Origin of the sequence: Aeromonas lacus, from assembly GCF_000764665.1 — a bacterium.
Lineage (GTDB): Bacteria > Pseudomonadota > Gammaproteobacteria > Enterobacterales > Aeromonadaceae > Aeromonas > Aeromonas lacus.
Map to the genome: position 1 here is coordinate 1 of NZ_JRGM01000016.1, position 47,939 is coordinate 47,939.

Annotated in this window: 49 protein-coding genes; 17 read left to right on the forward strand and 32 right to left on the reverse strand. The window is 60.4% G+C overall.

The genetic code is table 11. The annotated features are described in order from the left end of the window. Positions 1–196: 196 nt before the first annotated feature. From pgsA to LG31_RS0102320, 8 genes are all read right to left on the reverse strand, one after another. The gene (pgsA, locus tag LG31_RS0102285; RefSeq protein WP_033112894.1) at positions 197–751 is read right to left on the reverse strand and encodes a CDP-diacylglycerol--glycerol-3-phosphate 3-phosphatidyltransferase; all 555 of its coding nucleotides are present in this window, start codon (positions 749–751) and stop codon (positions 197–199) included. A 223-nt stretch (positions 752–974) separates the two neighbouring features. Beyond that, the gene (gene uvrC / locus LG31_RS0102290; protein WP_033112895.1) at positions 975–2,828 is read right to left on the reverse strand and encodes an excinuclease ABC subunit UvrC; all 1,854 of its coding nucleotides are present in this window, start codon (positions 2,826–2,828) and stop codon (positions 975–977) included. A 128-nt stretch (positions 2,829–2,956) separates the two neighbouring features. Continuing rightward, positions 2,957–3,601: a UvrY/SirA/GacA family response regulator transcription factor gene (gene uvrY, locus LG31_RS0102295; protein ID WP_033112896.1), complete on the reverse strand. Its 645-nt coding sequence runs from the start codon at positions 3,599–3,601 to the stop codon at positions 2,957–2,959. Between the two features lie 212 nt (positions 3,602–3,813). Next, entirely contained in the window at positions 3,814–4,563 is a 750-nt protein-coding gene (kdsB, locus tag LG31_RS0102300; protein WP_033112897.1) for a 3-deoxy-manno-octulosonate cytidylyltransferase, read from the reverse strand. Next, positions 4,560–4,748: a Trm112 family protein gene (locus LG31_RS0102305; protein WP_005347033.1), complete on the reverse strand. Its 189-nt coding sequence runs from the start codon at positions 4,746–4,748 to the stop codon at positions 4,560–4,562. Before LG31_RS0102305 ends, kdsB begins: the two co-directional genes overlap by 4 nt. 121 nt (positions 4,749–4,869) lie before the next feature. Next, complete coding sequence (gene lpxK / locus LG31_RS0102310; protein WP_033112898.1) at positions 4,870–5,865, reverse strand: tetraacyldisaccharide 4'-kinase; 996 nt, start codon at positions 5,863–5,865, stop codon at positions 4,870–4,872. Further along, positions 5,865–7,634: a lipid A ABC transporter ATP-binding protein/permease MsbA gene (msbA, locus tag LG31_RS0102315; RefSeq protein WP_033112899.1), complete on the reverse strand. Its 1,770-nt coding sequence runs from the start codon at positions 7,632–7,634 to the stop codon at positions 5,865–5,867. Before msbA ends, lpxK begins: the two co-directional genes overlap by 1 nt. Positions 7,635–8,018: 384 nt before the next feature. After that, a complete protein-coding gene (locus tag LG31_RS0102320) occupies positions 8,019–10,235 on the reverse strand; it encodes a DNA internalization-related competence protein ComEC/Rec2 (RefSeq protein WP_033112900.1) in 2,217 nt (738 codons plus the stop codon). 27 nt (positions 10,236–10,262) lie between these two features. Between LG31_RS0102320 and LG31_RS0102325 the strand changes: the two genes are divergently transcribed. Together LG31_RS0102325 and LG31_RS0102330 are read left to right on the forward strand one after the other, a co-directional pair. Next, entirely contained in the window at positions 10,263–10,781 is a 519-nt protein-coding gene (locus tag LG31_RS0102325) for a DUF2062 domain-containing protein (protein WP_033112901.1), read from the forward strand. Continuing rightward, positions 10,775–11,272, forward strand: a complete 498-nt coding sequence (locus LG31_RS0102330; protein WP_033112902.1) for a DUF2062 domain-containing protein — start codon at positions 10,775–10,777, stop codon at positions 11,270–11,272. Before LG31_RS0102325 ends, LG31_RS0102330 begins: the two co-directional genes overlap by 7 nt. Positions 11,273–11,349: 77 nt before the next feature. Here LG31_RS0102330 and LG31_RS0102335 read toward each other — a convergent pair whose 3' ends face one another. The 9 genes from LG31_RS0102335 to glpT form a co-directional block, all read right to left on the reverse strand. Beyond that, on the reverse strand, positions 11,350–12,540 hold the full coding sequence (locus LG31_RS0102335; protein ID WP_033112903.1) for an amino acid aminotransferase: 1,191 nt from the start codon (positions 12,538–12,540) through the stop codon (positions 11,350–11,352). Positions 12,541–12,685: 145 nt separating this feature from the next. Then, on the reverse strand, positions 12,686–13,627 hold the full coding sequence (locus LG31_RS0102340) for a hypothetical protein (protein ID WP_033112904.1): 942 nt from the start codon (positions 13,625–13,627) through the stop codon (positions 12,686–12,688). A 183-nt stretch (positions 13,628–13,810) separates the two neighbouring features. Then, positions 13,811–14,683: an HTH-type transcriptional regulator HdfR gene (hdfR, locus tag LG31_RS0102345; RefSeq protein WP_033112905.1), complete on the reverse strand. Its 873-nt coding sequence runs from the start codon at positions 14,681–14,683 to the stop codon at positions 13,811–13,813. Then, a complete protein-coding gene (locus LG31_RS0102350; protein ID WP_033112906.1) occupies positions 14,683–15,054 on the reverse strand; it encodes a MaoP family protein in 372 nt (123 codons plus the stop codon). The genes hdfR and LG31_RS0102350 overlap by 1 nt, the downstream gene beginning before the upstream one ends. 299 nt (positions 15,055–15,353) lie before the next feature. After that, the gene (gene eco, locus LG31_RS0102355) at positions 15,354–15,836 is read right to left on the reverse strand and encodes a serine protease inhibitor ecotin (RefSeq protein ID WP_033112907.1); all 483 of its coding nucleotides are present in this window, start codon (positions 15,834–15,836) and stop codon (positions 15,354–15,356) included. 219 nt (positions 15,837–16,055) lie between these two features. Beyond that, positions 16,056–17,144, reverse strand: coding sequence for a glycerophosphodiester phosphodiesterase (gene glpQ / locus LG31_RS0102360; RefSeq protein WP_033112908.1), 1,089 nt, complete (start codon positions 17,142–17,144; stop codon positions 16,056–16,058). Positions 17,145–17,239: 95 nt separating this feature from the next. Then, entirely contained in the window at positions 17,240–18,727 is a 1,488-nt protein-coding gene (gene glpD, locus LG31_RS0102365) for a glycerol-3-phosphate dehydrogenase (RefSeq protein WP_033112909.1), read from the reverse strand. A 294-nt stretch (positions 18,728–19,021) separates the two neighbouring features. Beyond that, a complete protein-coding gene (locus tag LG31_RS0102370; protein WP_033112910.1) occupies positions 19,022–19,780 on the reverse strand; it encodes a DeoR/GlpR family transcriptional regulator in 759 nt (252 codons plus the stop codon). A gap of 102 nt (positions 19,781–19,882) precedes the next feature. After that, the gene (glpT, locus tag LG31_RS0102375) at positions 19,883–21,238 is read right to left on the reverse strand and encodes a glycerol-3-phosphate transporter (protein WP_033112911.1); all 1,356 of its coding nucleotides are present in this window, start codon (positions 21,236–21,238) and stop codon (positions 19,883–19,885) included. A 491-nt stretch (positions 21,239–21,729) separates the two neighbouring features. Between glpT and LG31_RS0102380 the strand changes: the two genes are divergently transcribed. From LG31_RS0102380 to LG31_RS0102395, 4 genes are all read left to right on the forward strand, one after another. Then, on the forward strand, positions 21,730–22,578 hold the full coding sequence (locus tag LG31_RS0102380) for an MIP/aquaporin family protein (protein ID WP_033112912.1): 849 nt from the start codon (positions 21,730–21,732) through the stop codon (positions 22,576–22,578). A 54-nt stretch (positions 22,579–22,632) separates the two neighbouring features. Next, positions 22,633–24,135: a glycerol kinase GlpK gene (gene glpK / locus LG31_RS0102385; protein ID WP_033112913.1), complete on the forward strand. Its 1,503-nt coding sequence runs from the start codon at positions 22,633–22,635 to the stop codon at positions 24,133–24,135. A 197-nt stretch (positions 24,136–24,332) separates the two neighbouring features. Further along, positions 24,333–26,309: a methyl-accepting chemotaxis protein gene (locus tag LG31_RS0102390; RefSeq protein WP_033112914.1), complete on the forward strand. Its 1,977-nt coding sequence runs from the start codon at positions 24,333–24,335 to the stop codon at positions 26,307–26,309. A gap of 180 nt (positions 26,310–26,489) precedes the next feature. Then, the gene (locus LG31_RS0102395) at positions 26,490–26,708 is read left to right on the forward strand and encodes a hypothetical protein (RefSeq protein WP_033112915.1); all 219 of its coding nucleotides are present in this window, start codon (positions 26,490–26,492) and stop codon (positions 26,706–26,708) included. A gap of 115 nt (positions 26,709–26,823) precedes the next feature. Here LG31_RS0102395 and LG31_RS0102400 read toward each other — a convergent pair whose 3' ends face one another. Next, the gene (locus tag LG31_RS0102400) at positions 26,824–27,726 is read right to left on the reverse strand and encodes a LysR substrate-binding domain-containing protein (protein ID WP_033112916.1); all 903 of its coding nucleotides are present in this window, start codon (positions 27,724–27,726) and stop codon (positions 26,824–26,826) included. 193 nt (positions 27,727–27,919) lie between these two features. Between LG31_RS0102400 and LG31_RS0102405 the strand changes: the two genes are divergently transcribed. From LG31_RS0102405 to LG31_RS0102425, 5 genes are all read left to right on the forward strand, one after another. Further along, positions 27,920–28,318, forward strand: a complete 399-nt coding sequence (locus LG31_RS0102405) for a DUF6404 family protein (protein WP_033112917.1) — start codon at positions 27,920–27,922, stop codon at positions 28,316–28,318. Further along, on the forward strand, positions 28,305–28,667 hold the full coding sequence (locus LG31_RS0102410) for a VOC family protein (RefSeq protein WP_033112918.1): 363 nt from the start codon (positions 28,305–28,307) through the stop codon (positions 28,665–28,667). Before LG31_RS0102405 ends, LG31_RS0102410 begins: the two co-directional genes overlap by 14 nt. Before the next feature lie 136 nt (positions 28,668–28,803). Continuing rightward, positions 28,804–29,100, forward strand: a complete 297-nt coding sequence (locus LG31_RS0102415) for a putative quinol monooxygenase (protein ID WP_033112919.1) — start codon at positions 28,804–28,806, stop codon at positions 29,098–29,100. A 46-nt stretch (positions 29,101–29,146) separates the two neighbouring features. After that, entirely contained in the window at positions 29,147–29,950 is an 804-nt protein-coding gene (gene dkgB, locus LG31_RS0102420) for a 2,5-didehydrogluconate reductase DkgB (protein WP_033112920.1), read from the forward strand. Positions 29,951–30,422: 472 nt separating this feature from the next. Continuing rightward, complete coding sequence (locus tag LG31_RS0102425) at positions 30,423–31,601, forward strand: MFS transporter (RefSeq protein ID WP_033112921.1); 1,179 nt, start codon at positions 30,423–30,425, stop codon at positions 31,599–31,601. Between the two features lie 97 nt (positions 31,602–31,698). Here LG31_RS0102425 and LG31_RS0102430 read toward each other — a convergent pair whose 3' ends face one another. The 8 genes from LG31_RS0102430 to LG31_RS0102465 form a co-directional block, all read right to left on the reverse strand. Next, on the reverse strand, positions 31,699–32,307 hold the full coding sequence (locus tag LG31_RS0102430; RefSeq protein WP_033112922.1) for an HvfX family Cu-binding RiPP maturation protein: 609 nt from the start codon (positions 32,305–32,307) through the stop codon (positions 31,699–31,701). Then, positions 32,304–33,098, reverse strand: coding sequence for an HvfC family peptide modification chaperone (locus LG31_RS0102435; protein WP_050513384.1), 795 nt, complete (start codon positions 33,096–33,098; stop codon positions 32,304–32,306). Before LG31_RS0102435 ends, LG31_RS0102430 begins: the two co-directional genes overlap by 4 nt. Continuing rightward, complete coding sequence (locus LG31_RS0102440; RefSeq protein ID WP_033112923.1) at positions 33,091–33,948, reverse strand: MbnB/TglH/ChrH family RiPP precursor modification enzyme; 858 nt, start codon at positions 33,946–33,948, stop codon at positions 33,091–33,093. The genes LG31_RS0102435 and LG31_RS0102440 overlap by 8 nt, the downstream gene beginning before the upstream one ends. Beyond that, positions 33,936–34,265: a hypothetical protein gene (locus tag LG31_RS0102445; protein ID WP_033112924.1), complete on the reverse strand. Its 330-nt coding sequence runs from the start codon at positions 34,263–34,265 to the stop codon at positions 33,936–33,938. The genes LG31_RS0102440 and LG31_RS0102445 overlap by 13 nt, the downstream gene beginning before the upstream one ends. Then, the gene (locus LG31_RS0102450) at positions 34,258–35,223 is read right to left on the reverse strand and encodes an MBL fold metallo-hydrolase (RefSeq protein ID WP_033112925.1); all 966 of its coding nucleotides are present in this window, start codon (positions 35,221–35,223) and stop codon (positions 34,258–34,260) included. The genes LG31_RS0102445 and LG31_RS0102450 overlap by 8 nt, the downstream gene beginning before the upstream one ends. Before the next feature lie 108 nt (positions 35,224–35,331). After that, on the reverse strand, positions 35,332–35,442 hold the full coding sequence (gene cydX / locus LG31_RS0102455; RefSeq protein ID WP_033112926.1) for a cytochrome bd-I oxidase subunit CydX: 111 nt from the start codon (positions 35,440–35,442) through the stop codon (positions 35,332–35,334). Positions 35,443–35,458: 16 nt separating this feature from the next. Next, the gene (cydB, locus tag LG31_RS0102460; RefSeq protein WP_033112927.1) at positions 35,459–36,598 is read right to left on the reverse strand and encodes a cytochrome d ubiquinol oxidase subunit II; all 1,140 of its coding nucleotides are present in this window, start codon (positions 36,596–36,598) and stop codon (positions 35,459–35,461) included. After that, entirely contained in the window at positions 36,598–38,169 is a 1,572-nt protein-coding gene (locus LG31_RS0102465) for a cytochrome ubiquinol oxidase subunit I (RefSeq protein WP_033112928.1), read from the reverse strand. Before LG31_RS0102465 ends, cydB begins: the two co-directional genes overlap by 1 nt. 122 nt (positions 38,170–38,291) lie before the next feature. Here LG31_RS0102465 and LG31_RS0102470 point away from each other — a divergent pair, with 122 nt between their 5' ends. Further along, on the forward strand, positions 38,292–39,710 hold the full coding sequence (locus LG31_RS0102470; RefSeq protein ID WP_033112939.1) for an aminotransferase-like domain-containing protein: 1,419 nt from the start codon (positions 38,292–38,294) through the stop codon (positions 39,708–39,710). A gap of 70 nt (positions 39,711–39,780) precedes the next feature. Here the strand turns inward: LG31_RS0102470 and LG31_RS0102475 are convergent, their stop codons facing one another. Continuing rightward, positions 39,781–40,419 (reverse strand): tellurite resistance TerB family protein, encoded by a 639-nt coding sequence (locus LG31_RS0102475; RefSeq protein WP_033112929.1) that lies wholly within the window; start codon positions 40,417–40,419, stop codon positions 39,781–39,783. Positions 40,420–40,567: 148 nt separating this feature from the next. Between LG31_RS0102475 and LG31_RS0102480 the strand changes: the two genes are divergently transcribed. Continuing rightward, a complete protein-coding gene (locus LG31_RS0102480) occupies positions 40,568–41,035 on the forward strand; it encodes an acyl-CoA thioesterase (RefSeq protein WP_033112930.1) in 468 nt (155 codons plus the stop codon). 100 nt (positions 41,036–41,135) lie between these two features. After that, complete coding sequence (rsmS, locus tag LG31_RS20220; protein WP_005359642.1) at positions 41,136–41,291, forward strand: pleiotropic regulatory protein RsmS; 156 nt, start codon at positions 41,136–41,138, stop codon at positions 41,289–41,291. 60 nt (positions 41,292–41,351) lie between these two features. On the opposite strand, the gene LG31_RS0102485 is transcribed toward rsmS, so the two are convergent. Continuing rightward, positions 41,352–42,194 (reverse strand): LysR family transcriptional regulator, encoded by an 843-nt coding sequence (locus LG31_RS0102485; protein WP_033112931.1) that lies wholly within the window; start codon positions 42,192–42,194, stop codon positions 41,352–41,354. 109 nt (positions 42,195–42,303) lie between these two features. On the opposite strand from LG31_RS0102485, the gene LG31_RS0102490 reads away from it, so the two are divergent. After that, positions 42,304–42,831: a nucleoside deaminase gene (locus LG31_RS0102490; RefSeq protein WP_033112932.1), complete on the forward strand. Its 528-nt coding sequence runs from the start codon at positions 42,304–42,306 to the stop codon at positions 42,829–42,831. Further along, entirely contained in the window at positions 42,824–44,098 is a 1,275-nt protein-coding gene (locus LG31_RS0102495) for an MFS transporter (RefSeq protein WP_033112933.1), read from the forward strand. Before LG31_RS0102490 ends, LG31_RS0102495 begins: the two co-directional genes overlap by 8 nt. A gap of 82 nt (positions 44,099–44,180) precedes the next feature. Here LG31_RS0102495 and rluF read toward each other — a convergent pair whose 3' ends face one another. The 4 genes from rluF to LG31_RS0102520 form a co-directional block, all read right to left on the reverse strand. Further along, positions 44,181–45,215, reverse strand: coding sequence for a 23S rRNA pseudouridine(2604) synthase RluF (rluF, locus tag LG31_RS0102500; RefSeq protein WP_033112934.1), 1,035 nt, complete (start codon positions 45,213–45,215; stop codon positions 44,181–44,183). A 434-nt stretch (positions 45,216–45,649) separates the two neighbouring features. Next, positions 45,650–46,018: a VOC family protein gene (locus LG31_RS0102505; RefSeq protein WP_033112935.1), complete on the reverse strand. Its 369-nt coding sequence runs from the start codon at positions 46,016–46,018 to the stop codon at positions 45,650–45,652. A 226-nt stretch (positions 46,019–46,244) separates the two neighbouring features. Then, complete coding sequence (locus LG31_RS0102515) at positions 46,245–46,712, reverse strand: hypothetical protein (protein ID WP_033112937.1); 468 nt, start codon at positions 46,710–46,712, stop codon at positions 46,245–46,247. A gap of 153 nt (positions 46,713–46,865) precedes the next feature. Continuing rightward, the gene (locus LG31_RS0102520) at positions 46,866–47,360 is read right to left on the reverse strand and encodes a very short patch repair endonuclease (RefSeq protein ID WP_033112940.1); all 495 of its coding nucleotides are present in this window, start codon (positions 47,358–47,360) and stop codon (positions 46,866–46,868) included. Positions 47,361–47,528: 168 nt separating this feature from the next. Here LG31_RS0102520 and LG31_RS20225 point away from each other — a divergent pair. Continuing rightward, a partial coding sequence (locus tag LG31_RS20225) for a DNA cytosine methyltransferase (RefSeq protein WP_161785960.1) occupies positions 47,529–47,939 on the forward strand: 411 nt, incomplete at its 3' end.

Consider the following 47,939-nt stretch of genomic DNA (forward strand, 5'->3'; position numbering starts at 1 on the left):
ACTGAGCTATTCCCGCATTGGTCTGGCTGACTGCCTGACTACGAGGACGCATTCTAGCGATGTTCCCCGCCCAGTCAACCAGAAATATTTAATTAACTGATCGTTCGGGCATTTTTTGCCCTTTTTGAACACTTTTAGCACCTTTGGCCGTTTCTTGACTTAAATTGCTGGAAACGGCCTGTTACTGCCTGATAACTCAGAGGCTGGAGTGATGGGTCAGATCGCTCCACGCCGCCTTCATGTACTGGAACATGGACCAGAAGGTGAGCACGGTAGCGACATAGAGCAGCACATAGGCCAGCCACACCATCCAGACGTTGTACTGCCAGATAAGACCGGTCAGCGACACCATCTGGATCATGGTCTTCCACTTGCCGATCCAGCTCACGGCCACCGAGGAGCGCTTGCCCAGCTCGGCCATCCACTCGCGCAGGGCGGAGATGATGATCTCGCGACCGATCATGGTCATGGCGGGAATGGTGACCCAGATGGTGTTGTAGTGTTCGACGATGATGACCAGTGCCGTGGCCACCATGATCTTGTCGGCAACCGGGTCGAGGAAGGCACCGAAAGCAGTGGATTGATTGAGCTTGCGAGCAAGATAGCCATCAAACCAGTCGGTGGCGGCGGCCAGAATAAAGACGATGGCAGCGGCCAGATAGGACCACTGATAAGGCAGATAGAACAGGATGACGAAGACGGGAATGAGCAAAATCCGGAAAAACGTCAGCATGTTAGGTATGTTTGTCATTATTTTCAGCCACTTCTTGTACGTCGCTACATAGTGCGCCAAAGCCGATTTGCGATGCAACCGCACTGACGCCCGTCTTGGTCTTTTTTAATCCATCAACCCTTTCGCAATACCGCGCCATTATGGCATTTACGGCCCCCCTGCGTCACGGCTCTTGTGCATCAAGGAGTTAGCGAATGTTCCCGGTTAATCATCTCATTAAAAAAACAGTGTCATTCAACACTTAAGCCGAATGCAGGCCATCGTGGATGGTCTGGGCCAGCTCCTGACTGATGCCGGGCACCTTGGCCAGTTCATCCACACTCGCCTTTTTCACCTCCTGCAAACCGCCCAGATATTTGAGCAGTGCCTGACGCCGCTTCGGCCCTACTCCCGGAATATCCTCCAGCGTGCTGCTGGTGCGGGCTTTGGCTCGCCGTGCCCGGTGGCCGGTAATGGCAAAACGGTGGGATTCATCGCGAATATGTTGAATTAGGTGCAAAGCGGGCATATCTGCCGGCAAATGCAGCTCTTCGTGGCTCTCCCCCATGATGAGAGTTTCCAACCCTGCCTTGCGGGTAACCCCTTTGGCAATGCCCACCAGCAGCGGATATTTGCCGCCGAGGAACTCCAGCTGGCGCGCCAGGATCTCTTCAGCCCGGCGCAGCTGGCCGAGGCCGCCATCGATAAACAGCACGTCCGGCACCTTGTCCGGCTCCTGCTGTTTGCCAAAACGGCGCTCCAGCGCCTGCTCCATGGCCGCGTAGTCATCGCCGCCGGTGATGCCATCGATATTGAAGCGGCGATATTCGGAGGAAAGTGGCCCCTCCCGGTTGAACACCACGCAGGAGGCCACCGTGCGCTCCCCCATGGTGTGGGAGATATCGAAACACTCCATGCGGGCGATGGGGCGCTCAAGCTCCAGCAGCTCTTCCAGCTGGTCGTAACGAGCGGTAATGGTGCTCTTGTGGGCAAGCCGCGAGCGCAGCGCCGTCTCGGCATTGATGGAGGCAAGCTTGATAAAACGGGCCCGTTCAGCACGGGTGCGGCTCACCACCCGCACCTTGTAACCCGCGGTCTGACTCAGGGTTTCGGCGATGACGTTCTCATCCTCCAGCGCCACATCGAGCAGCACCTCGCTCGGGATCTGCCGTCCCCCCTGCCCCGACAGATAGAACTGTAGCAGGAAGGATTGCACCACCTCGTCCTGCGGGGTGTCGGCCGGCACTTTCGGGAAGTAGCTGCGCGAGCCGAGCACCTTGCCCTGACGGATAAAGAGCACATGGATGCAGGCCGCCCCCTGTTCGAAGGCGACCCCCACCACGTCGAGCTCGTCCAGCACGTTGCCGCTCACCGACTGCTGCTCGGTGACCCGGCGCAGCGCCAGGATCTGATCCCGGTAGCGGGCCGCCTCTTCAAAACGCAGATCACAGCTGGCGGACTCCATCTTGCCCACCAGTTCGCCAATCACCTGCTGGTTCTTGCCCGCCAGAAACAGCTTGGCCAGCTCAACCTGCTGGGCATATTCGGCCTCGCTCACCAGTCCGGGCACGCAAGGGCCGGCGCAGCGCTTGAGCTGGTAGAGCAGGCAGGGACGGGTGCGGTTGGCATAGACCGCATCCTCGCACTGGCGCACCGGAAAGATCTTCTGCATCAGGTGCAGGCTCTCGCGCACTGCGCCACCGGAAGGGTACGGGCCGAAGTACTCCCCCTTGATCTTGCGGGCACCGCGATGCACGCCAATGCGCGGATGCTGGTGCGCGGTGATGATGATCCAGGGGTAGGATTTGTCGTCCCGCAGCAGCACGTTGTAACGGGGCTGGTACTGCTTGATCAGGTTGTGCTCGAGGATCAGCGCCTCGGTCTCGGTGTGGGTGACAGTGACCTGGATATCGGCGATCTGGCGTACCAGAGTACGGGTCTTGATGCTGTCGACGTTGGCCCGAAAGTAGGAGGCGAGCCGTTTTTTCAGATCCTTGGCCTTGCCCACGTAGATGACGGTACCGCCGCTGTCATACATGCGGTAGACACCGCTCTGGTGCGTCACGGCGGCGAGAAAGGCTTTGCTGTCAAAAAGGGGCTCGGGAGAGAGGGTCATCGGCAACTCGACTCAACGGATGATGGCAAAAAGACGGGGAGAGCATACTGCGCCCACTCATTGAAATGCAAAAGGGGGCTAAAAAGCAAAAGGCGGCAGATGCCGCCTTGGTGACCACACTACCCCGGTTACAGGGTGTCGGCATCCAGCATGCCGTAGCGAATGGCCAGATGGGTCAGCTCCACGTCACCGTTGATCCCCAGCTTGCTGAACAGTCGGTAGCGGTAGCTGTTGACCGTTTTCGGGCTCAGGTTGAGCTGCTCGGAGATATCGGTCACCTTCTGCCCCTTAGTGATCATCATCATGATCTGCAGCTCCCGCTCGGAGAGGGACTTGAAGGGGTTCTCGTCCGCCGAGGCAAACTGGCTCAGGGCCATCTGCTGGGCGATCTCCGGGGAGATGTAGCGTTGACCGGAGTGTACCAACCGGATCGCCTGAATCATCTCGTCCGGCCCGGCCCCCTTGGTCAGGTAACCGGCGGCACCGGCCTGCATCACCTTGGTCGGGAAGGGATTTTCTGAGTGGATGGTCAGCACTATGATGCGCACATCGGGGCGGATCCGCAGAATTTTGCGGGTCGCTTCCAGACCACCAATACCCGGCATGTTCATGTCCATCAGGATCACGTCCGGGTGGTGCTGACGACAGAAAGCAACTGCGTTTTCGCCACTCTGTGCTTCGCCTACCACCTTGATCCCGCGAACATCTTCCAGAATGCGTCTTATCCCTGTACGCACCAGCTCATGGTCATCGACCAGGAATACATTTATCACCCAAACACCCCGTTTTTTATCTCGTTTTGGCCGCCCGGTTAGGGTTAACAGGGCGTCTTGCATCATAACCAAACTCACCGCTTTGGCAAACCATGCACGCCAAAAGTTTGATAAAGCGCATTTATAGTGTTTGTAATCAGATAATTATCGAGATACTCAAAACAAAAAACGGCGTCTTGCGACACCGTTTTTCTTATCTTCAGCCTGCCGGCTCAACCCGCCAGGAAGGCTCGCACCTTCTCCAGATCGGCCTGGGTATCGACACCAACGGGTGGCGCTTCGAGTGCCTGTGCCACGTGAATCTTTTCCCCGTACCAGAGCACCCGCAGCTGCTCCAGCGCCTCGACCTGCTCCAGCACGCTCGGCGCCCAGTCCACATAACGCTGGATGAAGCCGGCGCGATAGGCATAGATGCCGATATGGCGCTGATAGTGGTCGCCAATCTGCTCATGACTCTTGGCAAAGCGATCACGATCCCATGGAATGGTGGCGCGACTGAAGTAGAGGGCGTAGCCATCCTTGTCAGTCACCACCTTGACGGCGTTCGGGTTGAACGCCTCTTCGGCATCCTTGATCGGCACCGACAACGTCGCCATCGGCGCTGTGGCGGCGGCCAGATTGTCCGCCACCTGACGAATGATGGCGGGCGGAATGAGCGGCTCATCCCCCTGCACATTGACGATGATGGTATCGGCGGCAAAACCGTAGTGACGGCACACCTCGGCCAGACGCTCGGTGCCAGACTGGTGATCCGGTGAGGTCATGCACACCTCGACGCCGGTACTCAGCAGTGCCTGCTGCACCCGCTCGTCATCGGTCGCGACAATCACCCGATCGGCACCGGATTGCAGGGCCTTTTCCACCACGTGCTGCACCATGGGCTTGCCATGGATGTCAGCCAGCGGCTTGCCCGGCAGCCGGGTAGAGGCGTAGCGGGCAGGAATAACGACGACGAAACTCATGACGGCAGCTCGTCGCTATTGAGCGGACGGGCGCGGTTCTCCAGCAGTACCGGGATCCCCTCCTCCAACGGATAGGCCAGCTTGTCAAAGCGGCAGACCAGCTCATGCACGGCCTTGTTGTAGTGCAGCTTACCCTTGCAGACCGGGCAGGCGATGATGTCGAGCAACTTGATGTCCAAAGCCAAAACGATACTCCTTCAACGATGTCGCGCTGGCGGCTTCATCACGCCAGCGATGGATGTCGAGCAACCAGATATTCCATGCGGGGCATATCACCCCCCTGCTCCCCCGCCAAGGCGAGAGAGATTAATCTTGCACCCTGATCGCGCCCTTCCCCTTCGTCCCCAGCTTGTGCAGCAGGGCATCGAGCAGGGAGGCGGGCAACTCGGCGCTGACCGGCAGATACCACCAGTTATCGAGGGCAAACGAGCGGCACTTGACCGCATCCTTCTCGGTCATCAGCAGCGGCTTGCTGGCAAAGCGGCCCACCAGCTCATCCCGATCGAAGGGGTGGTGATCGCCGTAGGCAACCTGCTGATCCAGCTGATAACCGAGCCCCTCGAGGGTGATGAAGAAACGGGGTGGATGACCAATCCCTGCCAGCGCATCGACGGGCCCTGCGAGAGGGGCAGCCAGCGGTGCATCATCGCGCACCCGACGCGGCGCATCGGCGACCAGTTGCATGGGGTACTCCCCCTTGCCCGGCTCGCCGCCGTTGCAGATGATGGCGTCCACCCGTTTGAGACGAGTGACCGGCTCGCGCAGCGGCCCCATGGGCAACAGGCAGGCGTTGCCGAAACGGCGCGCTCCGTCCACCACCACCAGCTCGATGTCGCGGGCCAGCGCATAGTGCTGCAGGCCGTCGTCGGTGATGATGATATCCACCTCGCCGCTCTGCTCCAGCAGACGTACCGCATCGGCCCGTTTCGGAGCAACCACCACGGGGCAGCCGCAGCGCCGGGCAATCAGTACCGGTTCATCACCGGCCTGCGCCGTGGTGCTGGCGGCATCGAGCCGATACGGATAATGGGGCGCCTTGCCGCCATAACCACGGCTCACCACCCCGGGGCGATAGCCGCGTGCCTGCAACTGCTCCACCAGCCAGACCACCACCGGCGTCTTGCCGTTGCCGCCCACCGAGATATTGCCCACCACGATCACCGGCAAGGAGGAGCGATACCCCTTGCGCCAGCCGTGGCGATAGGCGTAGCGGCGGGAGCCACTGATGATGGCGAACAGCAGGGCAAAAGGGGCCAGCAACCAGCGCCAGCCACTTTTGCGATACCAGAGTCGCTCCAGCATCAGCCTTTGTTACCCGTGGCGGCGTTGCCAAACTGAATGGCGCGCAGCTGGGCATAGGTGCCGCGCTGTTCCATCAATGCTTCGTGGTTACCGCGCTCGACGATATGGCCTTCGTCGATCACCAGGATCTCGTCCGCCTTCTCGATGGTGGAGAGGCGGTGGGCGATCACCAGCGAGGTACGCGCCTTGCACAGCTCGTCGATAGCCGCCTGAATGTGGCGCTCGGACTCGGTATCGAGGGCCGAAGTGGCCTCATCCAGCAGCAACACCGGCGCATCGCGCAGCAGGGCGCGGGCGATGGCAACACGCTGGCGCTGACCGCCAGAGAGGGATGCGCCGTTTTCACCGACCACAGTGTCGTAACCGTGGCTCATCTTGCTGACGAACTCGTCGGCGTGAGCGATGCGGGCTGCCTGCTTGATCTCGTCGAGGCTGTATTTCTCTTCCGCGGCGTAGGCGATGTTGTTGGCCACCGAGTCGTTGAACAGGTGAACATGCTGGGAGACCAGCGCGTACTGCTTGCGCAGCTCGCTCAACTTGTATTCGCGGATGTTGACGCCGTCGAGCAGGATCTCCCCCTGATCGATGTCGTAGAAACGGGTCAACAGGCTGGCAATGGTACTCTTGCCTGAGCCGGAACGGCCCACCAGCGCCACCGATTTACCCGCCTCCACCTTGAAGCTGACATTGTGCAGCGCCGGGGTGTCCTTGGTCGGGTAGGTGAAGGTGACATTGCGAAACTCGATCTCGCCGCGGGCGCGCTCCAGAGTGCGGGTACCGGTATCCTGCTCCGGCTCGGTGTCGAGCAGGCCAAACAGGCTGTGGCAGGCTGTGATAGCACGCTGGAACTGGTTGTTGACGTCGGTCAGGCTTTTCAGCGGCTTGAGCAGCATCATCATGGAGGTGATCATGACGGTGAAAGTACCGGCAGTCAGGGTTGATTTGACGCTGTCAATGGTCGCGACATAAAGGAACGCCGCAAGCGCGATGGAGGCAACCATCTGCACCACCGGGCTGCCGATGGCATCGGCGGCGACCATCTTCATGGTCTGCTGGCGCATGTTGTTGCTGACCTGGAAGAATCGCTTCTCTTCAACCTTCTGGCCACCAAACATCAGCACCTCTTTGTGCCCTTTGAGCATCTGCTCGGTGGAGGTGGTGATATCCCCTACCGCCTGCTGGATGTGACGGCTGATCTGGCGGAAACGGCGGCTGATAAGGCCGATGATGATGCCCACCAGCGGGCCCACCACCAGGAAGATCACCGACAGCTGCCAGGAGTGCCAGAACATCAGGCCGAGCAGGCCGACCACAGTCGCCCCTTCCCGCACCAGCGTCACCAGGGTGGTACTGGCTGCCGAGGAGACCTGACTGGCGTCATAGGTCACCTTGGAGAGCAGGTGGCCGGTATTCTGGCGGTCGAAGAAGCTCATCGGCATCGCCACCATATGGTTGAACACCTGCTGTTGCAGACGCATCACCACGTGGTTGCCAACCCAGGCCATACAGTAGTTGGAGAGAAAGTTGGCGACGCCGCGCAGGGCCACGATGCCGAGGACGAAGAAAGGCATCCATTTCAATACGGTGCTGTCGTTGCCATTGATGCCCTGATCGATCAGCGGCTTGATGGAATAGACGAAGGTGGTGTCGACAGCGGCATAACCCAGCATGCCGATGATGCCGCCGATCAGGCCAAGCTTGCGGTCACGGACATAACCGAGCAGGCGCTTGAATACAGGCCAGCTACCTTGTGAAGTTTCTTGTTGCATGAATAGCCGTTGGTAATGGAAATGACGGGCTATTCTAGCCAAACAGTAGACATCCACCAAGCGCCACCATACAGATAGCAGGGATTCGCCCCCCAAATCAGGGATGAGATGCCTTCATCACGCCCCGATTATCCCGCACATTCGCCTTTTCATACGGCGACCGACCATACCATGGAGCTCGCAAGCCACGGCCAGCCAGCAACATCACTGCGGGGCTATTCGGCCACCGGGGATTTGGTCGCCCTGAGCCACATGGCTCGACTCGCTGACCCTTGATTGTTTCACCAGCAAGACAAACTTCTATTTCAAGCGTGGAAATTTGCAACAATATGGCTGATGCAAGATGGTGTCAGCGGGAAAAACGAGTAGCAGAAACACTTCCGCTCAAGGTGATGGGTCTGGCCGATCTCCCCATACTCTTGGCTGCCACCAGTTGCCGGCTTGCCGATACCAGGGGCCATGATCCCGCTCGGCTTTCACCTGCAGGCCACCTGCGACCGGCGCGATCACCACCTCCCCGCCCAGACCGGTCACCCACTGGGTCGCCTCCTGATAACGAGCGACTACTTCGGGAAGAGGAAAGCCCCACTGGTTCATGAAGCCGGCGCTGTGCACCACATAACGAGGCGCCACGGCTGCGACAAAAGGCGGGGTGGAGGAGGTGCGACTGCCGTGGTGCGGGCTCACCAGCAAGGTGCTGGCAAGCCCGGCCCCCTCGAGCGCCACCAGCCGCTGCTCCGCCTGCCGTTCGATATCGGCGCTCAGCAGCACGCTGCGCTCGCCATCGCTGATGCGTACCACGCAGCCATCGTTGTTGTGCCCTCCCCCGGGCAGTTCTGGCCAGAGCACGCGAAACTGCAATCCTTGCCATGACCACGCCTGACCGCGCTGACAGAGGGTGGTGGACGAGGTGAAAGGATAGGAGGAGAGCTCGCTGCGCACCGTCAGGGCTCCCTGCAGCCGCTTGCGATTGCCCGCATGATCCCGATCCTTGTGGCTGATGATGAGGCGATCGATGACCCTGATGCCGAGGTGGCTCAAGGTGGGCAGGATCGCCGCATCCGCCATGTTGTAGCCGCCGGGATAGCGATCGCCGGTGTCATAGAGGATGGCGCGATCCCCCTTGCTGATGAGCACTGCCAACCCCTGCCCCACATCGAGTACCCGCACCTGCCAGCGCGGCGCCGCTGGCCAGAGAAAGAGCGTCAGGGCGAGCAGCCCCGGTAGCGAGAGCCAGCGGGCGGCCCGCCACTGCCAGCAGAGCCAGAGCAGCAGCAAGAGCGTGCTCACCGGCAGCCACCAACCCGGCAGTGGCCACCAGAGCTGGACTCGGGAGGCGAGCATATCGAGCAGGGTGAGCACCCACTCCAGACCGAGATTGGCCAGCCAGAACAAACCGTAGGCGAGCGTGCCAGAGAGCGGCGCCAGCAGCACGCCGATCAGCGCCAGCGGGATAATGACGATGCAAAAGAGCGGTACCGCCAGCAGGTTGATCACCATGGCGAGCGGCGCAATCCCCTCAAACAGCGCCAACTGCAGCGGCAGCAGACCGAGTAGCATCCAGAGCTGGATCTGCCAGAGGGTCGGCTTTTCATGGAAGTAACCGACCAGCAGCAAGATAGCGACCGCCAGAAACGAGAGCCAGAACCCTGCTGAGTAGAGGGCAAAGGGATCCCAGAGGGTCAGCACCACAAAAGCCCAGAGCCAGATGCGGTAGGCCGGCCACTCCCGCCGTCGCCAGCGCAGCACACTCCAGACCAGTACCATGATGAGAGCACGCTCGGTCGCCACAGCAAACCCCGCCAGCCAGCTGTAAGTGGCGGCAAACAGCAGCGACACGCAGATCGCTCCGCGCAGCCCGAACAAGCGGCCCAGCCACCAGCCGAGCACCGCCACCAGCGCAATGTGCTGGCCAGAGATGGCGATGATGTGGGTCAGCCCGCTGCCGCGAAACAGGCTCCACTGCTCATCCGTGATGCCGCTCTGTTCACCGAAGGTGAGTGCCGCCAGCAAGGGTGCCTGCGAGAGAGTGAGCCAGCTCTCGTTGGCCGCCGCCAGCCAGCGCTCGCGCAAACCGGGCGCCACCGGCGCGATATGGATCACCCGGCGCAGATTGCCGGTAGCCGTAATCCCCTTGCCAAGCAGCAGGCGACGGCCATCCATTCCCGCCTCGTTGGCAAGGCCGTGGGCCGGCTTGAGAGTGGTCACCAGCGTCAGTTCACTCCCCGCCGTCAGGGGCGGTAACTGCTGATAGGCATTGACCCGGATCAGGGGTGACGGACGGAGCTGCCGACCATCCAGTTCATGGACGCTGAGGGTCAGCCGGACAAATTTATCCCCTTCGGACTCTGCACTTTGCAGCTGTGCGGTTATGATATGGCTCGTTTTTTTGTCAAGCAGCTCCAGCCAGGCCAGATGATACGAGAGAGTGGCCTGCATCCAGAGGATGCCCAGCAGCAGAAACAGCAGCCGCCACGCGCGGCAACAGGCAAGGGGAACCAGCAGGGACAGCAACAGGCCCCCCCATGCAAGTGAAGGTAACCATGGCCAGAGCAGTGAGGAGCTTGCCCCGAGGGCAAACGACAACAGACGCAGATCCATGGTGCAAGTATTTAGCAAGGTTTCAATATGCCCAAACGACTCATCAAACGCTGGATGCCCGACCCGCAAACCCTGAAAGAACACAAGCACTTGCGCCTCTTTGGTCGCCTGCTGCTCGATGCCAATCTCTGGCATCTCAACCGGCGATCGGCCGCGGGCGCCTTCGCCGTGGGGCTGTTCATGGCCTGGGTGCCGCTCCCCTGCCAGATGTTGCTGGCCGCCGGGCTCGCCATCGCCTGCCGGGTCAATCTACCCCTCGCGGTGGCGCTGGTCTGGCTATCCAATCCACTGACCATTCCCCCCATGCTCTATGGCGCCTATCTGGTCGGTTGCCAGTTGCTGGGGCAGACCTCGCAACATGTCGACATCCAGTTCACCTGGGCCTGGCTGGCATCGGTATTTGAAACCGTCGCCCCGCCGCTCCTGCTGGGCTCGCTGGTACTGGCCCTGCTCAGCTCGCTCACCGGTTACGCCGTGATCCGCACCTTCTGGCGCATCAGCACGGTGCGTCAATGGCAAAAACGCAAGGTGGCACGCCCATGCTGAGTCGCTGGCTCTCCCGTTTCAAAATCGATCCCGATACCCTGCGCAAGCAGAAGTGGTTTGCCCTGTTTGGTGAGCGACTGCTCGCTCCCGCCCTCTGGCAAGGGGGCACCCGCGCCCTGAGCGGCGCCGTGGCGGCCGGCATCTTCGCCTGCTGGTTCCCCATCCCGATGCATTCGCTGATCGCGGTCGGGCTGGCGCTGGCGTTCAGCCTCAACCTGCCGCTGGCGCTGCTGGCGGTCTGGTTCAACAACCCGCTCACCCTGCCCTTCATGTACCTCTATGCCTATCGCACCGGCTGTCTGGTGCTGCACAAGACGCCGGAGCCTTTCCACCTCACCTGGACGCTCCACTGGCTGGAGCAGGAAGCGGCAACGCTGGTTCCCCCCTTCCTGCTCGGCAGCATGCTGCTGGCGGTGCTCACCGCACTGCTTGGCGGCGCCCTCACCTTGCTGGTGCTTCAGCTGCGCCGCTGGTTGCAGGGCTCTCGCTGAACCGCTCACCCGGCTGGATCAAAAAAGCCCGTCACTGGCGTGACGGGCTTTTTCAGTAGTGCGGTTAACGGCTGGCGTTACAGCACCTTGGCGATGGCATCGCAAAGCGGATCTATGTTGGCACGGGTAATACCGGCCACGCTGATCCGGCCGGAGCCGACGATATAGATGGCAAACTCGCTCTTGAGGCGCTCAACCTGATCCTTGGAGAGACCGGAGAAGGAGAACATGCCGTTCTGCTCGCGGATAAAGCTGAAATCCTGGTTCACGCCGCGCGCAGCCAGTTTCTCCACCAGCAGCTCGCGCATCTCGCGAATACGCACCCGCATGGCAGCCACTTCTTCAACCCACTCGGCATAGAGAGCCGGATCGCTCACCACGGCGGTGACGACGGCGGCGCCATGTGACGGCGGGTTGGAGTAGTTGGCACGAATGACAGTCTTGACCTGGGTAAAGGCCACATCGGCGATCTCCTTGGTCGCACTGACCAGAGTGAAAGCGCCGACCCGCTCGTTGTAGAGACCGAAGTTCTTGGAGAAGGAACTCGCTACCAGCAGCTCGTCGTGGCACTCGGCGAAGATGCGCAGACCTTCGGCATCCTCTTCGATACCGCGGGCAAAGCCCTGATAGGCGAAGTCAAACAGCGGCAACCAGCCGGCGGCGGCACTCTGCTTGGCCAGTGCACGCCACTGATCAGCGGTGGGGTCGATACCGGTCGGGTTGTGGCAGCAGCCGTGCAGCAGCACCAGATCGCCAGCCTGCACTTCAGCCAGCGAGGCCTGCATGGCAGCAAAGTCGAGCCCCTTGGTGGCGGCGTCGTAGTACTTGTACCACTTGACGGTCAGACCCGCAGCCTGGAAGACGCTGACGTGGTTGGCCCAGGTGGGGTCGGAGATCCAGATGGTCTTGGCCAGACCGTTGCGCACCACAAATTCGGCGGCGATGCGCAAGGCACCGGTACCACCCGGCGCTTGAGCGGTCTTGGCGCGGCCACTGGCAACCAGCGCGGAGTTCTGCCCGAACAGCAGCTGCTGCACGATGCGGCCATATTCGATATTGCCTTCAATACCGAGGTAATTCTTGGTCTTCTCATCGGTCAGCAGCTTCTGCTCGGCTTGCTTGACGCAGTGAAGAATGGGGGTGGCACCGGTCTCATCCTTGTAGATCCCGACCCCCAGATTGATTTTGTGGCTGCGAGAGTCGGCGCGGAAGGCTTCGGTCAGGCCCAGGATCGGATCCGCTGGGGCGGCAACAACCTTTTCAAACATGGTATTCCCTGTATTCCGTTGAGTTCAGTGGGTGGCAAAGCGGCGTGGTAAACAAAAGCGCTCATCCGGCGAGCGCTTCGTCAACTCTTTATATCATCGCGTTCAGTGGGGGAAAACCGCTTTTTGGCCCGCTCTGGCGGGGATTTCAACCAACGGCACGCCACTCGGGTGCAAGGGCGCACACCTCGGCCGACAAGGCACCATTTGACTCAACCAAACCGTTACAAATTGCCAACAAGGATTTGGGGATCCGGCTCGGTTCCCAGCGGCGAGCCTCCCCGAGCGGGGTTGCGTAGGTTGTAATAATGGGAGCCAGTGTTCTGGGCAGCCACCAGCTCGGAGGACGACTCAAGCGTTGGGCCAGCGCCACCACCCTGTCGACCCCGGCGGGATCGAGCGAGGTCAGGTGGCTCCACTGCACATTGGGCGGCAGGGCAGCGATCACCTGCTGCAGCGCCAGCTGGGCAGTCGCCGGTGCCCACACCAGCAGAGTACCGACAGGCAGTTGTAGCTCGGCAAAGGCACCGACGCTATCGGTGGTAATCACCCGCAACAGCTCCCCCTCCCCCCACAGGATCTTGCCAAGGCTGGCCAGGGTACGCTCGGGGAGCGCTATTTCACCGAGGGCCTGCAGCCAGGGAGCGGCATCGAGCAGGGTGCCACCGCTGAAAAAGAGGCTGAACGGCTGGACGGCGCGCAGGCGCAGCAGCTGATCGGCGCAGAGCCGGATCCCCTTGTCTTCGAAGTCGATCTGCTCGTTGGGGGTGAAGTTCACCTCGCTCTTGCGATAGAGCGCGGCGAGCACCCGTTCGTTAACCAGCTCTCCCAGCTGCCACCCCTGCCCGTGCAGCCACTCCTCCAGCGCAGGCGGCGCCGTGGCGATCTCCGCCAGCATCAGTTCGCGAGTCAGATAGCGGCGCCCGGCCGGAGTCAATTCATAGCTATGGTTGCCGTGGGCAAGCAGCAGCTGGTTATCCTTGAGCAGACCTATCAGCGGTTGCCATTGCCGGCCCCGGATCACCGCAGGCGAACACTCGAGCAGCTGTTGCGCCAACGCCCGCCATTCGGGGTGACTAAAGTCGATCATGTGCACTTCATCCCTGTAAATCGCATCCCTGTAACTGGCTGACAGACAAAGAGCCTGAAAAGGTACCGTTACCGGCTGATGACGCCAACCCTTCTGCGTCAATTACGTGACCTCTCCCCCGCCTTTGCGCCAGAAATAGACAGCCCACCGAGAGGTGGGCTGTGACGAAAGATGAGGCAGAAACTATTCGGCGGCGAGCCGCAGTTCGGCATCATGCCAGCCGAGCGGCAATGTCAGCAGCTGATCGATCAGCTCGCGGCGATCTGATTTCTCCAGATAGGCAAGATAGAGCGGGCGGCTGAGCGGCTGCCCCCCTTCTACCAGATGCAACGCCCCTTTCTCGAGGAAGGAGCTGACCATGCGCCGCGGCAGATAGGCGGCGCCGCCGTTGGCCAGCACAAATTGCAGCGCCATGCTGGCAGAGCTGGAGTGCAGCACCGGGGTCTTTTGCAGGCTCTGCAACCGGCTCGGCTGCGGCTCGAAGCTGGTACCCCAGTCGAGATGGATGTGGGGCATCTGCATCAGGTTGTCGGCATTGGCCGCCGGATCCCGGCTCACCAACTCGAACACCAGCTCCCCAATGGGGTGCAGGGCGATCTCGTCGATCTTGGTCGGCTCGGAGAGCAGGGCCAGATCGAGGGAGCGCTCCAGCAACTGACGGCAGAGATGCTCGCGGGAAGCCGTTTCCAGCCGCACCGCCAAACCGGGCGCCAGCGCATAGATGTGGTTGAGCCAGTCATTGAAATCGAGCTCCCAGAAGACGGCAGGAGCACCGATAGCCAGTTGCTGGCTGAAACCGGGCGACAACGCCACATCCTGTTTGGCACGACCGAGGGTATGGAGAATGGCGTCTGCATAGGGCAGCAGACGCTCACCGGAGGCTGTCAAACGGATGTTGTTGCGATGACGGGCAAACAGACTGACACCGAGTTGCTGTTCAAGCTGGCGGATCCTGAAACTCACCGCCGACTGGGTCAGATAGAGATTTTCAGCAGCCCGGCCAAAGTGCCGGGTCTTGCTCACCTCGATAAAGGTCCGAAGCAGCTCGGTATCCATTAATCGATGGACTCGTCACTGCCACCGCCGCTACCACCGCCGACATCAAAGCTGCCGCCACCGCTGCTCTCTTCGCTGGCGCCGCCGACGACGGTGCAGAGACGGTGAACACGCTTGGGCCCGATCACCTTGAGGTACTTGAACCATACCTTGGCGTGGGGGTTGGCACCGGCAGCGCCGGATTTAACCTGCTCGATGAAGGCCGCCTCTACATCGTCACGCGGAGCAAGGGTGCCCTGATAGAGTGACAGCATGGCGGTGCCGTATTTTTCCAGACTATCCGCTTCGGCCACAGTGAATTCGCCACTGCGACGCAGGCCACGGGGAAAATGTTTGAAGTCGTTGAAACGCTTGTCTGATTCGAAGCTCATAATGCTCTTTTTTCTGGTTAGTTTGACCTTTGCGGGCAAGTATCATCAGGCCATCGCCGAGTGCAAAATCAATTTTCTTACTATGTTAATAAATATCTTTCATCGAAGCTGCATTATCCGTCAGACAGGGCCGATTTTGCGGGGAAGCACACAAAAATCGTTGATAAATAACAGGCTTATGTAAAATTTCGTAAACATTGCCGGGGTGTTTTCAGATAAATCGGGCAAAAAATAAAGCGCCATACGGCGCTTTATTTGTTTCGTCAGGTGAACCAGCTGAACTTTTGGTGCAAAGATAGTTACTCGATCATGGCTGGCTGTGCCAGGTTGTCGGCACGCCACAAACGGTAGCGCACTTCGTACTCCTGCGGCACGTAGATCACGAACGGCAGCTTGGAGTTGTAGTTCACGAAGAAACCCTGACCATAGATCTGGACGAAGGTCTCTTTCTTCTGGCCATCCGGGCAAGCCATCAGGGTGCTGATGGGGTCGGAGACCTGACCCAGTTGCAGATAGTTGTAGCCCCAGCCCTTGACGCTGTGCTGTTCCAGGTTGCCCGCAAAACGCGGCACGTTGCAGTCAACCATCATCTTCTTGCCGACCTGCAGCTCGACCATCATGTCGGCTTCGTTTTCGACTTCAGGCAGGCGGATCACCACACGTTCCTGATTCACGTCAGCGGCTGGGAACATGCTGATATCAAATTTTTTCGGCTCGGCGGCGAAGGCATGGCCACCCAGCAACAAGGCGCCCAGCAGGCTAAAACGCAATACGGTTTTCATCTGTACCTCTTGGGGTTGGTTCAACGCCGCTAGACTAACCGCTCTGCCGATTTCATGCCAGCGCTCTGCAACGTAAAAACTGCGTAAAATGATGCAGATCCGGCACGCGATGACGTGATTTGGCTATTTTCTGACACCGCGCACACTCCCTTGCTGCTCCCGTTAAATAAAAAGCGAGGCCATCTGGCCCCGCACTGAATTCAAATGACACTTTGCCAACTATTTCCGTGTCCCTTCATGGGCTTGGATGACGGCAACCGCCTTGTCGGGGAAGTCGCTGAATACTCCGTCTACATCGGCCTGATAGAGGAAGATGTTGAGCAGATCAGTGAAGTCTTTCGCATAGGCCGGGATCTGCCCCTCATCCTGACGGAAGGTATAGGGGTGAACCTTGAGACCCGCCGCATGCGCCTCTTTTACCATGCCGGTGAAGGTCGGTTTACCCAAGGTACCCGGCTCCGGCACTATCATCGGTTTCCACGGGCCGATCCCCTCGGCGTAACTGGCGATCTCCTTCATGGCGCCCGGCTTGAACATCCAGTCATAGCTGTAGGGGGTTGCCTTGCCTTTGGCGTCATAGACCATGGTCTCGTTCCAGTCGGTCTCGGCCATCAGCTGCACCAGTTTGAGATCCATGCCCATAGCCGGCATCAGCTCGCTGTTGATGCGCTTGAGCTCGTTGGTGTCGAAACACTGCAGATAGACCTTGTCATCCTTGCTGGTGTAACCGTACTGCTTCAATACCTTCAGCACCGCCTTGGAGATGTCTTTGCCCTCGTGGCGGAACAGCCAGGGGGCTTTAATCTCCGGGTAGATACCGATGTTCTTGCCGGTGCTCTTGTTGAGCCCCTGGATCATCTCGATCTCTTCCTGGAAGGTGTGGATCTTGAAGTCCGACTGCCAGAGCGGGAAGCGGGCCGGATAGACCGGCACCTGCTTGCCGTCCACCAGCTGGAACGGCTCGGTCATGCGCAGGGAGCGCACTTCATCCAGGGTGAAATCCACCACATAGTAGCGACCATCCGGGCGGGCCCGGCCGGGGAAACGCTCAGCCACATCGGTGATGCCGTCGAGGAAGTGATCGTGCATCACCACCAGCTGGTCATCCTTGGTCATCACCAGATCCTGCTCCAGATAATCGGCTCCCATGCCGTAAGCCAATGCCTTGGACTCCAGAGTGTGCTCGGGCAGGTAGCCGGAGGCGCCCCGGTGAGCAATCACTATCTTGCCTTCGTCGACGGCCAGAACAGGTAATGAGAGGGATGCCCCAAGGCTTAGCGCTATGAGGGAGACGGTGAGTTTTTTCATATGTGACACTCTTTATTATTGTGTGTAGGTAGTTGTTATATCAGAGGTTTATTGCAGTTATAGAAAGAGCGACGCAGGGCCGCCCTTCAGAGGATTCAGCTTGCTTTGCGCAGGCCGTGGTGATGGTGTGCCAGCCACTCACCCAGTTGTTGTTGCTCGAGATCGGACAGGCGCAGCCCCAGCTTGCTGCGACGCCAGAGGATATCTTCCAGAGTGCAGGCCCACTCCCGCTCGATAAGATAGCGCACCTCAGATTCGTATAGTCCGGCACCAAAGTGCTGGCCACGGGGCTCCTTGAGCCAGAGCCGGGCATGGGCGCCATAGGCTTCGGCGATACGCAGGGCGCTGCGATCATCGAGCCAGTCAAACTCCAGCGCAAAGGCGCGTGCCAGCTCGCGAACCGAGCAGTCAAACTCACCGCCTGGCAACCGGCTGCTGGCAGTCCAGTCCTCCCCCATCTGGTTGAACCAGGGCTTGAGCTTGTTGCAGGCGGCCTGAGCCAGCTTGCGGTAAGTGGTGAGCTTGCCGCCAAACACCGACAAGAGCGGCGCACCATCGGATTCACCGGAGAGTTCGAGGGTGTAGTCGCGCGTCACCGCTTGCGGCGAGTCGGATTCGTCATCGCACAGCGGACGCACCCCGGCATAAGTCCAGATCACGTCTTTGGGTGCGATCTGGCGGGTGAAGTGGGCGTTGACCACCTTGCACAAGTAGTTGATCTCGGCGTCACTGATCTTCGCTTCCCGCGGGCTGCCCTTGTGCTCCACATCGGTAGTGCCGATGAGGGAGTAGTCCTGCTGATAAGGGATGACGAAGACGATGCGGTTGTCCTCGTTTTGCAGGATGTAGGCCTCTTCGCGCTCATGGATGCGCGGCACTATCATGTGGCTGCCCTTGATGAGACGAATGCCGCGCGGGGATTTCTCGTGCAGGCTCTCGTCATAGAAGGTCTTGACCCAGGGGCCGGCCGCATTGACCAGACCGCGGCAAGTGACGCTGAACTGCTCGCCCCCTTCCCGCTCCAAAGTGAGCGTCCAGTGCTTTGAGCCGCGCTCCGCCTTGACGCAGCGGGTGCGGGTTTGCACGTCGGCACCCTTGTCGCGCGCCATCATGGCATTGAGCACCACCAGGCGGGCATCGTCGACCCAGGCGTCCGAATACTCGAACCCCTTGTTGATACCGGAGGTGAGGCCATCTTGCGGCAGGAAGCGCACGCCACAGCTCCCCTTGAGCTTGTCGCGCTTGGCCAGATTGTCATAAAGGAAGAGGCCGGCGCGGATCATCCAGGCCGGACGCAGATGCGGGCGATGGGGCAGGCGAAAACGCATCGGCCGGGCGATGTGAGGCGCCATGCCGAGCAGCACCTCCCGCTCCGCCAGCGCCTCTTTCACCAGCCGGAATTCGTAATGTTCGAGATAGCGCAAGCCACCGTGAATCAGCTTGCTGGAGTTGGAAGAGGTGGCTGAGGCGAGATCCTGCGCCTCGAACAGGGCAACTTTCAAACCCCGCCCTGCCGCATCAGCTGCAATGCCTACCCCGTTGATGCCGCCACCAACGACGACCAGATCATAATGTTCGCTCATGTTCACCTACTTTCATTTTTATGATTGCCATAACAGCAATGTTTGATTTCGCTCATTTTAGAACACAAAGAAACATCAAACGAACATTTAGTTGTAAAAGTGTGATCACAATGTGCAGCCAAACAGGCTCGGAGCTACGCATGGGGCGATGAAAGGAGAAATTGCCAACACCATGGCAATGGTGTTTAAAAAGCAAAGAGGGAAAGGACGGGAAGGCAATACCCCAAAGGGGGGGAATAACGGAAGGGAGGCCGCCCGACAGGGCGACCTGAACTCCACAACACAGGCGCTATATCAGCAGATATGGCAGGCGACCTGATGCTGGGCCATCAATCTTGTCAATTTCTCGGGCGGCTCCTGGTCGGTAAAGAGCGCGTGAACCTGATTGATGTTGCCGAGGTTAACCATGGCATTGCGACCAAACTTGGTGTGGTCAGCCGCCAGAAAGACCTGGCGGGAGTGGGCGATGATGGCCTGGGCGATCTTCACCTCGTGATAGTCGAAATCGAGCAGGGAGCCGTCGTTGTCGATACCCGAGATGCCGATGACACCATAGTCCATGCGGAACTGGCCGATAAAGTCACGGGTCGCCTCCCCCACGATGCCACCATCCCGGTTGCGGATCTCGCCACCGGCAATGATGACGGTAAAATCATCCTTGGCTGTCAGAATGCTGGCCACGTTGAGGTTGTTGGTGACGATGCGCAGCTCGCGGTGATCAAGCAGAGCTCGGGCAATGGCTTCGGTAGTGGTGCCGATATCGATAAAGAGGGAGGAGCCATCGGGAATATTGGCGGCTACCTCGCGGGCGATACGCTCTTTCTCCTTGAGCTGCATCACTTTGCGGGCGCTGTAGGCGGTATTGACGGTACTCGAATGCAGGGAGGCACCGCCATGGTGGCGCCGGATCTTGTTCTGTTCGGCGAGATCGTTCAGATCCCGGCGAATGGTCTGGGGACTGACATCAAAATGGGTCACCAGATCGTCGGTCGAGACAAATCCCTGCCGCGTCAGGACGTCCAGGATTTCCAGATGTCGTTGGGTTTGCTTCACGCTTGCACTCCGATGATGAGACGAAAAAAGGCCCCGGCAGGTGCGGGGCCTTTTGGCAGTTTACCCGATCCCCTTGGGGATCAATAAGCTGAGGATCACGTTTTATGCCTTATGCGCCTCGGCTCTGGCTGCCACGGCGAGGTTCTCGTGCTTGAGGGTCATCGCCAGCAAGATGATGGAGAGCACGCAGGATACGGTCAGCACCATAAAGCCGCCGTCCCAGCCGAAGTGGTCAACGGTGTAGCCCAGCATGGCGTTGGCAGCCACAGCGCCACCCAGATAACCAAACAGACCGGTGAAACCTGCCGCAGTACCAGCTGCTTTCTTCGGCGCCAGCTCCAGCGCATAGAGACCGATCAGCATGACAGGGCCGTAGATGAGGAAGCCGATGGCCACCAGTGCCAGCATGTCGACGGTCGGGTTGCCAGCCGGGTTGAGCCAATAGACCAGCACGAACAGGGTTACCAGCACCATGAACAGGATACCGGCCGGAGCACGGCGGCCCTGGAACATCTTGTCAGAGATCCAGCCGCACAGCAGGGTGCCCGGAATACCGGCCCACTCATAGAGGAAGTAAGCCCAGGAGGATTTGTCGACGCTGAAATCCTTGGCCTCTTTCAGGTAGGTCGGCGCCCAGTCCAGCACACCGTAACGAATGAGGTAAACGAAGGCGTTGGCAATGGCGATGTACCACAGCAGTTTGTTGTGCAGCACGTACTTGACGAAGATCTCCTTGGCGGAAAACTCCTGCTCGTGGCTCTCGTTGTAATCCTTGGGAAAATCGTTCTTGTACTCCTCGATGGGAGGCAGACCGACCGATTGCGGGGTATCGCGCATCACGAAGAAGGCGATCACCGCGATGGCTGCCGCTGCGGCTGCCGGAACATAGAAGGCACTGCGCCAGTCGTTGAACCAGCCCATCCCGAGAATGAACAGCGGACCAATCATGCCGCCACCCACGTTGTGAGCCACGTTCCAGACCGAGACCACTTCGCCCCGCTCTTTCTGTGACCACCAGTGCACCATGGTGCGACCACAGGGCGGCCAGCCCATGCCCTGTGCCCAGCCGTTCAGGAACAAGAGCACGAACATGATGCCGATGCTGGAGGTGGCCCAGTGCATGGTACCCATCATGAACATCAGCGCAGCTGACAGCAGCAGGCCGGCAGAGAGGAAGTAACGGGCGTTGGAGCGGTCAGAGACGTTCCCCATCAGGAACTTGGAGAGACCATAGGCGATGGACACCCCGGAGAGGGCAAAGCCAAGATCTCCGCGGGAAAAACCCTGCTCGACCAGGTAAGGCATGGCCAGACTGAAGTTTTTCCGCACCAGATAGTAGCCGGCGTAACCGAAGAAGATCCCGAAGAACACTTGCCAACGCATGCGTTTGTAGAAGGGGTCGACCTTGTCGGCCGGGAGCCTGTCGATGTGCGCCGCAGGCCTGAAGAGACTAAGCATGTTCTGCTTCCTTATTGTTGTTATGGGCTGTTGAGGGTGCCCTTGAACAGTCAGACGAATCAGGTGAGTCCATTGATTCGTAAGCGAGCCAATTGTGCTCATATGCGCTCATAAGTTCTGTGATGCATGCTCAAATATTGCAGTTTTATTACAAAAAAAAGCTCCAAATGAGAAAACACTCATCAAGCGTCATCCCTTGTACAGCAAGGGTTAGAGACTACCTCATAGGGGGTATTATGGAGATTGCATATTGCTTTACGTCACATTTTCTTAGCAATGAGTGGGATCTTGTCCACATTTCCCATGGCGGGGGGATGGTGAAATTTATGGGAAGGTTTATTTTCTCTCACGTCCGAGAACGAGCGAAAACGAACATAACGTTTGCGCAAGAAGAATAAAGAACAAGGAAACGTTTTCGGTCGCAATGGATAGCCACAATAAAGATAAAACGGAACATCAAACCTCTACGGGTGGATACCTAAGGAATACTTATGAGCATACAAAGACCCAATACCCTGCTTGGCGAGTGCATCGCCGAGTTTATCGGAACCGGCCTGCTGATCTTCTTCGGCGTCGGATGTGTCGCCGCATTGGTACTGGCGGGAGCCAACTTCGGGCAGTGGGAAATTTCCATTACCTGGGGTCTGGGCGTTGCCATCGCCATCTATGTGACCGGCGGTATTTCGGGTGCCCACCTCAACCCGGCCGTCACCCTGGCGTTAATGACCTTCGCCGGTTTTGACAAGCGCAAAGTGGTGCCCTACATCATCGCCCAGATCGCCGGCGCCTTCTGCTTCGCCGCGCTGGTCTACTTCCTCTATAGCAACCTGTTCACCCAGTGGGAAGTGACCCACAACGTAGTGCGCGGCAGCGTCGAGAGCCTCGGTACCGCCGGGATCTTCTCTACCTATCCCAATGGCGCCATCTCCAACCTGCAGGCCTTCACCGTCGAGCTGGTGATCACCGCCGTCCTGATGCTGGGCATCATGGCGCTGGGCGACAACAACAACGGCGCTCCCAAAGGCTTTGCCGCCGCATTGCTGATCGGTATCCTGATCGCCGTGATCGGTGCCTCCCTCGGCCCGTTAACCGGTTTTGCCATGAACCCGGCTCGTGATTTTGGCCCCAAACTGTTCGCCTTCCTGGCCGGCTGGGGTGATGTGGCCATGACCGGTGGCCGTGATAACCCCTACTTCTGGGTACCCATCCTTGGCCCTATCGTCGGTGCCCAGATTGGTACTGCCCTCTATGTCAAAGTGCTGGCTCCCTGTGTACCGGGCAACCGTGTTGCCGCCACCGAGCAAGCTGCCCAAACCGCCAAAGAAGAGGCCGCCGCCTAAGAGCGCCCCTCCCCAACGTGTAAAAACGTGGAAAATAAAAACGTGGAGAACATCATGTCTGCTGAAAAGAAATATGTCGTCGCTCTGGACCAGGGTACTACCTCTTCCCGCGCCATCGTCTTTGATCAGGATGCCAATATCGTTGGCACCTCCCAGCGCGAATTCACCCAGCACTACCCGAAAGCGGGCTGGGTAGAGCACGACCCGATGGAGATCTGGGCAACCCAATCCTCCGTCTTCACCGAAGTGCTGGCCAAGACTGGCCTGCGCAGCGAAGAGATCGCCGCCATCGGTATCACCAACCAGCGTGAAACCACAGTCGTGTGGGAAAAGGCCACCGGCAAACCCATCTACAACGCCATCGTCTGGCAGTGCCGCCGCACCGCTGCCATCTGTGAAGAGCTGAAAGCACGCGGTCTGGAAGAGTACGTGCGTGAAAATACCGGTCTGGTACTGGACGCCTACTTCTCCGGTACCAAGGTGAAGTGGATCCTCGACAACGTGGAAGGTGCCCGCGAGAAGGCGATGAACGGCGAGCTGCTGTTCGGCACCATCGACACCTGGCTGGTATGGAAGATGACCAACGGTGAAGTGCACGTCACCGACCCGACCAACGCCTCCCGTACCATGCTCTACAACATCCGCGACCTGAAGTGGGATCAGCGCATGCTGGACGAGCTGGGCATCCCCATGTCCATGCTGCCGGAAGTGAAACCCTCTTCCGAGGTGTATGGCTACACCACCCGTGGCGGCGGCTCCCGCATCCCCATCGCCGGTATCGCCGGTGACCAGCAGTCTGCCCTGTTCGGCCAGCTCTGCTTCGAAAAAGGGATGGCCAAGAACACCTACGGCACCGGCTGCTTCATGCTGATGAACACAGGTACCGAGCCGGTTCGCTCCAGTAACGGCCTGCTGACCACAGTCGCCATCGGCCCGAAAGGGGAAGTGAACTACGCGCTGGAAGGTGCGGTGTTTATGGGCGGCGCTACCATCCAGTGGCTGCGTGACGAGCTCAAGATCATTCACGATGCCCGCGATACCGACTACTTCGCCTCCAAGGTGGGCGATACCAATGGCGTCTATCTGGTACCGGCCTTCGTCGGTCTGGGTGCACCTTACTGGGATCCGTATGCTCGCGGCACCATGGTCGGCCTGACCCGCGGTGCCAACCGCAACCACATCATCCGTGCCGCGCTGGAATCCATCGCCTATCAGAGCCGCGATGTGCTGGATGCGATGCAGCAGGACTCCGGCATCAAGCTGGCAGCCCTGAAAGTAGACGGTGGCGCTGTGGCCAACGACTTCCTGATGCAGTTCCAGTCCGACATGATGCATACACCGGTGGTGCGTCCGACCCGCATCGAGACCACCGCCATGGGTGCCGCCTTCCTGGCAGGTCTGGCCGTCGGCTTCTGGAAAAGCTCGGACGAGCTGGAAGACAAGTTCAGCGTGGACCGCGAGTTCATCCCGCAGATGGACCGCGACGATCGTGCCAAACGCTACAGCGGTTGGAAGAAAGCGGTCGAGCGTTCGCGCCGCTGGGCAGAAGAGGAGTGATCGGGTCACCGACACAGCCTTGAGATGAAAAACGTGAGAGGCCGACAGCAATGTCGGCCTCTCTTTTTACCTCTATCTCCCCTCTCCATCCCCTGTCGATATTCACTTATGCACTCGGCACAACTTAATTGAGTTGTTTATCTATAATTTGCTTCTGGGTCGCATATGCGACCTGTTTTTTACAGGAGCTAGGGATTATGGACAGAGCGATAAACCGATTTTCACTTAACTTCCTCTGGTCAGGACTCGGGATCAGAACCCGGATCCTCTCCGGTGTCGCCATACTGATGGTCATCGCCATCAGTTGTATCACCCTGATCCTGGAACAGATCTCCCACACTCAGGCGCAGCAGCGGGTCGAGCGCTATGAGCTGCCAAGCAGCGTGGATCGCATCGCCAACCAGCTCACTGCCGAACTGACCCACCACTTGACCGAAGCACAGGCACTGGCCAGCAACAGCTTCGTCATCGACTGGTTGGCTCAGGGTATGCCGGCAGCAGAGTGGCCCAAGATGGAGCACTACTTTCAGGCACTGCAGCAGCGCATTGGCGGCAATGTCTTTATCGCGCCGCTCCAGACCAATACCCTGATCAACTTCAGCGGCGGCCCCACAGCCCAGAAACAGCTGCACGAGTCAGACCTGAAAGATGACTGGTTCTACGGCTTTCTCAAACGCAATCACCCCTACGAGCTGAACCTCGATATCTCGGACTTTGACAAGCGCGCCTCGCTCTACATCAATACGGCCGTCACGTCCGAAGGCAAGACGCTGGCGGTAGCGGGCACTTCCATCAATATGAATGCGCTGCGCAAGCTCATCAGCAGCTACCGGATCGGCAAGAGTGGTCAGGTCTATATGGCTGATATGAACGGCTCCATCGAAATCCACCCGGATCAGGAGCAGGAGGGTGCGGCCCACCATCAGGCCGCTTTCCTTGCAACGGTCAAGCAACTCATTCCCAACGCCCATGAACAGGTTGCCGTCCAATCCCTTTCGCAGAATGGTGAAACCTACCTTATCGCGGTGCGTTACATACCGGCGCTCAACCGCGTGCTGATCGGCGAGATAAACGGCGCCGAGCTGGAGGAGGGACTGCATGAATCCCGTCAGCTCATCATCATGGTCTCGCTCGCCATCGGCACCCTGGCGATGCTGGCATCGGCCTGGCTCGCCCACTCCATCAGCCGTCCCATTCGCCTTGCGGCCGATGGCATGCACCACATCACTGCAGACCGGGATCTGGCAACCCGCCTCGACTTTTCCGACGAGTCGGAGCTGGGGTTGATGGCCCAGAGCTTCAACCGGCTGATCCAGAGCCTGAACCAGAGCTTCTACCGCTTCCAGCAATCGGGCAGCGCCCTGTCCGCCCAATCCTCCCAATCCCTGCATCAGGCGCAAGCGCTGGCTGGTGAGGCGTACCAGCAGGCCCAGAGCATTCAGGAGTTGACCAACGTCGTCACCATCATCGGGGATAATGCCGAGCAGATCGCCAGCCGCTCAATGGGCGTCAACGAGGTGACCCACCATATCGCCGGCCATATGCGCACCATCGAGCAGGATGTCACCCAGAGTGCCAACCGGCTTGAGACGCTGCGCAGCAGCATTAGCACCTCATCAACCCTGCTCGATGAAGTGGTCAAGGACAGCAACGATATTACCCAGATCATGAACCTCATCCGCGATGTCTCGAACCAGACCAACCTGCTGGCCCTCAACGCCGCCATCGAAGCCGCCCGGGCGGGCGACATGGGGCGCGGTTTTGCCGTGGTGGCCGACGAGGTGCGCCAACTGGCGGTGCGCACCCAGACAGCGACCAAGGATGTGCAGGATCTGATCCTGCGGCTGCAGGAGGGCACCCGCCAGGCCAGCAACTCGATGACCGACTCGCGCACCTTGAGCGAAGAGGGATACAGCCGGATGAGTCAGGCCAAGGAGGTACTGATCGATGCTACCAGCCAGATCAATCAGGCGGCACTCGAGATCAACGAAATAAGCGCGCTGGCCCAATCCCAGCACCAGCAGATGGGGCAGGCCAAGGCCGCCCTCGACGAGCTGGCCATGGTAGCTGAACATCAGCGCGAGCATGCAGAGGAGAGCAATGCCGCTAGTCGCGAGCTGTTCGAGCTGGCAAAAGCGATCGATGAGCAGATCCGCCAATACCGCATCCGTTGACCTGCCTATCATGCAAATGAAAACGCCACCGCAAGGTGGCGTTTTCATTTTGCGAATCATTTTGCTAGCGCTCTCATAACAGGAATAACGAGAAAACCCACAACATATTGATTATTAACATGAAAAAAGATGGAACGGCGGTTGCTTAGTGATATCAGGCTCAATAAGAGGAATGAGATCATGAAACCGACCAGCACCCGCACTGCCCAAGAAGAGAATGCACTGACCCCCCGCGAAGGCACCTTTCTGATGATGGTCGCACAACTGGTGGTCCTCACCACCATCGTACTGGCCGCTACCCTGGGTGGGATCTCATGGCAGTGGACCCTGCTGCTGGCCATCCCCCCCGTCATCGGCGGCGCCCTGCTTAGCCGGGTCTTTGGCAAACTGCCGCGCTAAACCGGCACACCCACCTTCCCAAACCGGCGGCCGACCCTATGTCGGCCGTTTGTGTATCTGCTTCATATCTACTTCACCGCAAACCGATGCGACCAACCGCAATAGCCAATCCGCACTACAAGGTATGGCTGCCAAGCTGCTCTTTGAGAAAATCGAGCCAGACCCGCAGTCGGATATCCCGCTGGGCATCGGAGTAGAAGACCGCATTGATGGGGCGCGAGGCGCCACTGTTGCTGCGGGCCAGCACCTCCACCAGCGCGCCGCTCTCCCGATCCGGCCCGGTCATGAAATCCGACAGACAGACGATCCCCTGCCCCGCCAGCGCCAGCTGGCGCAAGGTTTCGCCGCTACTGGCGCGCAGGCTGGGGGTGATGGCAAAGCGATCCCCCTGCTCGGCACTGAGCAGCGGCCAGTGGTTGAGGTGATCGGGATGCAAAAAACCGAGCAGCTCGTGACCGCTCAGCAGATCCGCCGGTTGGCGCGGGGTGCCGCGCTCGCTCAAATAAGTGGGGGAGGCCAGCAGCCGCAGCCGCGAACGGCCAAGGGGCAGCGCACGCAGGGAGGAGTCGGTCAGCTCGCCGATGCGGATGGCCATGTCCACCCGCCGCTCCATCAGATTGATAAAGCCCTCTGAGCTGTGCAGCTGCAACTCGATGGCAGGGTAGCGGCGGCGAAACTCGCCGATGATCGGCACCAGCCGGTGCAGGATAAAGGGGGTAGCGGCATCGACTCTCAACACCCCTTCGGGTTGTTCCCGGCGCATCAGCAGATGCCCCTCCGCCTCGCTCATCTCGGTCAGGATCTTCACCGCCCGCTGATAGAACCAGCTCCCCTCCTCGGTCAGGCTGACCCGGCGGGTGGTGCGATTGAGCAACACGGTGGAGAGCTTCTCCTCCAGCCGCTTGATGCCACGGCTCACCACCGAGTTATCCATGCCGAGGTTCTCCGCCGCCTGGCGAAAACTGCCCGCCTCCACCACCGCCACAAACAGGGTCAGTTCATCAGAATGGGTCTTCATTGCTGTTATCCGGACAAGAGTAATGGGCCTTTATAGGCGCAGCCGCTGTGGATTGGCAAGTCTGTGGTGGCGCGCCCCTTACTTTGTGCAGATAAATAACGTGACAGCGAGCCCACACCACACTCGCGATTTGTCAGTACAATGCAGCCAGAAAAGCACCGTATGGCACCAAGCAATCACAAGGACGAACACCATGACATTTGAAGATCGGCTGGCCGCCGCCCATCAGGAACTGGCGAGCAAAGGGGTATGGCATGCCAACTACAATCCCCCTCTGTGCAGGCTGCTGCGCAGGTTTGGTTATCCCGTCAAACCGCCCCACTATGAGGGCTGGCTAACCAACGTTCTGGTATTCGGGGTCGGCATTGGTCTTGTCTGGGGCATGGCGATGTGGTTTTTCAGCTGGCAACCTATGGCAATAGATCTGCTGTTTGCCCTGCGCCAAACAGCCTTGTTTGCGGGATTCGTCGGCCTGACCATGGCATCTTGGCTCTGGCTGCGACGCAAGCAGCTTAAACTGACCCCGTGGGAACAACTTGCTGAGCCCACCGATGCTGTTGATGAGGGAGATGAACTGAATGAAAGCCCATGAAAAACTGAACTATGTGGAGTTTGCGGCCAGGGATCTCGCCGCGACCAAGGCCTTCTTTCAGACTGTATTTGGCTGGCAGTTTGTCGATTACGGCCCCGACTACTGTGCCTTTGCCAATGAGGGGCTGGATGGCGGATTCTATAGGGCGGATCAGTGCAGCCAGGCAGCTCAGGGCGGCGCCCTGCTGGTGTTCTACAGCGCCGATATTGAAGCGACTCAAGCCAAGGTGAGCCAACACGGTGGCACCATCAGTCGCCCATTATTCGACTTCCCCGGTGGACGCCGTTTCCACTTCGTTGAACCCAGCGGTAATGAGTTTGCCGTCTGGTCGGAACCCGCCGGCACCTGATAAGCAAGCACCTGATAATAGGGGGCCACGGCCCCCGATTGCTGTGCCTCTCTCAATTCACTGCTGCGCCATTAACCCTGTTTCCAGCAAGTCACGGCAGGCATACTGACCCTTCGTTTTTGCCAAGGAGGTTCCGATGTCATCACCCGTTATTGTGATTGCCCAGCTTGAAGCCAAACCCGAATATGCCGAGCAGTTTCGCGCCGCCCTTGAGCCGCTGATTGCGGCCACCCTGCAAGAGGCGGGCTGCCAGCGCTACCAGCTGCATCAGGATCTGGACAATCCAAACAGCTGGATGCTCTACGAGGTGTGGGAGAGCGAAGCGGCCCTCACCCCCCATCAGGGCCAGCCCCACTTTACCCAGTTTGTCGCCAAGGCCGAACCCTGGTTTGCCAGCAGCACCATTCGCCGCTATCAGCCGCTGGACGCCTGATCCGCCGCGCCACTGAGCGCCCTTTGCAACCCGTTTGAGGAGTAGCATGATGAAGATGCCCAACCTGGGTCTTGGAACCTTTCGCCTGACCGGTCACCCCCTGCGCGACTCTCTGTTGCAGGGGCTGGAACTTGGCTACCGCCACATCGACACTGCCCAGATCTACGCCAACGAAGCCGAAGTGGGCCAGCTGATGAGCGAGAGCGGCGTGCCCCGCCAGGATATCTATCTGACCACCAAGGTGTGGACCAGCGAGTTTGGCCCGGGCAAGGTGATCCCGAGCCTTGAAGTAAGTCTGGAGAAGCTCGGCACCGACTATCTGGATCTGACGCTGATCCACTGGCCCTCCCCCAAGGATGAGGTGCCGATGGCGGTCTATCTGGAGCAGTTGGCCGAGGCTAAAGCACAAGGCCTGACCCGCGAGATCGGGGTCTCCAACTTCACCGTGGCCCAGCTTAAAGAAACCATCGACATTCTGGGGCCGGGCGCCATCGCCCACCAGCAGGTGGAGATCCACCCGCTGCTGCAAAACCGCAAGGTGGTCGAGTTCTGCAAAGCCCAGGGTATCGCCGTCACCGCCTATATGCCGCTCGCCTATGGCAAGGTGCTCACCGAGCCGCTGCTGATGGAGATCGGCAAACGCCACGGGGTATCGGCGGCGCAGGTGTCGCTGGCCTGGCTACTTGCCCAGAACATGGCGGTGATCCCTAGCTCCACCAAGCGGGAGAATCTCGCCGCCAATCTGGCCGCCCTCGATATCACCTTGAGCAGCGAGGAGATGGCCGCCATCGCCACACTGGAGCGGGGCGAGCGCTGCGCCAACCCGGATTTTGCGCCGGACTGGGATTAAGCAGACACAGGCTCAACGATAGCAAGAGCGGGGGCCATGAGCCCTCAACCAGATAGCTCCCCCTCATCCCCAACCCTTCTCCCGCAAGGGGAGAAGGGAGCAAATAACGCTCAATGACATTTTTCAGCACCAGCGGGAGGAACAATACCTCCCGATTTTTTGTCTCCAATACCGCGTGCCACTGCCGTCAGTGCAGCTGACATCTTCCCGCCCCCTCGACTGTCCCTTGCTCCTTAACCGCTCCCCCTTTGTAGTGGTCAACTAAATCCCGACTCTCTGCACGCTGTTGCCCCTGCGCTCACTTAACTCTGCACGGCCGCTTTTGGCTTCGTTGTCTCAGTTACTCCCACTCCCCTCACTATTGCTGCTGATTTGGCAAAAGTAATTTGATGTAACCATCATTTTTGCCAACAAACTGTCTCGGCATACTGGCGCCATTCTCCCGTCGGGAGTCCCTAACCAAGGAGTTGTTATGCCACTGGCGTTATTTGCCCTCACCTTAAGTGCCTTTGCGATCGGCACCACTGAATTTGTGATCGTGGGGCTTATCCCCACCATCGCCGAGCAGCTCAATGTCTCGCTCCCCTCGGCGGGCCTGTTGGTCAGCCTCTATGCCCTTGGCGTAGCCATCGGCGCCCCCGTGCTCACGGCGCTCACTGGCAAGGTGCCGCGCAAGTGGTTGCTGGTAGGGTTGATGGCGCTCTTTACCGCCGGCAACCTGCTGGCCTGGCAGGCCCCCGGTTACGAGAGCCTGATTGTGGCCCGCATCCTGACCGGATTAGCGCACGGGGTCTTCTTCTCGGTGGGCAGCACCATCGCCACGGGTCTTGTGGCCAAAGAGAAGGCGGCGAGCGCCATCGCCATCATGTTCAGCGGCCTTACCGTGGCGCTGGTGACCGGCGTACCGCTTGGCACCTGGATTGGTCAGGTCTTTGGCTGGCGCGAGACCTTTCTGGTGGTGAGCCTGCTCGGCCTCGTCGCCATGGTGGGTAGCCTGCTGCTGATCCCGAGCAACCTGCCCAAGGGGGCGGCCTCCACCATCCGCGAACAGCTCTCGGTGCTGACCAAGAAGCCGCTGCTGCTGGTCTACGCTAAAACCGCCCTCGGTTACGGTGGCGCTTTCACAGCCTTCACCTTCCTTGCCCCCATCCTGCAGCAGATAAGCGGTTTTAGCGCCGGTGCGGTGAGCCTGATCCTGCTGGTTTACGGGGTATCGGTCGCCGTCGGCAATATCTGGGGCGGCAAGCTGGCCGACAAGATGGGTCCGCTGCCGGCGCTCAAGCTGCTGTTTGCAGGTCTCGCTGTGGTGCTGCTGGCCCTCACTTTCACCGCGCCGCACCCGGTGCTGGCGGTATTGACCGTACTGGTGTGGGGCGCTTTTGCCTTCGGCAATGTGCCGGGCCTGCAAGTGCTGGTGGTACAGCAAGCCGAACGCCATACCCCCAAGGCAGTGGATGTGGCCTCCGGCCTCAATATCGCCGCCTTCAACGTCGGCATTGCGCTGGGATCGATCGTCGGTGGTCTGGTGGTGGAGCACCTTGGCCTGATCCACACCCCCTGGATCGGCGCCCTTATCGTGCTGCTGGCCTACGGGCTGACTCATGTCAGCGAGCGCCGCGAAGCCGTCCGGCTCGCCGCCTGTCAGGCATAAGCTGTGCCAGCAGGCCGCTCTGCCTCTCCCGTCATCACATAAAAACGAGCGGCTTATGCCGCTCGTCTCTTTTCACGCTCTGTTATTTTGTCTGTTGTTATGCAGTGCGGGAAACCACCTCCCCCTTGCTCACTGCACGCTTGAGCCAGTAGTCGAGGCTGACATAGCGACCCCCGCCGTAAACCAGCAGTACCAGCAGCATCACGAAGTAGGTGGCGGCAAATTCCATCCCGTTGTTGAGCATCACGGGGTCTCCCAGTTCGGTGATGTAGTTGTAACGACCGGGGAAGTTGGCGGCCAGCCACTCGATAAAGCCGTTGAGGCGCACAGTGGCCTCCATGCTGCCAGTGGCGATGGCATCCCAGCCGTGCTTCCAGTGCACCATGGCGCTTGCCACGCTCATCAGGAAAATAGTGGGAATGGCCATGATGCGGGTAAAGAGGCCAAGGGCGATGCAGATGCAGCCCAGCACCTCGGTGCCCGCCGCCAGAAAGGCGAGCAGGGTCGGGAACGGCAGGTTGAGCCCCCCTTCCGAGACCGGGGCGCCAAACCAGGCGACCGTGCCGGCAAAGCCCACCACCTTGGAGTGGGCCCCCACATAGATGACCGGAATGAGATAGAGGCGAATGGCCAGCAGGGCCAGAAAATCGAGCCGCTTACACTGGGCTACCGCCCGCTCGTACCACTGGATCAGGGTGTTGTTCATGGGAATTCTCCTTGGTGTTTGCTAGATGAGGGCAAGGGCGCGCCGGACTGGCGCTCGCCAACGGACAAGGTCAGCAGACCCAGCCGGTAAAAATGGCGTGCCCACCCGGTCAGATCAAAATCGTGGCGAACCTGTTGCACCTGTTGCTGGAACGCGGCTTGGGTGCTCCCCGGCTGCTGTTGCAGCAACTGGATCAGCGCCACGTCCCATTCGCGCAACCGCTGGGTCACCACCTGATGATCCGGGCTGCGAAACAGGCCATAGAAGTGGTTGCCCTGCCGAGTCGGCACCACGCCGCTGCGGCGAATGGCAAAGGGGAGTTCAAGCAGTTGCAGGGTGGGATTGAGCCCGAGCGGACTCTCCGTCGTCACCTCCTCCTCCGCCGTAACTTGCGGCACCACCCGCTGGTCAATCTCGACACAGAGGCAGGCCCACTCGTACTCCAACAGCGCCAGCCGCTGCTTTGGCCAGTTGAGGGAGCCCTCACTGTGGCGATGCTGCACATAGCGGACAAACTCGGTGGCAATATGGTGAAACTCGGGAGCCTCGGCGCCGTGCTGGATAACAAAGCTCTCCACCAGCTGCCATCTGTCCACCGGCGCCCAGTGAGCGTGGGTGAGCGGAAAAGCACTCTCCAGCACCGACTCCACATTGGCGCGCACGCTGCGGGCATAGTGGCTGGCGATGCCATCCTGCGGCAGCCGCACCCGGCTCGCCAGCCAGGCGGTCTGCTGCTGCATCCGCTGCGGCGCCGTTTTGGGCGCGCTGATCAGAGATAACCGTCTATCCATAGCGCACCTCCCGCACCTGACTGTCGAGCGCCTCGCAACAGGCGCCGTGCACCCGTGCCAGCTCGGCCTCCAGCTCTGCCAGCGGTGGCAGATGGTGATCCCGCTCCAGCAGCAGGGGGCGCAGGCCGTGGGTCTGCACCGTATAACGGGCCAGCGCCACCACCGCCTCGCAAACTGGACGACCATGGGTATCCAGCAGGGTGCCATCCGCCTCTTCCAGATGACCGGCGATATGGAAGTAGCGGATCGCACTGCCCGGCAGCCCGGCGATCATCCGTTTGGGGCAGTAACCGTGATTGCGGCTGTTCACAAAGACGTTGTTGATATCGAGCAGCAGCTCGCAGCCGCTGCGCGCCACCAGCTCGGCGAGAAAATCCTCCTCCGGCATCTCATGGTCATAACCGTGGTAGTAGGAGATATTTTCCAGCACCAGCGGGCGGGCCAGCGCCTCCTGCACCTGCTCGATCCGCTCGGCCAGATAGGGGATATTCTCCCACTGGCGCGGCACCGGCAGCAGTTCGTAGAGATAACCCTGCTGGTCACGGGAAAAGCTCAGGTGCTCGCTGTAGATCTCGATACCGAACCCGTCCAGAAAAGTGCGGATCTGGCCGAGCAGGGCGCGGTTGAGAGGCTGACAATCGCCGAGGGAGAGGCTGAGCCCGTGGGCCACCAGCGGGTACCGCTCGGCCAGCTGATGCAGCTGCGCCCGCTTGGCGCCGCCGATGGCCATCCAGTTCTCCGGCGCCAGCTCGAGAAAGTCGATACCGGGGCGCATGGGGCCGGCGCAGAGTGCATCCAGATACTCCTGCCGCAGCCCGATCCCCCGACTGCGGAAGCTTATTGGCCGCATACCCCCTCCGTCATCTTGCTGCCCTTGCTGGATGTGTCGCCATCAATCCCCTCTCCTGCCACGCCACACTTGCCATCGCGAGCGCGCACCAGCCGCCCCTGCGGATCACTGTCGAGGGCTTGCTTTTCAAAGCGCTTCTCGGTGCCGCACTTGCCCGCGGCGCACTTGCCGCCGTGCTGTTCGCTGGGGGCTGCCTTGACCGGCGCATCGCTCGGGGTGGCCGCCAGCGCCAGTCCCGGGGTCAGGGCAATCAGGCTGGTCATGGCGATGGAGAGAGTCAGTTTGCCGGTGGTTTTGTTGCTGCTTGAGTTACTCATGAGCGGACTCCTTGACGGATGAAACGGGGTAGCTGGAGAGATCGCGGGCGGCCACGATCTGGCCGTGGAACTGCTGTTTGACGATGGCCATCGCCTCTTTCTTGTGATTGAGGCCGACCCCCATCCAGTGGTTCAACACCAGCAGCTTAGGGTTCACCTCGGCGGCAATCTTGGCCACCACAGATGGCTTGGCATGGAGCGAGGCGGAGACCGGGTCAGCCGCTTCATGAATGGCGAGCGGCATCACCAGAATGTCGGCGCCCCGGGCAAAATCGAGGAAGGCGGGGTTGGAACCGTTCTGATCCGCCGAGATGACGATGCTCCCCTCGGCACTCTGGATCCGGTAGGCCAGACAGGGCACGTCACCGTGGGGGATGCCGAGCGCGGTGATGGTCAAGCCATCCTGCTGATAGACGGTGTGGGGTTTTGCCCCCCGATAGGGGACATCAATCAGGGTGATGGGGAAGAGACCATCAGTGCCATCTTTGAAACCGCTCAGGTAGGCGTAAGCCCCCTTCTCCTTGTTGAAGAGGGCATCAAAGTAGCCGCTCATGCTGGGGAAGGCCGAACCCGCCTCGGGCCCTGCCAGATCCAGCGGATCGCTGCGCTCGAAGAAGTAGGCTCCCTTGAGCAGGGCGGGCAGGTCGGTCACATGGTCGGTGTGAAAGTGGGTGATGCCGATAAAATCGACCTCTTCGAGCTTGGCCCCTGCCTGACCGAAGCGCAGGTAGACGCCGCCACCGGCATCGATCAGGATGCGGGATTTCCCCTTCCACCAGATCACCTCGCTGGAGGAGGCGCGCTGATCGTCGGAGATGGGGCCGCCGCTGCCGAGCACCTGCAGGGTGAAGTTCTTGTCCAGTGGCGTCAGTTGTACGCCTTGGCTGGCGGCACCCGCCGGCGCGGCGGCAAGGGCGCAGCCGATGGCCAGCGCCACCGCTTTCAATGTCTGTTTCATATTGATTACCTGTCGGTTGAGTGACAGTCCTCGACTGTCAGTGAAGTGGCAGGGTGGTCGGGCGGCGCCACTGGCAGCCCGACCGGGCATGCGGGTCAGACCCGCAGATCAGTTCTGGTCGCGGTCAGCCGCTTCCCAGCGCGCTTCCAGCCAGAGCAGATTGCACAGCCCCAGCAACAGGGCAAAGCCGAGCCCCAGTATCCAGGTGAAATACCACATGGCGTCCTCCTTATGGTCAGTAGAGTTGATGGCCGTCGCGCTTGATGCGGGCGCGGTCGAGCTTGCCACGCACCACCCGATAGACCCAGCCGGTGTAGCCAAGGTTGATGGGGAGCAGCACCAGCACGATGCCGAACATGATGGCCAGGGTCTTGTAGCTGGAGGTGCCATCCCACAGGGTCAGGCTGCTCACTGCATCCAGGGTCGAGGGGAGCACGAAGGGGAAGAGCGAGATGGCCACCGAGCCAAGCATGGCGATGCAGGCCACGGCGCTTGCCACCAGTGCCAGCCGTCCGCGCTCCAGCCAGGCGGCGATCCCGCTCGCCAGCGGCGCCAACGCGCCAATCACCGGCACCAGCCACAGCAGCGGCTGCTCGTGGTAGTTGCGCAGCCAACCGGCGACATGGGGGGTGACCCCCTTCATCAGCGGGCTCAGCACGGCGTTGCCGTCAAAGGGCTGGCCCGCCAGACCGGTCAGCTGATAGCCCTGCAGATCCACCAGATGCCAGCCGGCAAGCAGGTAAAAAAAGGTCACCAGCGGTGCCAGCAGGATGGCGATGCCCCGTGAGCGCAGCGCGGGCGTCCCCGTTACCTTGGCTTGCAAAAAGCTGGCGCCGTGCAGCAGCAGCAAGGTGATGGCGGTGGCCAGCACCGAGAGCAGCCAGCCCCAGTGGAAGTCGAACGCGCCGTAGTGCAGGCGCAGCGCCGTGTCGAAGCGAAACGGCAAGCCCTGCACCACCAGACCGATGGCGGCGCCGAGGATCAGGGTCGGTATCAGGCCGCCCGCTACCAGCGCCCGATCCCACCAGCTGCGCCACAGCGGATCGGTCAGCTTGCTGCGATAGTCAAAGCCGACCGGGCGCAGAAACAGGCCGAGCAGCAGCACCACCATGGGGATGTAGAGCACAGAGAAGGCGGCGGCATAAACCAGCGGCCAGGCGGCGAACAGGGCACCGGCACCGGCGATCAGCCACACCTGATTGCCCTCCCACACCGGCCCCACGCTGTTGATCACCAGCCGCCGGTCGTCGTCATCCTGCGAGACCACCGGCAGCAGCATGGCGATGCCGAGATCGAAACCATCCATCACGATAAAGCCGACCATCATGAAGAGCAGCAGTGCCCACCAGATGAGTTTCAGGGTTGCGTAATCCATCAGGCGATCCTCGCAAGTTCGGGTTGTTCACCGCTGTAGCGGCCGGTATGGAGAATGGCGGGCCCCTTGCGGATCACCCGACGCAGCAGGAACAGCTCCACCACCAGCAACAGGGTGTAGATAGAACAGATGGCAATGAGACTGAACCAGAGCTGGCCCGGGGTGAGCAGGGAGACCGAGGCCGAGACCGGCAGCACGTCGCTGATGGTCCAGGGCTGGCGACCGAACTCGGCCACAAACCACCCCGCCTCGATGGCAATCCAGGGCAGCGGAATGCTCCAGAGCAGGGTTTTGAGCAGCCGTGGCGAGCTCTGCAGCCGGTTGCGGCAGAGCTGAACAAAGCTCACCACCATCAGCCCCAGCATCGCGACGCCCAGCCCCACCATCAGGCGAAAACCGAAGAAGAGCGGCGCTACCTGCGGGATGGAGTCCTCCACCGCCTTGGCGATCTCCGCCTCCCCCGCCTTGGCGATATTGCTGGCATAGGGGGTGAGCAGCAGACCGTAGCCGAGATCCTTGCCGTGTTTGGCAAACAGCGCCCGGTTTTCGGCCGAGTCGTTACCGGCGCGGATCTCTTCGAGTGCACCGGAAGCCACCATGCCGCTGCGAATGCGCGCCTCGTGCTGCACCTTGAGATCCTTGATGCCGATCACCGCCTCATCGAGGGATCGGGTGGCGATAATCCCCATCAGATACGGGATCTTGATGGCGGCGTGGGTAGTCTCCCCCTGCTGATCCGGGAAGCCGAACAGGGTGAATGACGCAGGCGCCGGCTCGGTGTGCCACTCTGCCTCGATGGCGGCGAGCTTCACCTTCTGCACCTCGCCGGTGCGATAGCCAGACTCATCCCCCAGCACGATGACCGAGAGGATGGCCGCCAGCCCGAAGCCGGAGGCGATGGCAAAGGATCGCAGGGCAAACTGCACCTCGGTCTTGCGCAGCAGATACCAGCTGCTCACCCCCATCACGAACATGGAGGCGGCCACATAGCCCGCCGCGACGGTGTGAACGAACTTCACCTGCGCCACCGGGTTGAGCAGCACGGCGGCGATATCCACCAGCTCCATGCGCTGGGTCAGCAGGTTGAACTCGGCCCCCACCGGGTTTTGCATCCAGCCGTTGCCGATCAGGATCCAGAGCGCCGAGAGGTTGGAACCGAGCGCCACCAGCATGGTCACCAACAGGTGCTTGCCGCGAGAGAGCTTGTCCCAGCCGAAGAAGAAGAGCCCCACCAGGGTCGATTCGAGGAAGAAGGCCATCAGCCCCTCGATAGCCAGCGGGGTACCGAAGATGTCCCCCACGTAGTGGGAGTAATAGGCCCAGTTGGTGCCGAACTGAAACTCCATGGTGATCCCCGTGGTGACCCCCATGACGAAGTTGATTCCAAACAGTTTGCCCCAGAAGCGGGTGATGTCCTGATAGATCACCTTGCCGGTCATCACATAGGCCGACTCGGCGATCACCAGGATCCAGGACAGCCCCAGGGTGAGGGGGACAAACAGGAAGTGGAACAGGGCCGTGGCGCCAAATTGCAGGCGCGACAGGCTGACCACGTCATCCGGATTGATCATGCGTCACTCTCTTTTGTTGTATTTGCCTTGCACGTTTCATGCAGGACAAGTACACCACGGGTCATGACACCTATAACAGATGCAGTTATAGTGAATAGCACCTATAACAGTTGATCCAGATCATGCCTCTTTACCAACAACTGGCCGAACGCCTGAGCCGCGAGATCGATGACGGCATCTGGCAACCGGGGGAGCGCATCCCCTCCATCCGCCAGAGCTGCAAGACCCACAACCTGAGCCCGATGACGGTGCTGCAGGCCTATCAGCTGCTGGAGAGTCAGGGGCGGATCCTCGCCCGTCCCCAGTCCGGTTACTACGTCAAGGCCGCCTCGCCAAAGGTGGCGCACCACACCCCGAGCCAGACCCACTACAGCGGCTCGGTGGATATCAACGATCTGGTGTTCGAGGTGTTGCAGGCGAGCAAATCGCGGGCGCTGGTGCCCCTTGGCATGTCGGTGGCCGACCCGACCCTGTTCCCCCATCCCCAGCTCGGGCGGGCACTGGCCAGCTGCATGCGCAAACTCGATCCCTTCAGCACGGTGGCCGACCTGCCCCCCGGCAACGAGGCGCTGCGCCGCGCCATCGCCCAGCGCTACGCCAGCGACGGGGTTGCTATCAACCCGCAGGAGATCATCATCACCACCGGCGCCATGGAGGCGCTCTCCCTCAGTCTGCAGGTGCTGACCGAACCCGGTGACTGGGTGGTGGTGGAGTCCCCTACCTTCTATGGCGCCCTGCAGGCCATCGAGCGGCTGAAACTCAAGGCGGTGGAGATCCCGGTGATCCCGGGGGTGGGCATCGATCTGGCGCTGTTGGAAGATGCCCTCAGCCAGATGCCCATCAAGGCGTGCTGGCTGATGGGCAATGTGCAGCACCCGCTGGGCCACACCATGCCGGATGCGCACAAACAGGGGCTGATGGCACTGCTCAATGCCCACAAGGTGCCGCTGGTGGAGGATGACGTCTATGCCGAGGTCTACTTCGGCCGTGAACGCCCCAAACCCATCAAGCACTGGGATCAGCGCGGTGACAGCCTGCTCTGCAGCTCCTTTTCCAAGTGTCTGGCGCCGGGTTTTCGGGTCGGCTGGGTGGTGGCGGGGCCCCATGCCGAGCGGATCCAGCGGCTGCAACTGATGTCCACCCTCTCCACCAATGTGCCGAGCCAGCTGGCACTGGCCGAGATGCTGCGCCAAGGCGGGGTGGATGCCCACTTTCGCCGTCTGCGCCACACCCTGGCCCAGCGCCAGCAGCAGATGCGGGCTGCGCTGCAGCGGCTGTTGCCGGGCGAGGTGCGGATCTCCTCCCCCGATGGCGGCTACTTTCTCTGGCTGGAGTTTCCGCCCCGCCTCGACAGCCGCGCCCTCCATGCCATGGCGCTAGACTGTGGCTTCTCCATCGCCCCCGGCGCCCTCTTTTCCAGTCAGGGGCAACACAACCACTGCCTGCGCCTCAACAGCTCCCATCCCTGGAGCGAGCAGCTGGAGCTGGCGCTCCACCAGCTTGCGGGCCTGATAAACCGGCAGCTGGAAACAGAGGGGTGATCGCCAAAGCGCAGAAACAACAACGCCCCTTGAGCGGGGCGTTATCGGCAATCCATGGCAGTGAAGGATATCAGGCGGGGGCGTTGAGCTGAGCTACCTGCCGCTCGATGCTCCCTTTGAGGTTGTCATCGAGCTTGAGGGTGCGCGCCAGTTCGTCGAGATAACCGCGCTCCATAAAGTGATCCACTTCGATGGCAAGCAGGGAGGCGAGATAGACCTCGGTGGCCAGCTCCATATCGGTCACTTCCCGCGCCAGCGCGTGGGGATCGAGGGGGCGAGCCAGCTCGGCGTCAATCCAGCGGGCAGCATCGCTCTGGCCCTGTTCGGTCAGGTACTCCTGAATCTTCTGGCGCTCGGCGCTATCGATATGGCCATCGGCCCGGGCTGCCGCCACCATGGCGCGCACCAAGAGAGCCGCGCGGGCGTCCAGCGCATTGCCTTCCAAGGTACTGACGGGATGGGTCGGCTGGGCGGGCGCCGCCTGCTGGGCCTGCCAATCCTGATAGAGCTTGTAGGCCAGCCCGCCAAGGGCCGCGGCGCCGCCCACGGCAGCCGCCTTGCCGCCATATTTGCGCATCTTCTTGTTGCCCAGCAGCAGACCGAGCGCACCACCGGCCAGCGCCCCCTGCATCTGCCCCTTGCGCTTGTCACCGCCTTCGTTGAGCCAGCCTTTGCCAGCCCCCAGCAACTGTTCCAGCATCTGTTTCATGGTGTCACTCCTGCGGGTCAAAAAAGTGAAATCGGGATGAATAGAGCCAGATAGTGACCCTGCCCCCCTGAATCGGGGATGAACCCTTGACCGGGTCGCCCGATGGGGCAAAGCTCAGGGAAACTCTTCAGGCAATAAGGATGTGACTGTGCCCAATCGCGAACTGACCCTGCAATTTCTGGCCGAACCCTCCGACGTCAACTTCGGCGGCAAGGTCCACGGCGGCATGGTGATGAAGTGGATCGATCAGGCGGGCTATGCCTGCGCCGCGGGCTGGTGCGGCGGCTATGCGGTGACCGTCTATGTGGGGGGGATCCGCTTTTTGCGCCCCATCCAGATTGGCCAGCTGGTGGAGGTGCACGCTCAGGTGATCCACACCGGCACCACCAGCATGCATCTGGCGGTGGATGTCTACAGCCGCCACCCCGCAGAGACCGAGCGCCACAAGACCACCCACTGCATCATCATCTTTGTGGCGATGGATGAGCAGGGCAAACCGACTCCGGTGCCCCAGTGGCAGCCACTAAGCGAGAGCGATCTGCAGTTGCAGCAGTACGCCAAAAAGCTGATCGCCCTGCGCGAGGAGATCGACAAGGAGATGCGCCAGCACCTCTGACCTTCGTGCCTCACAGCCCGATACAGCGGGCGCTTTCGGCCAACGGCGGCGCCCCTGTATAATCCCCCCTCTTCCCGCAACCGAAACCGGAACCCTGCCCATGTCACTGGAAACTGCCCCGCCCGAGGTGAAACTCGCGGTGGATCTCATCGAACTGCTGGAGACCAACCAGCTGGCCCCCGAGCTGGTGCTGGCGGCGTTGGCCATCGTAAAAAATGACTACGAGCGCAAGCTGGCGGAGGGGAAGGATCACTGATCCCTCCCCGCACTTTTTCCGCCTTATCTTTCCGACTTCAGTTTTTCTCCACAGAGCCACTCACTGTGGCCCCATCACCTCGTCACAGAGGGCGATCAGGGCGGCACTCAGGCGGCTGAGCGGCTCGCCCCCATCCTTTGCGGCATGGAGCGCCAGCTCCACCGATGCCACCTTGGGCCACTGACTCAGGGCCACCTGATCGGCGGGCATCAGCCGTTTGGGCAGCAAGCTCACGCCAATGCCTGCACTCACCGCCCCCTGCAAACTGGCGAGGCTGGCGCTGACATAGGCAACACGCCAACGCCGACCCAGACCATCGAGCGCCTCGGTCATCTGCTGGCGATAGAGCCCTTCGCTCGGGAAAGCGACCAGCGGCAGCGGATCACGCCCCTTCGCCGGCCAATCGCGGCTATCGACCCACACCAGCGGCTCACGCCAGCTGGCGAGCGGCGAGCCCTGTCCGCGCACCTGCTTGACCAGCGCCAGATCCAGCTCCCCCGCCGCAAAGCGCTGCCAGATGTGGTGGCTCAGGCCGCTCTCCACCTCCAGCCGCACCTCGGGGTAGTCGCGGGCAAAGGCAGCCAGTACCGGGGTGATGGCACCGGCGGCGAAATCCTCCGGCACTCCGAGGCTGAGCGATATGCTCCCCTCGCTCACCTGCTCCTCGGCCTGTGCCAGCAGCGCCAGAATGCGGCGGGCCAGCCCCAGCAGCTGCTCCCCCTCGGCCGTCGCTACCACCTGCCGACCGGAGCGATCCAGCAGCGGGCAGCCGATCTGCTGTTCGAGCCTGCGCATCTGCTGGCTGATGGTGGATTGGGTCAGGTGGACCCGTTCACCGGCGCGGGTAAAGCTGCCGGTGTCGATAATGGCGACAAAACTGCGCAGTAACAGGGGATCCAGCATGGGGCACTCCATTTACAAAACCACTGAACACCATTCTATCATTTAATTTCCAAATGACTTTCGCCCCCGCTAGGCTGGCGTTTCTTTCGCCAAATCAGGGTTTTTCATCATGTCTGTATCCCTTGCCGTGCCTGCCAACACCCACCCGATCCCCTTATCATCTTCCCTCTCAACCCATCAAGAGTGGCTGGAGCAAGCGGTGCAACTGGCCAAAGAGAATCGCCAGCAGGGTGGCCGCCCCTTCGCTGCCCTGCTGGTGCAAGATGGCCAGTTGGTGGCGAGCGCGGTCAACGGCATCCATCTGGATGGGGACCCGACCCGTCACGCCGAGCTGGAGGCGCTGCGCAAGGCAAGCCAGTGCGGGCCGCTCGCAGGATCAATCGTCTATGCCAGTGGTCACCCCTGCCCCATGTGCCTCGGCGCGCTGGTGATGAACGGCATCGCCGCCGTCTACTACGCCTTTGATAACGCCGATGCGGCCCCGTTCGGCTTTGACAGCTGCGCCGCCTACCAAAAGCTGGGGCTGCCCCTTGCCCCGCAACCGCTGCCCCTGATCAAACTGGCCGTCACCCTGACGGCGGCGGATCTCTACGGCCCCCAGCAGCAAGCCCAGCAAGCAGTGCCTGCTGATGAGTAAGGGGACCACCGCCCACCCGGCAGAGGCGCACCGCCAACGGTTCGCCCTGCTGGTGCTGGTGATCCTGATTGGCCTGAACCTGCGCCCCTTTCTCACCGCCATTGGCCCGCTGGCCCAAGCCATTGACCAGCGTCTGGCGCTGGGGATGGATACCCTCGCCTGGATCACCCTGCTGCCACTGTGGCTGATCGGGATTGGCGTGCTGCTCACCCCGAGTCTGCGCAGCCTTGCCAGTGCCACCACCCTGCTGGGGCTGGCTCTGCTGCTGCTCGCGGCGGGCAGTGCCCTGCGTTTTGATGCCCAGAGCGGAACCCTGCTGATCACCACCGCTGCCCTCTGCGGCCTGGGCTCGGCGCTGGTGCAGGGAGTGCTGCCCGCCCTTATCAAGCAGCACTTTGCCCGCAAGGTGCCGCAAGTGATGGGGATCTTCTCTGCCTGCATGATGGGGGGCGGTGCGCTCGGCGCCAGCCTCACGCCACGGCTGGCAGCGAGCCTCGACTGGTCGCAGGCACTGGCGCTCTGGAGCCTGCCGCTGCTGCTGGCCCTTGGCTGGCTGGGGTGGAAAGTACGCCTGCCAAGCACCGCGGCGGTCGCCATTCCCGACGGCGAGCAGCGGATGATCACCCTGCCCCGCAGCTGGTTGCTGATCGTCTGCTTTGGCATCATCAATAGCGGCTACGGCATCGTAGTGGCCTGGCTGGCCCCCGCCTATATGGCGAATGGGTGGAACGCTGCGCAGGCAGGCGAGCTGGTCGCCTGGCTGGCACTGGCGCAGACCGCCAGCGGCCTCGGCTTGCCGCTGCTGGCCGCCCGCAGTCTGGATCGGCGGCCGTGGATGGGGCTTGCCATCGCCATGCAGCTGGCGGGATTTGGCGGCCTCTGGCTGGCGCCAGCCAGTGCCCCGATTCTCTGGTGCATGCTGTGCGGTGCTGGTCTTGGCGGCAGCTTTTCCCTCATCATGGTCATTGCGCTCGATCACCTGGCCGACCCGCGCCGCGCCGGCACCCTGAGTGCCCTGATGCAGGGGTTCGGCTTTATGCTGGCCGCCACCGGCCCCTGGGTCGCCGCCCGCCTCTATCACCTGTTCGGCGACTTCGCCGCCGCCTGGCAGTGGCAGCTGGGGGGCTTGCTGCTGATGAGCCTGCTGGTGCTGCGCCTCGACCCGCGCCACTACCCTCGCGTCATGCGGTTACCGACCGCCTGCGAGCAGCCCCTTTCGGCGCCCCTCCCGGCCAGCGCTGCAGCCCAAAGCAACACACCGGCCTGAGGCCGGTGTGTTGGAGATAATAGTGTTGGGGATAACCGTATTGGGGATGACAAGGTAGGCTGACGCCACTCAGGGGAGCAACTCAGCGCCCCTTTTTCTGCCGTCCGCTGTTAGCGGTGCGCGGCTTGCCTGCGGCCGGTTTGCCACCCTTGCCGGGAGCCCCTTTGCCTGCACTGCCCTTGCCAGCGCCGCCCTTGTTGGCAGCACCTTTGCCCGCGCCACCCTTGCCCACCGGCAGCTTCTTCTCGAAGGCTTCCGGGCCCGGCACATTGGGACGCCCGCCAATCTCGTGATCATCATCGCGGCGCGGCTTCTTGCCCTGCCCCGGCTTGGCGCTTGGCGCCGCAGGGGCCTTGGCCGCCTTCGGTTTGTCGCCTTTGGCCGGTTTCACCTCGGAGGAGGAGTCCTCAATCAGCTTGAACAGATCGATCAGCTCATCGTCGGTGAGATCGCGCCACTCGCCCACCGGCAGCCCCTTGAGGCTGACGTTCATGATGCGGATGCGCTCGAGCTTGGTCACTTCAAAACCGAAGTGCTCGCACATACGGCGGATCTGGCGGTTAAGCCCCTGCACTAGCGTGATGCGAAAGACGAACGGCGCCTCTTTCTTCACCTTGCACTTCTTGGTCACAGTACCGAGGATCGGCACCCCGGCCGCCATGCCGCGCACAAACTCGTCGGTCACCGGCTTGTCGACGGTCACCAGATACTCTTTCTCGTGATCGTTGCCCGCCCGCAGGATCTTGTTGACCAGATCGCCGTGGTTGGTGAGGAAAATCAGCCCCTGCGAATCCTTGTCGAGACGCCCGATGGGGAAGACCCGGGTGCTGTGGTTGACGAAATCGACGATGTTGTCCTTCTCGCCCGCCTCTGTGGTACTGACGATGCCCACCGGCTTGTTGAGGGCGATCAGCACCAGACTGTCCGCCTCGCGCGGCTCGATCACCTGACCATTGACCTTGACCAGATCGCCAACCTGCACCTGATCGCCAATCCCGGCCCGCTTGCCGTTGATAAAGACGTGGCCCTGCTCGATAAAGCGGTCGGCCTCGCGGCGCGAGCAGATGCCGCTCTCGCTGATGTATTTGTTCAGGCGCATGGATTCGTTAGCCAGCATGAGTCACCTGCCAGAGGGGCTGAACCCCATCCTGTTGTACGGTTGCGTGCGTCGGCCATGCCGGACACATGATCTGCGGCATCACCCTCTCCACTACGTCGATTTTTTGCATACGGCTCCAATTTCAACGAGGCCAATGCCGGCCCATCCGGCAAAAAAGTGCGACACATTACCACATCGCCCGCCACAGCACGCCGGATTATCGCCAACTCCGACGCAGCGGCGACACAATTGCGGGCCAGCTCACAGCGCCAAGCCCCCCATCAGGGGCGATGGGGCAAACGGGGTTTGCCCGATTTCATAGCCAATAAAAGAGTCAGCAGTGGCGAGACATGGGAGTACCGGAAGAGGCAAACGAGGAAAGCATGCACCCCGACCAGCGGCCGGGGCCAGCGGTTGATACGCCAACCCAACTCCCCTCTGCCGCGGCGGAGTCAGGGGTAGCGACTTATCTCGATCAGGTTCTGATCCGGGTCGAGAAAGTAGATGGACTCGATGGCCCCGCAAGCCCCGCTTTTGGTCACCGGCCCCTCGACAATCTCCACCCCGTGGCAGGCCAGCTGAGTCATCACCTGCTCCAGTGGCCAGCGGGTGATAAGGCAGACGTCCCCCGCCCCCACCTGCGCCCGGTTGCGCGGCTCCTGCCCAAGCAGTTGCAGATTGATCTTCTGGTTGCCAAACCCCACCGCCCGGCGCCCCGCACCGAAGGTGATGGCCTCCATATTGAGCACCGAGCTGTAAAACGCCACGGCGCGCTCGATATCACTTACCGTCAATACCAGATGGTCGATATGGCTGATCATGATTCCCTCCTGGTGCTGATGCCGGCAAGGCTGCCGGTGGTGATAAACATGCAGCCAGCCAACCCGGCTGTCCGCCTTGCCAGCTGCATCCCCGCTCGTTTGCCATAGACATCACAGATACAGGAACGCCCCGCTAGCTCCTCCATCATACCGAGCCAAACCACCCGCGACTGTGGTATGGCGCGCAAAGATGCCCCGACGACTTGGCGGGCTCGATAAATCCCCATCAGCGTACTGCGGCACATACCTTGTCCCGCTGGGCCAGCAGGGTCTCATCTTCACTATCCATTGCCGCCAGAATCGCCTGATTGCAGGCGCGCTCCGCCAGCTTGGCAGGACTCTGCTTGGCATTCCCAATCTCGGCAATCATCGGCCTGTAGCTGACGGCGGCCGAACAATACATGGCGCGATATTTGGGCAGTTGCCAACTGCTGTCATCCTGCCGGGTCAGGTCATCGCACAGCTTGTGAAACAGAGCCGAAGCCTTGACCGTGCACTGGCTAAAGCGACGAACATCCTGCTCGTAGGGACGACAAACGCTCGGCTGCTGGATCTGCCACAGCTGAAAAGAGAACGGGACCGACTCCCCCTCATACTGCACCGCAACCGTTTTAAGCTCGGTGCCATAGATATCTGAAATCTGCTGCTGAACCAGATTGAGATAAGCCGAAAAAAGATAGGAAACCGGATCCATCACCACCTCCCTGTGGTTGTCACTGCCGGGCTTTATTACCGAAAACCGGGGCGATTTTCAAACGAGTAACAGGCGACAACAGCTTACTGATTTGGCAACAAAAAATAATTACTTTTCACACGCGGTGGAAGCTGGGCCGAGAGTGCTATCCGGTCAGTTATATGGACGGGAATGATCCATGGCGATCTGCAGTTCACGGCCACCAGCAATCTCGCCATGACTGATGCCGCTGGTCAGCCACCAGCTAATAACCAGAAGCAGTCGTTCCGGATCATGGCGCAGACGCCCTTTCAGGGCACACTCCCAGATGATCAGACGGCGGATACCCAATTTGTCCAGCTCGGCCAGATGACGGGCATCACGCGCACGATTACTGGCGATCTTGGCTTGCCAGAAGTCGGTTCTGCTCGATGGCAGCTTGAAGAGATGACAATCATGACCATGCCAGAAACAACCATTCACCTCGATCACGGCACAGTAGCGCGCCAGCCAGAGATCCGGCTTGCCTGGCAAGGCGGTATTGTGCAAGCGATAGCGAAACCCGGCATGATGCAACATGGCGCGCACCCGCTTCTCGGGACGGGTATCCCGGCTACAAATACCGGCCATCATCTCGCTACGCTTTTGGGGCTTCACGATATCTGTCACAATGTCGCCTTGCTTGTGAATCAGCACCATTTACTGTATAAACGCACAGTTAATCAACGAGATTTTAGTACTGTCATTGGATATACATCACACAGTTTCGATGCATTCAAAGAGCTTCATAACTACTGACTATCCAGCTCAAAAATTCATTACCAAGAGAATCAATCAATGAACCACTCTGTTTTTTCTTTTTTTTCAGGCTCCGGTTTTCTGGATCTCGGCTTTGAAAAAGCAGGATTTAATGTCGTTTTCGTTAATGAACTGAACAAAGATTTTCTCAATGCATACAAATACAGCAGAAAGAAAATGGGTATCCCGGAACCTGAGTTTGGTCATTTTTTGAACTCCATAGATGACTTTCTCGATGGTCCTTTAAGCTCAGAGCTTAAGACAATGGTAAGTAGTGCAAGAAGCAAGTCAGAGACTGTTGGCTTTATTGGTGGTCCACCATGCCCAGACTTTTCGGTTGCAGGAAAGAATAAAGGTCACGATGGTGAGAATGGCCGTCTTTCCAAGTCATATGTAGATTTGATTATTAAAAACAAGCCAGATTGGTTTGTTTTCGAAAATGTCAAAGGC

Bases quoted from the DNA above. Each gene is read 5' to 3' on its own strand.
- pgsA (WP_033112894.1), bottom strand. From the start codon at position 751: ATGACAAACATACCTAACATGCTGACGTTTTTCCGGATTTTGCTCATT.
- uvrC (WP_033112895.1), bottom strand. From the start codon at position 2,828: ATGACCCTCTCTCCCGAGCCCCTTTTTGACAGCAAAGCCTTTCTCGCC.
- kdsB (WP_033112897.1), bottom strand. From the start codon at position 4,563: ATGAGTTTCGTCGTCGTTATTCCTGCCCGCTACGCCTCTACCCGGCTG.
- lpxK (WP_033112898.1), bottom strand. From the start codon at position 5,865: ATGCTGGAGCGACTCTGGTATCGCAAAAGTGGCTGGCGCTGGTTGCTG.
- msbA (WP_033112899.1), bottom strand. From the start codon at position 7,634: ATGCAACAAGAAACTTCACAAGGTAGCTGGCCTGTATTCAAGCGCCTG.
- LG31_RS0102320 (WP_033112900.1), bottom strand. From the start codon at position 10,235: ATGGATCTGCGTCTGTTGTCGTTTGCCCTCGGGGCAAGCTCCTCACTG.
- LG31_RS0102325 (WP_033112901.1), top strand. From the start codon at position 10,263: ATGCCCAAACGACTCATCAAACGCTGGATGCCCGACCCGCAAACCCTG.
- LG31_RS0102330 (WP_033112902.1), top strand. From the start codon at position 10,775: ATGCTGAGTCGCTGGCTCTCCCGTTTCAAAATCGATCCCGATACCCTG.
- LG31_RS0102335 (WP_033112903.1), bottom strand. From the start codon at position 12,540: ATGTTTGAAAAGGTTGTTGCCGCCCCAGCGGATCCGATCCTGGGCCTG.
- LG31_RS0102340 (WP_033112904.1), bottom strand. From the start codon at position 13,627: ATGATCGACTTTAGTCACCCCGAATGGCGGGCGTTGGCGCAACAGCTG.
- hdfR (WP_033112905.1), bottom strand. From the start codon at position 14,683: ATGGATACCGAGCTGCTTCGGACCTTTATCGAGGTGAGCAAGACCCGG.
- LG31_RS0102350 (WP_033112906.1), bottom strand. From the start codon at position 15,054: ATGAGCTTCGAATCAGACAAGCGTTTCAACGACTTCAAACATTTTCCC.
- eco (WP_033112907.1), bottom strand. From the start codon at position 15,836: ATGAAAACCGTATTGCGTTTTAGCCTGCTGGGCGCCTTGTTGCTGGGT.
- glpQ (WP_033112908.1), bottom strand. From the start codon at position 17,144: ATGAAAAAACTCACCGTCTCCCTCATAGCGCTAAGCCTTGGGGCATCC.
- glpD (WP_033112909.1), bottom strand. From the start codon at position 18,727: ATGAGCGAACATTATGATCTGGTCGTCGTTGGTGGCGGCATCAACGGG.
- glpT (WP_033112911.1), bottom strand. From the start codon at position 21,238: ATGCTTAGTCTCTTCAGGCCTGCGGCGCACATCGACAGGCTCCCGGCC.
- LG31_RS0102380 (WP_033112912.1), top strand. From the start codon at position 21,730: ATGAGCATACAAAGACCCAATACCCTGCTTGGCGAGTGCATCGCCGAG.
- glpK (WP_033112913.1), top strand. From the start codon at position 22,633: ATGTCTGCTGAAAAGAAATATGTCGTCGCTCTGGACCAGGGTACTACC.
- LG31_RS0102390 (WP_033112914.1), top strand. From the start codon at position 24,333: ATGGACAGAGCGATAAACCGATTTTCACTTAACTTCCTCTGGTCAGGA.
- LG31_RS0102395 (WP_033112915.1), top strand. From the start codon at position 26,490: ATGAAACCGACCAGCACCCGCACTGCCCAAGAAGAGAATGCACTGACC.
- LG31_RS0102400 (WP_033112916.1), bottom strand. From the start codon at position 27,726: ATGAAGACCCATTCTGATGAACTGACCCTGTTTGTGGCGGTGGTGGAG.
- LG31_RS0102405 (WP_033112917.1), top strand. From the start codon at position 27,920: ATGACATTTGAAGATCGGCTGGCCGCCGCCCATCAGGAACTGGCGAGC.
- LG31_RS0102410 (WP_033112918.1), top strand. From the start codon at position 28,305: ATGAAAGCCCATGAAAAACTGAACTATGTGGAGTTTGCGGCCAGGGAT.
- LG31_RS0102415 (WP_033112919.1), top strand. From the start codon at position 28,804: ATGTCATCACCCGTTATTGTGATTGCCCAGCTTGAAGCCAAACCCGAA.
- dkgB (WP_033112920.1), top strand. From the start codon at position 29,147: ATGATGAAGATGCCCAACCTGGGTCTTGGAACCTTTCGCCTGACCGGT.
- LG31_RS0102425 (WP_033112921.1), top strand. From the start codon at position 30,423: ATGCCACTGGCGTTATTTGCCCTCACCTTAAGTGCCTTTGCGATCGGC.
- LG31_RS0102430 (WP_033112922.1), bottom strand. From the start codon at position 32,307: ATGAACAACACCCTGATCCAGTGGTACGAGCGGGCGGTAGCCCAGTGT.
- LG31_RS0102435 (WP_050513384.1), bottom strand. From the start codon at position 33,098: ATGGATAGACGGTTATCTCTGATCAGCGCGCCCAAAACGGCGCCGCAG.
- LG31_RS0102440 (WP_033112923.1), bottom strand. From the start codon at position 33,948: ATGCGGCCAATAAGCTTCCGCAGTCGGGGGATCGGGCTGCGGCAGGAG.
- LG31_RS0102445 (WP_033112924.1), bottom strand. From the start codon at position 34,265: ATGAGTAACTCAAGCAGCAACAAAACCACCGGCAAACTGACTCTCTCC.
- LG31_RS0102450 (WP_033112925.1), bottom strand. From the start codon at position 35,223: ATGAAACAGACATTGAAAGCGGTGGCGCTGGCCATCGGCTGCGCCCTT.
- cydX (WP_033112926.1), bottom strand. From the start codon at position 35,442: ATGTGGTATTTCACCTGGATACTGGGGCTCGGCTTTGCCCTGTTGCTG.
- cydB (WP_033112927.1), bottom strand. From the start codon at position 36,598: ATGGATTACGCAACCCTGAAACTCATCTGGTGGGCACTGCTGCTCTTC.
- LG31_RS0102465 (WP_033112928.1), bottom strand. From the start codon at position 38,169: ATGATCAATCCGGATGACGTGGTCAGCCTGTCGCGCCTGCAATTTGGC.
- LG31_RS0102470 (WP_033112939.1), top strand. From the start codon at position 38,292: ATGCCTCTTTACCAACAACTGGCCGAACGCCTGAGCCGCGAGATCGAT.
- LG31_RS0102475 (WP_033112929.1), bottom strand. From the start codon at position 40,419: ATGAAACAGATGCTGGAACAGTTGCTGGGGGCTGGCAAAGGCTGGCTC.
- rsmS (WP_005359642.1), top strand. From the start codon at position 41,136: ATGTCACTGGAAACTGCCCCGCCCGAGGTGAAACTCGCGGTGGATCTC.
- LG31_RS0102485 (WP_033112931.1), bottom strand. From the start codon at position 42,194: ATGCTGGATCCCCTGTTACTGCGCAGTTTTGTCGCCATTATCGACACC.
- LG31_RS0102490 (WP_033112932.1), top strand. From the start codon at position 42,304: ATGTCTGTATCCCTTGCCGTGCCTGCCAACACCCACCCGATCCCCTTA.
- LG31_RS0102495 (WP_033112933.1), top strand. From the start codon at position 42,824: ATGAGTAAGGGGACCACCGCCCACCCGGCAGAGGCGCACCGCCAACGG.
- rluF (WP_033112934.1), bottom strand. From the start codon at position 45,215: ATGCTGGCTAACGAATCCATGCGCCTGAACAAATACATCAGCGAGAGC.
- LG31_RS0102505 (WP_033112935.1), bottom strand. From the start codon at position 46,018: ATGATCAGCCATATCGACCATCTGGTATTGACGGTAAGTGATATCGAG.
- LG31_RS0102515 (WP_033112937.1), bottom strand. From the start codon at position 46,712: ATGGATCCGGTTTCCTATCTTTTTTCGGCTTATCTCAATCTGGTTCAG.